Source organism: Actinoplanes sp. CA-015351, assembly GCF_050955685.1.
Taxonomy (GTDB): Bacteria; Actinomycetota; Actinomycetes; order Mycobacteriales; family Micromonosporaceae; genus Actinoplanes.
In genome coordinates, this window is sequence record NZ_CP192102.1 from 4,830,369 (window position 1) to 4,888,039 (window position 57,671).

The 57,671-nt window shown below is 69.9% G+C and carries 47 protein-coding genes (2 of these 47 cut by a window edge); 20 read left to right on the forward strand and 27 right to left on the reverse strand.

Annotated features, from left to right (window positions below; genetic code table 11):
• The 4 genes in view from ACQP2E_RS22370 to ACQP2E_RS22385 are tightly spaced (at most 50 nt apart) and all read left to right on the forward strand, a layout consistent with a single transcriptional unit that may run on beyond the window.
• A protein-coding gene (locus ACQP2E_RS22370; RefSeq protein WP_433824884.1) for a hypothetical protein crosses the window boundary here: on the forward strand, positions 1-1,052 show its 3' portion. Its footprint begins 187 nt before the window's first position; the window shows 1,052 of its 1,239 coding nt (coding positions 188-1,239); its start codon lies off the left edge, out of view; the stop codon is at positions 1,050-1,052.
• 32 nt (positions 1,053-1,084) lie between these two features.
• Positions 1,085-3,298 carry a glycoside hydrolase family 9 protein gene (locus ACQP2E_RS22375; RefSeq protein ID WP_433824885.1) on the forward strand — a complete coding sequence of 738 codons (2,214 nt, stop codon included), beginning with the start codon at positions 1,085-1,087 and terminating at the stop codon, positions 3,296-3,298.
• A gap of 33 nt (positions 3,299-3,331) precedes the next feature.
• Entirely contained in the window at positions 3,332-4,594 is a 1,263-nt protein-coding gene (locus tag ACQP2E_RS22380; RefSeq protein WP_433824886.1) for a cytochrome P450, read from the forward strand.
• A 50-nt stretch (positions 4,595-4,644) separates the two neighbouring features.
• On the forward strand, positions 4,645-7,878 hold the full coding sequence (locus ACQP2E_RS22385; RefSeq protein WP_433824887.1) for an NACHT domain-containing protein: 3,234 nt from the start codon (positions 4,645-4,647) through the stop codon (positions 7,876-7,878).
• Between the two features lie 3 nt (positions 7,879-7,881).
• On the opposite strand, the gene ACQP2E_RS22390 is transcribed toward ACQP2E_RS22385, so the two are convergent.
• Positions 7,882-8,232, reverse strand: a complete 351-nt coding sequence (locus ACQP2E_RS22390) for an STAS domain-containing protein (RefSeq protein ID WP_433824888.1) — start codon at positions 8,230-8,232, stop codon at positions 7,882-7,884.
• Between the two features lie 257 nt (positions 8,233-8,489).
• Between ACQP2E_RS22390 and ACQP2E_RS22395 the strand changes: the two genes are divergently transcribed.
• Both ACQP2E_RS22395 and ACQP2E_RS22400 read left to right on the forward strand, forming a co-directional pair.
• Positions 8,490-9,941 carry an amino acid permease gene (locus ACQP2E_RS22395; RefSeq protein ID WP_433824889.1) on the forward strand — a complete coding sequence of 484 codons (1,452 nt, stop codon included), beginning with the start codon at positions 8,490-8,492 and terminating at the stop codon, positions 9,939-9,941.
• Positions 9,938-10,801 carry a universal stress protein gene (locus ACQP2E_RS22400; RefSeq protein ID WP_433824890.1) on the forward strand — a complete coding sequence of 288 codons (864 nt, stop codon included), beginning with the start codon at positions 9,938-9,940 and terminating at the stop codon, positions 10,799-10,801. Before ACQP2E_RS22395 ends, ACQP2E_RS22400 begins: the two co-directional genes overlap by 4 nt.
• Here the strand turns inward: ACQP2E_RS22400 and ACQP2E_RS22405 are convergent.
• From ACQP2E_RS22405 to ACQP2E_RS22415, 3 genes are all read right to left on the reverse strand, one after another.
• Positions 10,798-11,775: a serine/threonine-protein kinase gene (locus tag ACQP2E_RS22405; RefSeq protein WP_433824891.1), complete on the reverse strand. Its 978-nt coding sequence runs from the start codon at positions 11,773-11,775 to the stop codon at positions 10,798-10,800. The two genes, ACQP2E_RS22400 and ACQP2E_RS22405, sit on opposite strands and share 4 nt — an antisense overlap.
• Before the next feature lie 344 nt (positions 11,776-12,119).
• Positions 12,120-13,031 carry a hypothetical protein gene (locus tag ACQP2E_RS22410; RefSeq protein WP_433824892.1) on the reverse strand — a complete coding sequence of 304 codons (912 nt, stop codon included), beginning with the start codon at positions 13,029-13,031 and terminating at the stop codon, positions 12,120-12,122.
• Between the two features lie 67 nt (positions 13,032-13,098).
• The gene (locus ACQP2E_RS22415; RefSeq protein WP_433824893.1) at positions 13,099-14,034 is read right to left on the reverse strand and encodes a sulfotransferase family protein; all 936 of its coding nucleotides are present in this window, start codon (positions 14,032-14,034) and stop codon (positions 13,099-13,101) included.
• 419 nt (positions 14,035-14,453) lie between these two features.
• On the opposite strand from ACQP2E_RS22415, the gene ACQP2E_RS22420 reads away from it, so the two are divergent.
• Positions 14,454-15,116 (forward strand): hypothetical protein, encoded by a 663-nt coding sequence (locus ACQP2E_RS22420; protein WP_433824894.1) that lies wholly within the window; start codon positions 14,454-14,456, stop codon positions 15,114-15,116.
• Here ACQP2E_RS22420 and ACQP2E_RS22425 read toward each other — a convergent pair.
• Positions 15,100-16,209: a ScyD/ScyE family protein gene (locus ACQP2E_RS22425; RefSeq protein ID WP_433824895.1), complete on the reverse strand. Its 1,110-nt coding sequence runs from the start codon at positions 16,207-16,209 to the stop codon at positions 15,100-15,102. The genes ACQP2E_RS22420 and ACQP2E_RS22425 overlap by 17 nt on opposite strands.
• A gap of 133 nt (positions 16,210-16,342) precedes the next feature.
• Between ACQP2E_RS22425 and ACQP2E_RS22430 the strand changes: the two genes are divergently transcribed.
• The 5 genes from ACQP2E_RS22430 to ACQP2E_RS22450 all read left to right on the forward strand — a co-directional run bounded on the left by ACQP2E_RS22430 (position 16,343) and on the right by ACQP2E_RS22450 (position 26,066).
• Complete coding sequence (locus ACQP2E_RS22430) at positions 16,343-17,002, forward strand: nucleoside/nucleotide kinase family protein (RefSeq protein ID WP_433824896.1); 660 nt, start codon at positions 16,343-16,345, stop codon at positions 17,000-17,002.
• A 25-nt stretch (positions 17,003-17,027) separates the two neighbouring features.
• Complete coding sequence (locus ACQP2E_RS22435; protein WP_433824897.1) at positions 17,028-18,230, forward strand: metallophosphoesterase; 1,203 nt, start codon at positions 17,028-17,030, stop codon at positions 18,228-18,230.
• Positions 18,231-19,361: 1,131 nt separating this feature from the next.
• On the forward strand, positions 19,362-20,606 hold the full coding sequence (locus ACQP2E_RS22440) for an IS256 family transposase (protein ID WP_433824898.1): 1,245 nt from the start codon (positions 19,362-19,364) through the stop codon (positions 20,604-20,606).
• A 579-nt stretch (positions 20,607-21,185) separates the two neighbouring features.
• The gene (locus tag ACQP2E_RS22445) at positions 21,186-22,481 is read left to right on the forward strand and encodes a styrene monooxygenase/indole monooxygenase family protein (RefSeq protein ID WP_433824899.1); all 1,296 of its coding nucleotides are present in this window, start codon (positions 21,186-21,188) and stop codon (positions 22,479-22,481) included.
• Positions 22,482-22,586: 105 nt separating this feature from the next.
• Complete coding sequence (locus ACQP2E_RS22450; protein WP_433824900.1) at positions 22,587-26,066, forward strand: ATP-binding cassette domain-containing protein; 3,480 nt, start codon at positions 22,587-22,589, stop codon at positions 26,064-26,066.
• Between the two features lie 177 nt (positions 26,067-26,243).
• Here ACQP2E_RS22450 and ACQP2E_RS22455 read toward each other — a convergent pair whose 3' ends face one another.
• Positions 26,244-27,107, reverse strand: a complete 864-nt coding sequence (locus ACQP2E_RS22455; protein ID WP_433824901.1) for a S1C family serine protease — start codon at positions 27,105-27,107, stop codon at positions 26,244-26,246.
• Between the two features lie 190 nt (positions 27,108-27,297).
• Here ACQP2E_RS22455 and ACQP2E_RS22460 point away from each other — a divergent pair, with 190 nt between their 5' ends.
• From ACQP2E_RS22460 to ACQP2E_RS22480, 5 genes are all read left to right on the forward strand, one after another.
• Positions 27,298-27,471, forward strand: coding sequence for a hypothetical protein (locus tag ACQP2E_RS22460; RefSeq protein ID WP_433824902.1), 174 nt, complete (start codon positions 27,298-27,300; stop codon positions 27,469-27,471).
• A gap of 20 nt (positions 27,472-27,491) precedes the next feature.
• Positions 27,492-27,944, forward strand: coding sequence for a DUF732 domain-containing protein (locus ACQP2E_RS22465; RefSeq protein WP_433824903.1), 453 nt, complete (start codon positions 27,492-27,494; stop codon positions 27,942-27,944).
• A 278-nt stretch (positions 27,945-28,222) separates the two neighbouring features.
• The gene (locus ACQP2E_RS22470; RefSeq protein ID WP_433824904.1) at positions 28,223-28,504 is read left to right on the forward strand and encodes a peptidoglycan-binding protein; all 282 of its coding nucleotides are present in this window, start codon (positions 28,223-28,225) and stop codon (positions 28,502-28,504) included.
• A 47-nt stretch (positions 28,505-28,551) separates the two neighbouring features.
• Positions 28,552-29,391, forward strand: a complete 840-nt coding sequence (locus tag ACQP2E_RS22475; protein WP_433824905.1) for a TIGR03089 family protein — start codon at positions 28,552-28,554, stop codon at positions 29,389-29,391.
• A 43-nt stretch (positions 29,392-29,434) separates the two neighbouring features.
• Entirely contained in the window at positions 29,435-30,043 is a 609-nt protein-coding gene (locus ACQP2E_RS22480) for a class I SAM-dependent methyltransferase (RefSeq protein WP_433824906.1), read from the forward strand.
• Positions 30,044-30,582: 539 nt separating this feature from the next.
• Here ACQP2E_RS22480 and paaE read toward each other — a convergent pair.
• From paaE to paaN, 6 genes are all read right to left on the reverse strand, one after another.
• The gene (paaE, locus tag ACQP2E_RS22485; RefSeq protein ID WP_433824907.1) at positions 30,583-31,665 is read right to left on the reverse strand and encodes a 1,2-phenylacetyl-CoA epoxidase subunit PaaE; all 1,083 of its coding nucleotides are present in this window, start codon (positions 31,663-31,665) and stop codon (positions 30,583-30,585) included.
• 1 nt (position 31,666) lies between these two features.
• Positions 31,667-32,107 (reverse strand): 1,2-phenylacetyl-CoA epoxidase subunit PaaD, encoded by a 441-nt coding sequence (gene paaD, locus ACQP2E_RS22490; protein ID WP_433834008.1) that lies wholly within the window; start codon positions 32,105-32,107, stop codon positions 31,667-31,669.
• 86 nt (positions 32,108-32,193) lie between these two features.
• The gene (gene paaC / locus ACQP2E_RS22495; RefSeq protein ID WP_433824908.1) at positions 32,194-33,114 is read right to left on the reverse strand and encodes a 1,2-phenylacetyl-CoA epoxidase subunit PaaC; all 921 of its coding nucleotides are present in this window, start codon (positions 33,112-33,114) and stop codon (positions 32,194-32,196) included.
• 11 nt (positions 33,115-33,125) lie between these two features.
• Entirely contained in the window at positions 33,126-33,413 is a 288-nt protein-coding gene (gene paaB, locus ACQP2E_RS22500; protein ID WP_433824909.1) for a 1,2-phenylacetyl-CoA epoxidase subunit PaaB, read from the reverse strand.
• Positions 33,410-34,336 (reverse strand): 1,2-phenylacetyl-CoA epoxidase subunit PaaA, encoded by a 927-nt coding sequence (gene paaA / locus ACQP2E_RS22505; protein ID WP_433824910.1) that lies wholly within the window; start codon positions 34,334-34,336, stop codon positions 33,410-33,412. The genes paaB and paaA overlap by 4 nt, the downstream gene beginning before the upstream one ends.
• Complete coding sequence (gene paaN / locus ACQP2E_RS22510) at positions 34,333-36,000, reverse strand: phenylacetic acid degradation protein PaaN (RefSeq protein WP_433824911.1); 1,668 nt, start codon at positions 35,998-36,000, stop codon at positions 34,333-34,335. Before paaN ends, paaA begins: the two co-directional genes overlap by 4 nt.
• Positions 36,001-36,081: 81 nt before the next feature.
• On the opposite strand from paaN, the gene ACQP2E_RS22515 reads away from it, so the two are divergent.
• Positions 36,082-36,669, forward strand: coding sequence for a TetR/AcrR family transcriptional regulator (locus tag ACQP2E_RS22515; protein ID WP_433824912.1), 588 nt, complete (start codon positions 36,082-36,084; stop codon positions 36,667-36,669).
• A 130-nt stretch (positions 36,670-36,799) separates the two neighbouring features.
• On the forward strand, positions 36,800-38,743 hold the full coding sequence (locus ACQP2E_RS22520; RefSeq protein WP_433824913.1) for a LysM peptidoglycan-binding domain-containing protein: 1,944 nt from the start codon (positions 36,800-36,802) through the stop codon (positions 38,741-38,743).
• Between the two features lie 49 nt (positions 38,744-38,792).
• On the opposite strand, the gene ACQP2E_RS22525 is transcribed toward ACQP2E_RS22520, so the two are convergent.
• The 6 genes from ACQP2E_RS22525 to ACQP2E_RS22550 form a co-directional block, all read right to left on the reverse strand.
• Complete coding sequence (locus tag ACQP2E_RS22525) at positions 38,793-39,752, reverse strand: substrate-binding domain-containing protein (RefSeq protein ID WP_433824914.1); 960 nt, start codon at positions 39,750-39,752, stop codon at positions 38,793-38,795.
• 11 nt (positions 39,753-39,763) lie between these two features.
• Complete coding sequence (gene iolD, locus ACQP2E_RS22530; RefSeq protein WP_433824915.1) at positions 39,764-41,662, reverse strand: 3D-(3,5/4)-trihydroxycyclohexane-1,2-dione acylhydrolase (decyclizing); 1,899 nt, start codon at positions 41,660-41,662, stop codon at positions 39,764-39,766.
• Positions 41,659-42,549, reverse strand: coding sequence for a 5-deoxy-glucuronate isomerase (gene iolB, locus ACQP2E_RS22535; RefSeq protein ID WP_433824916.1), 891 nt, complete (start codon positions 42,547-42,549; stop codon positions 41,659-41,661). Before iolB ends, iolD begins: the two co-directional genes overlap by 4 nt.
• A gap of 170 nt (positions 42,550-42,719) precedes the next feature.
• Positions 42,720-43,334: a GNAT family N-acetyltransferase gene (locus ACQP2E_RS22540; RefSeq protein WP_433824917.1), complete on the reverse strand. Its 615-nt coding sequence runs from the start codon at positions 43,332-43,334 to the stop codon at positions 42,720-42,722.
• The gene (locus ACQP2E_RS22545) at positions 43,331-44,836 is read right to left on the reverse strand and encodes an APC family permease (RefSeq protein WP_433824918.1); all 1,506 of its coding nucleotides are present in this window, start codon (positions 44,834-44,836) and stop codon (positions 43,331-43,333) included. The genes ACQP2E_RS22540 and ACQP2E_RS22545 overlap by 4 nt, the downstream gene beginning before the upstream one ends.
• A gap of 44 nt (positions 44,837-44,880) precedes the next feature.
• A complete protein-coding gene (locus ACQP2E_RS22550; protein WP_111653941.1) occupies positions 44,881-45,531 on the reverse strand; it encodes a GOLPH3/VPS74 family protein in 651 nt (216 codons plus the stop codon).
• Positions 45,532-45,962: 431 nt separating this feature from the next.
• Here ACQP2E_RS22550 and ACQP2E_RS22555 point away from each other — a divergent pair, with 431 nt between their 5' ends.
• Positions 45,963-46,724, forward strand: a complete 762-nt coding sequence (locus ACQP2E_RS22555; protein ID WP_433834010.1) for a dioxygenase family protein — start codon at positions 45,963-45,965, stop codon at positions 46,722-46,724.
• Positions 46,725-47,325: 601 nt separating this feature from the next.
• Here the strand turns inward: ACQP2E_RS22555 and ACQP2E_RS22560 are convergent.
• From ACQP2E_RS22560 to ACQP2E_RS22600, 9 genes are all read right to left on the reverse strand, one after another.
• Positions 47,326-48,330, reverse strand: coding sequence for a TerC family protein (locus tag ACQP2E_RS22560; protein WP_433824919.1), 1,005 nt, complete (start codon positions 48,328-48,330; stop codon positions 47,326-47,328).
• A gap of 213 nt (positions 48,331-48,543) precedes the next feature.
• A complete protein-coding gene (locus tag ACQP2E_RS22565; RefSeq protein ID WP_433824920.1) occupies positions 48,544-48,777 on the reverse strand; it encodes a hypothetical protein in 234 nt (77 codons plus the stop codon).
• Positions 48,778-48,946: 169 nt separating this feature from the next.
• Positions 48,947-51,610 (reverse strand): AAA family ATPase, encoded by a 2,664-nt coding sequence (locus ACQP2E_RS22570; RefSeq protein WP_433824921.1) that lies wholly within the window; start codon positions 51,608-51,610, stop codon positions 48,947-48,949.
• Positions 51,611-51,648: 38 nt separating this feature from the next.
• The gene (locus tag ACQP2E_RS22575) at positions 51,649-52,206 is read right to left on the reverse strand and encodes a hypothetical protein (RefSeq protein ID WP_433834012.1); all 558 of its coding nucleotides are present in this window, start codon (positions 52,204-52,206) and stop codon (positions 51,649-51,651) included.
• Between the two features lie 20 nt (positions 52,207-52,226).
• Positions 52,227-53,429: an ABC transporter permease gene (locus ACQP2E_RS22580; protein WP_433824922.1), complete on the reverse strand. Its 1,203-nt coding sequence runs from the start codon at positions 53,427-53,429 to the stop codon at positions 52,227-52,229.
• On the reverse strand, positions 53,426-54,202 hold the full coding sequence (locus tag ACQP2E_RS22585) for an ABC transporter ATP-binding protein (RefSeq protein ID WP_433824923.1): 777 nt from the start codon (positions 54,200-54,202) through the stop codon (positions 53,426-53,428). The genes ACQP2E_RS22580 and ACQP2E_RS22585 overlap by 4 nt, the downstream gene beginning before the upstream one ends.
• Positions 54,199-55,398 (reverse strand): efflux RND transporter periplasmic adaptor subunit, encoded by a 1,200-nt coding sequence (locus tag ACQP2E_RS22590; protein WP_433824924.1) that lies wholly within the window; start codon positions 55,396-55,398, stop codon positions 54,199-54,201. Before ACQP2E_RS22590 ends, ACQP2E_RS22585 begins: the two co-directional genes overlap by 4 nt.
• A 104-nt stretch (positions 55,399-55,502) precedes the next feature.
• A complete protein-coding gene (locus tag ACQP2E_RS22595) occupies positions 55,503-56,882 on the reverse strand; it encodes a sensor histidine kinase (protein ID WP_433824925.1) in 1,380 nt (459 codons plus the stop codon).
• A gap of 89 nt (positions 56,883-56,971) precedes the next feature.
• Positions 56,972-57,671, reverse strand: partial view of a response regulator transcription factor gene (locus tag ACQP2E_RS22600; protein WP_433824926.1) — the 3' portion only. The gene runs 50 nt beyond the window's last position; only the last 700 of its 750 coding nucleotides appear in the window; its start codon lies beyond the right edge, outside the window; its stop codon occupies positions 56,972-56,974.

Genomic DNA, 57,671 nt, shown 5'->3' on the forward strand with positions numbered 1-57,671 from the left:
TGATCGACAGGCTCGCGTACTGGTATTACCACCCCCGCGAGTGGCTCAAGAAGATCGCTCTGATGGACGGCGTGTACCTGCTGAACAGCCCGTTCACGTTTCAGTCGATGGAGAAGCACGCGGCGTACTGCGCGATGATGCGGCTCGGCCTGAAGATCCCGGAGACGGTTCTCGTCCCGTTCAAGAACCCGCTGGAGAACTCGCGCTGGGCGTACACGGCGGCGCGGTACAACACGTCGTTCGACCTGGAGGCGACGGCGGCGGCGATCGGGTACCCGCTGTGGATGAAACCGTACGACGGCGGCGCCTGGGTCGGTGTTTCGAAGATCCGTAACGCCGACGAGCTGCATGCCGCGTACGACGCCTCGGGTGAGCGCCTGATGCATCTGCAGGCGTCCGTCGAGGGGTACGACGTCTTCGCCCGGAGCCTGAGCATCGGCCCGGAGACGATGGTGATGAAGTTCCGCCCGGACGAGCCGATGCACGCCCGGTACGAGGTGGATCACAACTTCCTGTCGGCGCCGGCCGGCGACGAGGTGGTGACCATCTCCCGGCTGGTCAACGCGTTCTTCCGCTGGGAGTTCAACAGCTGCGAGTCGCTGGTGCGCGGCGACGAGGTGCACCCGATCGATTACGCGAACGCCTGCCCGGACGTCTCGCTGACCTCGCTGCACTACTACTTCCCGTGGGCGATGACCGCGCTGCTGCGCTGGACCGTGTTCTGCGTGGTCACCGGCCGCAAACCTCGCCTCGACACGGACATGTCGAGCTACTTCACGATCGCCGACGACACCTCCCTGTCGTACGCGGAGAAACTCGCCGGGTATCGCACGCTCGCCGACGACTACTTCGAGGTCGACAGGTACCGGGAGTTCTGCGACAAGCACCTGAGCAACGTCGACGAGATCGTGTACGACTGGGTGACGTCGGACGAGTTCCGGTCGCTGCTGCGCGAGACGGTCCGCGCGACGTACCCGGTGCACGAGCACGAGAAGTTCCTCGCCCACTTCGGCGGCCTGATCGACGCGTGGATCCGGGACCAGGAGCGTTGACGCGGTAACAACCGCGTAATAAACATAGGTCCATGTCTCGATGGGAGCGCTCCCGCATCATCGGCCTCACGGCCGCCCTACTGACAGTCGGCATGGCAGCACCGGCCCAGGCCGACGAGGTCGAACAGGTCGTCAACGGCGGATTCGACGGCGCCGCGGACCCGTTCTGGTCCTCGGCCGGTTCACCGATCACCCTCACCGGCGGCGTGGCCTGCATCGACGTGCCCGGCGGCACCACCAACCGCTGGGATGTGACGATCGGCCAGAACGACATCGACCTGGTCGCCGGCGAGAATTACCGGTTCGCCTTCGACGCCTCCGGCGACCCTGCCGGGCACGTGGCCCGGGCCATCACCGGTCTCGCCGTCGCGCCGTACGACACCTATTTCGAACAGTCGCCCCTGCTGGGCAGCGACCTGACCCACTACGAGTACACGTTCACCGCGAGCACCTCCACCGCACAGGGGCAGGTCGCCTTCCAGGTCGGGGGCAGCCCGGACCCGTGGCGTTTCTGCGTGGACAACGTCAGCCTCGTCGGCGGCGTCCCGCCCGAGGTCTATCAGCCTGATACCGGCCCCAGGGTCCGTGTCAACCAGGTCGCGTACCTGAAAAACGGCCCGAAGAACGCCACCGTGGTCACCGATGCCACCACCTCTCTGCCGTGGGAACTGCGTGACGCCACCGGCAAGGTTCTGAAGAAGGGGAGGACGACGCCGTTCGGCCTCGACCAAAGTTCCGGCCAGAACGTCCACACCATCGACTTCAGTAGCTACCGCCGCGAAATCCGCGGTCTTACGCTCACTGCCGACGGTGAGACCTCGCGGCCCTTCGACATCGGGACGGATGCCTATGAGCAGCTGAGAACAGATGCGCTCAAGCTCTACTACACCCAGCGCAGCGGCATCGAGATCCGCGACGACCTGCGTCCCGGCTACGCCCGCCCAGCCGGCCACGTCGACGTCGCGCCCAACCAGGGCGACGGCGCCGTGCCCTGCCAGCCCGGCGTCTGCGACTACGCCCTGGACGTGCGCGGTGGCTGGTACGACGCCGGCGACCACGGCAAATACGTGGTCAACGGTGGCATCTCGGTCTGGGGCCTGCTCAGTGAGTACGAGCATCTGCGCGGCTCCCGCACGGTCGGCCTCACCATCCCGGAGAGCGGCAACCGGGTGCCGGACATCCTCGACGAGGCCCGCTGGGAGCTGGAGTTCCTGCTGAGCATGCAGGTTCCGGCCGGTGAGGCGTACGCAGGAATGGTCCATCACAAGATCCACGACGCTGCCTGGACCGGTCTTCCGCTGCTGCCGCACCTGGATCCGCAGCCGCGGGAGCTGCACCCGGTCTCCACCGCCGCGACGCTGAACGTCGCCGCGACAGCGGCGCAGGCGGCGCGTCTCTACAAGCCGTTCGACGCGGCCTTCGCGAAACGCGCGCTCACCGCCGCGCGCACCGCTTATGCGGCCGCCACGGCCAACCCCCGTTTGTACGCACCGGAGAGCGATGGAGTCGGAGGAGGCGCCTACAACGACGCGAAGGTCGGCGACGAGTTCTACTGGGCGGCCGCCGAGCTGTACCTGACCACCGGGGAGAAGAAGTACCGCGACGACGTCCTCGCCGCACCGGAGCACACGGCCGACGTGTTCGGACCGGTCGCCCTGGACTGGGCCGCCACCGCCGCGGCCGCCCGCATCGACCTGGCGCTCGTGCCGAACAGGCTGCCCGGTCTCGCCGCCGTAAAGGCGTCGGTGGCGCGCGGCGCCGACAAGTACCTCGCGGTGCAGCGCGACCACGGGTACGGCGTCGCCTACGCCCCGGCGAACAACGTCTGGGACTGGGGTTCGAGCAGCGTCATCGCGAACAACCTGGTGGTGATCGCCGCCGCCGAGAAGCTGACCGGAAAGGATCGCTACCGCGACGGTGTGCTGATCGGGATGGACTACCTGTTCGGCCGCAACGCGCTGAACATCTCCTACGTGACCGGGTACGGCGAGGTCAGCTCGCAGAACCAGCACAGCCGCTGGTACGCCGCACAGCTCGACCCGTCGCTGCCGCACCCGCCGGCCGGAACCCTGGCCGGCGGCCCCAACTCGTCGATCCAGGACCCGGTCGCGCAGGCCAAGCTGGCCGGCTGCGTCGGGCAGTTCTGCTACATCGACGACATCGGTTCCTGGGCCACCAACGAACTCACGATCAACTGGAACGCGGCACTGTCCTGGCTCAGCGCTTACGTAGCCGAGACCGGCTGACGCGTTTTAGGCTGCCCTGCAGGGGGTGGCGTCATGCAGGCACTTCGATTCGCCGCGGCGTTGTACCGGCAACGGTTCGACATCGTGTACCACGGTTACGTGCGGCGGGACCCGATGTCCCGGCTGCACCTCAAGCCGGGACGTGACAACCCGTACGCGATCTACGACACCGTCCGGGCGGGTGGGGACCTCGTTCCCACCCGCCTCGGTAACTACGTGACGGCCTCGTACCCGATCTGCTCCTCGATCCTGCGGGACCGTCGTTTCGGCGTGCGCTCATCGGAGATCAACGGTCCGGGAGCGCCGGGCGACTCGCTCGACATGTCGTTCCTCGACCGCAACCCGCCCGACCACACCCGGCTGCGCCGCGTCGCCCAGCCCGCGTTCAGCCCGCGCCAGATCGGCGGTTATCGCGGCCTGATCGAACGCTCGGTCGACGAACTGCTCGACCGGGCCCTGGCGAAAGGCACCTTCGACCTGGTGCCGGCGTTCGCCGCGCCACTGCCGATCGCGGTCATCACCGATCTGCTCGGCATCCCGGAGGCCGACGCCGACCGGTTCGCCAAGCACGGCGCCACCATCGGCGGCGCCATCGACGGCATCCGCGGCCTGCGCCACGCCGCCGAGCTCAAGGCCGCCAGCGACGCCCTCGACACGGTGCTCACCGACCTGATCACGCTGCGCCGCCAGGCACCGGCCGACGACGCCGTCTCGCACATCCTCGCGGCCGAGGGTGATCAGATTCAGTCGTCGGAGATCCTGCCGATGTGCCGGCTGCTGCTCGTCGCCGGCTTCGAGACCACCGTCAACCTGATCGGCAACGCCGTCAACGCCCTGCTCGACCACCCGGCTCAGTGGGCCGACCTCTGCGCCGACCCGGCCGGTCTCGCCGAGAAAGCCGTCGAGGAGACGCTGCGCTGGGACCCGCCGGTGCAGCGAACCGCCCGGTGCGCCCTCGAGGACATCGAGGTCGGCGGCCGCGTGGTCGAACGCGACCAGTTCGTGATCACCCTGATCGGCGCCGCGAACCGCGACCCGTCGATCTTCTCCCGGGCCGGCACATTCGACATCCACCGCGCCCCGGAGGCCGACCACCTGGCCTTCTCCGGCGGCATCCACTACTGCGTGGGCGCTCCCCTGGCCCGCCTGGAGGCGGTCATCGCCCTCCAGCGCCTCGCCGAGCGCATGCCGGACCTGCGCCGGGCCGGCACCGTCCGCCGCCGCAACGCCACCCTGATCCGAGGCCCCATCGAGTTCCCGGTCCGCGCCGACCGGCGGGTCCTCGCCACTCACTGACAGCAATCAGACAGTCCGCGACCGTACCCGGAGACATAGGATCGCGCGCTATGCGGCGCGAACCCAGCCTGACTTTTGCAGGCGCCCTGGAAATCCTGGGCGCCCAGGACCCGTCGAAATACTCCCGCCTGAGCAAAGTTCTCGGCGGCGTCATCCTGGTCTCGGGCGTTGCGACCGCGGTCGCGACGCTGGGCCCGGCCGCCGCGCCGCTGGCCGCTGTCGCTCCGATCTGGGGCTGGGTCGACCAGAAGAACGAAGCGATGGGCCTGCTCCGTGACCTGCACAGCGCGTTCCGGCGCGGGCTCGGCAAGGCGCCGACACGCAAGCGGCGCGAGCTGGTCGCGGCCGCGCACACCAGCATCGTGGTCTCCTCGTTCTTCGAAGCGCTCCGCGAGACCGTCGGTGAGCGGATCTACGCCGCCCTGGAAATCACCCAGCAGGAACAGGCCGCCGTCGCCCTCGGCCCGCACACCGGGCTGCTGCGGGCGCTCTACGAGGCCGAGGTACCCGCACCCAGTGCCTCACAGGGCTTCGTGGAGACCGAACGCCAGGTCGGCGACTGGTACACCGCGCTGGCGGAACGGACCGAACAATTCCTCCACGGCCTCGCCGGGTGGCATCGCGGCCCGCTGGACGAGTCCCTCGGCATCCTCGCCGCCGAGAAGTACCGGGAGAGGTACGTCGACCTGGCCGCCGCCGTGCCGGAGTTCCGCATCTGGGCATCGCTCGACGAACACGCCGCCACCCGGTACGCGATCTCCGCGCTGGCCCACGAGCTCAGCAGGCAACGCGACGACCTGGCACGTGTGGGATTGCTGCTCGCTCTGACCGCGGGCACCCCGAATCAGCAGTCCGAACCGCAGGCCGTGGTTGCCAGGGCGAACCGCGCGCTGCTCGACCAGCAGATCATCAGCCCCGCGGAGGCGAAACACCTCGGACCCGTCGTGCTGCCCACGGTGGGCACCGCGTTCATCGCACCGTCCTACCGGGTCACCGAGACGAGCCCGCAGACCCGGGTGACCGACGAGTCGTGGTGGAGCCAGCTCCCCCGCCGCGAGGACCTGGACATCTGGCTGGCGTCCTACGCCCTGTCCCCGCAGGCGACCCGGCTGCCGCTGCTTCTGCTCGGTCACCCCGGCGCCGGCAAGTCGATGCTGATGCGCGTCCTTGCCGCTCGGCTGCCCGCCACCGATTACACGGTCGCCCTCGTGCCACTGCGGGCGGTGAGCGCCAACGCCACCGTTGTCGATCAGATCCAGCAGGCCCTCGACCGGTCCACGAACAAGCGGGTCTCCTGGGCGGATCTGGCTGATCGCAGCGTGGAAACGGTTCGGGTGATCGTGCTGGACGGCCTCGACGAACTGCTCCAGGCCTCACAACACGACCGCAGCGGCTTCCTGCAGGAGGTCATGGAGTTCCAGCGGGTCGAGGCCGAACAGGATCGCCCGGCCATCGTGATCGTCACCTCCCGTACCGTGGTCGCCGACCGCGTCGACATCCCGCTCGGCGCCGTCGTGCTCAAGCTGGACGATTTCGACGCCGGCCAGATCACACGCTGGCTGCAGGCCTGGAACGAGAGCAACGCGGTTCCGATCGCCGCGGGAACGATGCGCGGGCTCGCTCCCCAGGTCGCGCTTGATCAGCAGGAACTGGCCTGCCAGCCGCTGTTGCTCCTGATCCTGGCGCTGTACTCGGCTGACCCGGACGCCGAGCCGCTCAGTGAAGGCCTGTCCCGGACCGCGCTGTACCGCGACATCATCACCTCGTTCGGCCGGCGCGAGGTGCTCAAGAGCGGTCCGCTCCCGGACGAACGGATGCGGGATGCGGTGACGGCACAGACCAAACGGCTGTGCGTCGCGGCACTGGCCATGTTCAACCGCGGCCGGCAGACGACCACCGAGGCCGAGCTGACCGCCGACCTCGTCGCCCTGCACGGTGAGGGCTCGCTGGAGAGCGAGGATCCGGGTCAGCGGCTGCTCGGTGAGTTCTTCTTCGTGCACACCGCCGAGGCAACAGTGCTCGGTTCGGAGAGCGGAGCGAGGCGGCGCAAGGAGCGGCGGGCGTACGAGTTTCTGCACGCGACCTTCGGCGAATACCTGGTGGCCTATCAAATCCTCGATGAATTACGCGACATCGCGGACACCGCGTACTCCGGGCGGCGGATGCGCGACCCGGAAGACGCTCAGCTGTCCGCCATTCTGTCGCATCAGCCCTTGGCCGCACGGGGATCGGTGCTCACCTTCTTCCTGGACCTGTTCGTCGAGCTGGCCCAGCCCGAACGTGACGGCATCGTCCGCGTGCTCGAATTTCTCGCTCGGTCCTACCGGACGCGGGTCGCTCCGGAGACGTTCGGAACCTACCGGCCGACGGCTCCGGACACGGTCCGCCGGCTCGCGTGTTACTCGGCCAATCTGGTCATTCTGCGCGTTCTCGTGGCGCGCTCGGTGGTGCCCCTGAACGAGATCACCACCAGCGTCGCCGAGTGGGACTCCACCGTCGGTCTGTGGAAGGCCGGGCTCAGCACGGATGGCTGGCACGCCATGCTGAGCTGGCTGGACCGCAGCGGTGACAGTCTGCGGGCCTCGGAGGGCGACACCGCCGTGTCGCCTGTGACAGCCGACTACCACCACGCCGGTCTGCTGAACGACATCGCCACCCAGGCGAGGCTGAGGTGGGGACTCGTCTTCAACGACGGCCAAGCCCTGGACGACGGCAACGATCCCTCCTTGGCGGTGCTGGCTGCCATGTGTGGATACACGGTCGGGCGTTCCAGCATGAATCCGAGCACCGGAGTTCCGCCCGGCACCGATTCATCGATGACGAAACTCATCGCCAGCGTCGCCGAGCGGATGCTCCTGGGATGGCAGGCGGACGCCGTCTATGTGACGCGCTGTCTGCGCCTGGTACAGGAATTCGGCCGGCTCGAGGAGTTCGACCCCACCGTGCTCCTGGTGAACATATGCCGGCATCCGCAGATCCTCGTGGACATGCCCGAGCTGGGGAATCCTCAGCTGTATAGGGAGGCGAAGTTCGCGCCCCTCCTCCTCCGATGCCTGGCGCCGGAAAATACCGATGATGGTCTCCCGGTCTGGCAGAGCCTGGCGAAGGAATTGAGATTCATGCATCGGCAAGAAGCCATCCTCGTCAGCGCGCTCCCGGACGAGGCGGTGGAGCTGATCAGAAGTGTCATCTTCTCGATGCGGGAGGATAGCGTCCCCGGAAGCTACCGTGTTCACAATCTGCGCGACGGTTCCGAGCGGCTCTGGGACGGAGCGCTCCGATAACCGTCACATCCGGTAGGAGCGGGTGTTGGGTGGGCCTGCGGGGAGGCCGAACAGGTCGCACAGGCCGGTGACCCGCAGCTGGCGGTGGACGAACTCGCTCGGGTTGCGCAGCCGCACCCGCCCGCCGATGTCCAGCGCCGCGTGATGGGCTGTCACCAGCGCGCCCATCCCCATCGAGTCCATGAACGTCACGAACGTCAGGTCGACCACGAGCACCCTCGGCCGGTCGGTCTGCAGGACGAACATCAGTTCGGCCCGGACCGTGTCGGCAGTGGCCACCTCCAGGCTTCCCCGGACCTCGACGACGATCGCGCCGTCGGCCTGCCGCCGTGTGGTCATCACGGCCTCGCCCATCACGCCCTCCGAGCCGGGCGATGTGCCCGTTCGCCTCACGGTACCGCCCGGGATGGGCCCCACGCAGGCTGCCGCGCGGTCAGGCGATCACGGCGCACAAGGCGTACGCCGGGCTCGAAATCGACCCACGAAGCGTGCCGCGCGGCAACTCGGGTGACCGTTTTCGGCGCATCGCGCCGATCATCTTGCGACATCCGCGCCTCGAAGGACACGGTGGCAGGCACGGCGGTGGCATCGCCGCCACGGGAGGAGGCCTGATGAAGCCGGGGATCTTCGCGGTCCGCGACGTGAGTTCGCTGATCACCGACACGACGGGGGAAGGCCAGCTCAAGCGGGCGGTCGGCGCCACCCAGCTGACAGCGATGGGTGTCGGCGCGATCATCGGGACCGGGATCTTCGTGGTGATCGGCAAGGGCGCCGCGCTGGCCGGGCCGGCGGTGATCCTCTCGTTCGTGCTGGCGGCGGTGGCCTGTGCGTTCTCGGCGCTCTCCTATGCCGAGCTGGCGTCGACGATCCCGGTCTCGGGCAGTGCGTACACCTACGCCTACGCGACGCTCGGTGAGCTGGTCGCCTGGATCATCGGCTGGGACCTGATCCTGGAGTACGGCGTCTCGGTGGCCGCGATCGCGGTGGGCTGGGGCGGCAACCTGAACGCGTTCCTGGACTCGGCGTTCGGGGTGGCGCTGCCGGATGCCATCGCGAAGTCGCCCGAGGACGGTGGCGTCTTCAACCTGCCAGCCGTGTTCATCGTTCTGGCGATCACGTTGCTGCTGGTCCGGGGCGTGAGCGAGAGCGCACGCGTCAACCTGATCATGGTGGGGATCAAGCTCGCCGTGCTGGTGTTCTTCATCGTGGTGGCGTTCGCGAACTTCAGCACCCGCAACTTCCACCCGTTCGCCCCGGAGGGTGTCGACGGGGTGACCGCGGCCGCGGCGATCATCTTCTTCGCCTACATCGGCTTCGACGCGGTCTCCACCGGCAGCGAGGAGGCTCGCAATCCGGCCAAGGACCTGCCGCTCGCCATCCTCGGCTCGCTGATCATCTGCACGTTCTTCTACGTGCTCACGGTGGCCGGCGCGCTCGGCATCGCCACGCCGGAGCAGATGGCCGAGAGCGACGCGCCGCTCGCGGCCGCCCTCGACGAGGGCGCCGGGATGAGCTGGGCCGCCGCGATCCTGGCGCTCGGCGCGGTCGTCGCGATCACCAGCGTCGTCCTGGTGATCTTCTACGGCCAGACCCGGATCTTCTTCGCGATGTGCCGCGACGGCCTGCTGCCACGCCGGCTCGCCAAGGTCAACACCCGATTCGGTACGCCCGCACGCCTCACCATCGGCCTGGGCGTGCTGATCGCGATCCTGGCCGCCCTGGTGCCGCTCGGGACCATCGTGGAACTCGTCAACATCGGTACGCTGTTCGCGTTCGTGCTGGTCAACATCGGTGTGATCGTGTTGCGGCGTACCCGGCCGGACATGCCCCGGCCGTACCGGGTGCCGTGGTCGCCGCTGCTGCCGATCATCGGGATCCTGTTCGCCGTGTACCTGATGACCGACCTGCCGCTCGACACCTGGATCCGGTTCGTCGCCTGGCTCGCGGCCGGCATGCTCATCTACGCCTTCTACGGATACCGCCACTCCCGCCTGCGCCAGTCCGCCACCGCATCGGCCGACCCGCCGCAGCGCCCGGAGACGCGCGGTGAGGAACAGCTGTGACCGGCCCGGTGATCACCGGAGTGGACGGCGGCAGCTGTGCCACCGACGCGCTCACGCTCGGTCACTGGGCAGCCGGGCTCCTCGAAGCGCCGCTGGTGGTCGCGGTCGTACATCCGGCACCGGCAGCGATCGGCTCGGGCCGGGTGGACGCCGAGTGGGTCGCGGACCGGCGGGCCGCCGCCGACCGGGTCCTGGACGGCGCCCGTGCCACGCTGGGTGATCCGCCCGGAGTGGAGTACCAGGTGCTGGCGTCCAGTTCGGCCGCGCACGGGCTGCACGACCTGGCCGAACTCCGGCAGGCGTCGCTGCTCGTGGTGGGTTCCGGCGCGGCCGCTCCGGCGTCCCGGTTGTTCCCGGGCAGCACCGCGGAACGCCTGCTGGCCGGCAGCGTCTGCCCGGTGGCGGTGGCGCCCTCCGGGATGACCACGCCGCCGGGCACGCATGGCCGGATCGGCGTCGCCTACGTGGACACCCCGGACGGGCGGGCAGCTCTGAAGTCGGCCGCCCGGCTGGCCCGGCGTACCGGGCAGACGCTGCGGCTGGTCACCGTGGTGGCCCGCGGTGACGCCGCGCTGCCGTTCCTGCTGGGCTCGGACGCCGAGCGGGCGTTCCTGGACACCGCGCGGGAGACGTACGAGGAGGCGCTGCGCAAAGCGGCACAGGCCGTCCCGGATGTCACCGTGGAGTGGGAGGTCCGGTCCGGCGACGTGGTGGAGACACTGGCCGAGCTGACCGATGTGGATGTGCTGTTCTGCGGGTCGCGCGGTTACGGACCGGCCCGGCGGGTGCTGCTCGGCGGGGTGTCGGCGCGGTTGCTGCGCCGGGCCCGGCGGCCGCTGGTGGTGGTGCCGCGCGCCTAGTCCTTGCGGTGCCGGCCGACGCCGTCTGCCCGGATGACGCCCTCGACGCCGCCCCCCGCGGGAGTGGTCGCCTCCGCGGCTGCGCGCTCGTCCCATGCCGACACCGCCGGCGGATATTCCGGCTCGAAGCCCACGTCAGCGATCGGCACGTACACCCGCGCGTCCACCGCCTCGGCCAGCAGCAACGCGGCGACCAGCGCCGGTGGCCGCTCCACGGGCTCCCGGGACAGGCAGCGCGAGACGAGATCGAGCACCTCGGGCGGCAGCCCCTCGATGTGCGGCAGCGGAACCGGGTCCTCGAACCGCTGCGCCATCACCATCTCGGTGTGCGAGCGCGCGCTCCACGGCAGCCGCCCGGCCAGGCAGTGGTAGAGCAGCGTGCCGAGGGCGAACATGTCGGCCGCCGGGGTCGCCGGCAGGCCGTCGAAGCGTTCCGGCGCGATGTAGGCGGGCGTACCCATGACCGGCCCTTCCGGGTCCGGGTCGGGTGAGCCGACCGCCGCGGCGATACCGAAGTCGAGCACCTTCGCACCGGCCGGCGTCAGCATGATGTTCGCGGGTTTGATGTCGCGGTGCACCACCTGCTGGGCGTGCGCGGCGGCGAGGGCCGCGGCCACCTCGGCGCAGATGCGGACGCTGATCTGCCAGTCCAGCCGGCCCTCGGCGAGGTGCGCGCTGAGCGTCTGCCCGTCGACGAGTTCCATCACGATGTAGGGGACGTCCCGGTCCGGCGCCGGTGAGGTGCCGAAATCGTGCACCGCGGCGACGTTGGGGTGTGCGAGCCGCGCCGCCGAACGGGCCTCGGTGCGGACCAGGTCGACCCCGCCCTGACCGAGAGTGCCCTCCACCGCCGGCGCCATGATCTTGACAGCGACCGGCCGGTCGAGCACCCGGTCGTGACCGCGCCAGACCTCCGACATACCGCCGAGCCCGATGCGATTAACGAGCTGATACCGCCCGCCCAGCGTGCGCATCGTGCCTCCTCAGACCACCGCCGGGAACCCCAACCCGGCTGGCCCGGAAATACCCCGCCGGTCAGTGCACAAACGCCGCCGCGAGGCAGCACACACCCGATCGTGTCCGGAATCGGAAATAGCGGAGCCGCACCTTGTGGGTGCGGCTCCGCCATTGGACAGTGCGGCCGTTTTCCGGTGCACCTGACGCCGGGCGCAACGTTAGGCCACGTCGATCATCACCGCCAACCCGGACCCCACCCTGAGTGATTGGCATCTCAGCATGTGGCCTGGCTTCCAGCTCACCGCGTTTCGGGTTACAACCTTTGCTTACTCTGCGCGACTATCCACAGCCAAAATCAAGATCACACCACTTCGGTACGCAGATCGTGCGCGCCGTCCTCACGGGTCGCCTCGTAATAGATCCGGTGCTGCCCGTCAGGAAGTTCGGCGAGACTCAGGTACCGCAGGCCGAACGGCTCGTGCGGGCTGCCGATCGGCTCCCGGTCCTCGGCGACGAGCGGGCCGAACGTGCCGTCCGGCAGCCGGGAGCCGCGCGCCACCCCGGTGCGCTCCTCCCAGTTCTCCCCGGCCGTTGCCCGTCCGTCGTACGAAGCGGTGATCGTGTCGCCGGAGACCAGAACCGAGGTGATCCGCACGCCCCGCGCGTCCCACTGTCCGGGGCGGGCCGCCAGGGCGGTGCGCTGCCAGGTCCAGTGCACACCGTCCGGGCTGGTCGCGTACTCGGTGGTCATCCGGTCGGCGTCGTCCCAGGACTCCAGCGGGTGCACCGACGCCCACAGGTGCCAGCCCTGCTCGTCGTGGTGCAGCACCGGGTCCTTCACCGCGTGGTCCTCGTCGCCGGCGAGCACGGTGCGCGGCGTCGCGGCGGCGAGCCCCTCCGGGGTGTCGGCTTCGAGCAGGTCGACCCGCCAGTGCTTGGTTCCCGGCGTGGCGGCGCTGACGTAGAGGCGCCAGCGGCCCTCGGGCGTACGCACGAGGGCCGGGCGTTCGAGGGACTCGGCGCCGAATCCGTCCTTGGCGATCTCGGCGACCACCGTGAAGTCAAGGCCGTCGGCCGAGCGGGCCACGACGTTGGCGATGCCCCGGCCGGCGCCGATCGGCAGCCGCAGGCGGTAGGCGAGGTAGACGAAGCCGTCCGCCACCACCGTGCTGGGTGCGCCCGACCAGGCGCCGGGTTCGGTGCCCGGGGGCTCCACCACCACGGTGGAGTCTTCCCAGCGCGGCAGTGGCAGGGCCGTGATTCCGATGGTCAAGGCGGCTCTCCTGGGGTTGCGGCGACGGAACCCGTCAAGTTTGCATCATCTATAGAATTGGTGGGCTTTACCGGGCCTTGGCGTGTCGGTCCAGGCTGAGCCAGTCGTCGTACCGCTCCCCGGTGACCTCCTGGAGCAGGGCGATGTCCTCGGTGAAGTACGGCAGCAACGCGGCCCGCTCCTCCGGTGTGGTCACCGGGCGGTTCCCCCGCTTGCGGTGCAGCAGGGTGAGCAGCGGCCCGCGCGCCGCCAGGCGCAGCGGCACCGGGAAATGATGCCCGAAGGTGCCGCCTGCGCGCAGCAGGCCACGCAGCGCCTGGTTCACCGCGTTGTCCTCGACGAAGTGCCGGTTCACGTTCTCTTTCGGAATCGCGGTGAGCACGCCGGTCCGCACACCGAGGAACGAGCACACCCGGTCGAGGGTCCGCGCCGGGTCGTCCTTGAGATCGCGGTACCGCAGCAGCAGCACCTGCTCACGAGGGACGTGCTGGTAGAGGTGCTGGAGCTGCTCGCCGTAGAGGCCCAGCCCGATGTAGTGCCAGAAGTCCGCCCAGTGCGCGGCCTTGCGCTCCTGTTCGGCGTGGCAGGCCTCCAGGAAATCGGCCTTCTCCTCCAGCCCGGCGACCCACAGGTGGGTCCAGTTGGAGTGCGCGCGGTCCACCGGGTCACGCAACAGGATGATCAGTTTGGCGTCCGGGGTCAGCTTCGCGATCCGCTCGTGCGCCTTCAGGTCGTACAGATAGAAGGGTGTCGCCTCGCCCAGCAGCGCGCCGTCCGGCGCCGGGTCGAACAACGCCTCGTACTCGTCCTGACGCCAGATGTGCTCCTGGTACGTCTGGACGTCGCCGGGCCCGCCGATCGTGGGCGGCGGGCCGTCGGAGAGGAAGAACTTCGGCTCCTTCACCGACGGCAGGAACAGCTCAGGATGACCCACCAGCGCGGCATGCAAAGCCGTGGTGCCGGCTTTGGGCACACCGGCGATCAGGAAATCGGGCAGTGACATCTGGGCCCCCTCGGGGTGCGACGGCTCTCTCTCGAAAGTGAGAGTTAGCCTACAGATTCACTAGGAATTCGCAGCCCCGGGGCCGATGTGGCAGACGTCTCATCGCAGCAACCGGCGCCACCAGCGATCAGCACGGCGGAACCGCGGGCACCGCCCCGGTTCGCACAGCGCGCACTCGGTGCCGGCGCGGTGATGCTCATGCGCCCGATGCGGATGCCCGCAAACACAGTCGCTCATCCGGCGAGTGTCCCACACCCCTGGCCTTATTCCATTACACCGAGTAATCTTCGCCTTTCTCCGGCACGCTCAGCAGCGGATACTCGGTCACAGGTAGATGACACAGAGTAATGTGTGAACTTTTGTTCGCCCGCTGACGTATCGGAGAACGACAGGGAAGCTCTACCCCGGGAGCGCGCACCATGTTCCGGTTAATCCAGCTGCACACCGACGACGGTGTGCCCCGCATCGGCGTCGACCCAGACGGATACGTCAGCGCCCGCGCCGCCCTTGCCCACTACCGCACCGTCCCGGCGACCTACTTCGCCGTCGGGCGGTTCGACCACGAGGGCACCCTCACCGAGGTGATCCTCGACCCGATCTGCGGTCTCGACGGCGCCTGCCAGCGGCCGGCGTCGGTGGTTCACGCGAAGACCTTCGAACGGCTCTGCGAGAGCTGCTCCTCCGGCCTCGACGTGCTCACCGTTCCGCAGCTGGCCCGCCGGCTCGGCATCGCCTGCCGGCTCGCGCCGTCGGTGGCCCGTTTCCGGCAGTCCTCGATCGGCGGCCTCCGGGCGCCCTCCGGCAACCGGATCGCCCGCGAGTTCGCCGACCACGTGCACGACGTGGCCTGGCGGATGCAGCTCTGCTCCGAGCTGGTGGAGAGCCGGACCGCGCTGAACGGCCTGCTCATCGGCGCCGGCGCGCTCACCCACCGGCAGGTGCTCGATCTGTTCCCGGCTCTCTGCGCCCTCGGCGACGAGCTGCCGGCACAGGTCCGCTCGGATCTGTGCCGGGCCACAGCTCGCCCGCTCTCCCCGGCCGGGGTGGCCGGCCTGCGCCTGGGACTCAGCTTCTCAGGCTGACCCTCACCACCGAACCCGTACCCTGACAGACACTGCAGTTCGTGACGTACGCGTACTTGCCGCGGATCGCCACACCACCGGGCGCGGTCAGCCCGGCCGACGCCACCACGGCGTGCCTGCCCTTGCGGTCCACCCGGATCAGAGCGCCGGTGCGGTCACCGGAGAGCAGTCCCTTGTGGGCGATCTCCAGCGCGTACAGCCGGCCGCCGGGCGCCCAGGCCAGGTCGATGATGTTCGTGAACCCGGACGCGAAGACCCGGGGCGCCTGCCCCGGCACGACCCGCCAGATCCGCGCCTGACCGGCCGGGAACGGGAACCCGGTCAGCTCGCTGACGTAGTACGCGCCGTCCGGGCCACGGGTCACCGCGGTCGGCACCGCCTCCATGTCGATCGTGGTGCCGTCCGGCGCCTTCGCCGGGCGCCGCGGGAACGTCGCGACCGTGGTGATCCGGCCACGCCGGCCGACCTGGACCAGCGAGTTGCCGCCGGCGTCCACGACGAGCTGGCCGCGTTCGGTGGCGAGCAGGCCGTTCGGGTTGGTGTCCGGCGGGCTCACCCCGTCCGGGTTGGCGCTCTTCTCGTACCCGCCGATGTCGGCCAGCACGGACGGTGAGCGGCCGGCCCGGTACAGCTTCGCCATGCCGGCGAGCTGCGGCACCTGCGTACGCAGGTCCGGGCTGCCGCCGAGACCGAGCGTGTAGTACAGCCGGCCGTCCTCGCCGATCGCCACGTCCGACGGCCCGGTCGCCTCGGTGCCCTCCGGCGACGCGAGCGACGGGAGGCCGGACACAACCCGCCACTGCCGGCCCTGCGCGACGACGGTGATCGCCCCGGACCTGCCGAAGCAGACCTGACCGCCCTCCGGCCCGGCCTGGCACGGCCCCGCGCCACCCCGGCCGGACTCGGCGACGTAGAGCTCGCCGTGCGTACCGAAGGTGATGCCTCGTGGGTTGTCCAGGCCGGAGGCGATCGTCCGGAAGCCTGTCGCGGCCGCAGCCGGTGCGGCTGGGACCGGTGCGGCTGGGACCGGCGCGGCTGGGACCAGGAGCGCGGCTGCCCCCACGACGGCCGCGACAACACCCTTGGTGATCATCTGACTCCCCCATGTGTTCGGATACCTTCGCCAGATTCCGCCGGGTGTCCAGACCGGCACATCGCCCGAACGGTCCGGCGGCCTCCTGAGTCCTCGATCCGACCCCGATAGGAGTACCGGTACGGTCACCCGCATGACGTGCACGTTCGCGGATCTCGTCACGCGCGCTTCCGCTCTTGCGAACGGCGGCCGACGCGCGGTTCTCGGTATCACCGGGCCGCCCGGCGCCGGCAAGACCACGCTCGCCTCGCACCTGGTCGCGGCCCTGGCCGCGGGCAACGGCCCGGGCTGGGTGGCGCACGTGCCGATGGACGGCTTCCACCTCGCCGACGTCGAACTCGACCGCCTCGGCCTGCGCGATCGCAAGGGCGCCCCGGACACGTTCGACGCCTATGGGTACGCCGCGTTGCTGCGCCGGCTCGTCGAGGACCAGGACCCGATGATCTACGCGCCGGGCTTCGAACGGATTCTCGAGCAGCCCGTCGCCGGAGCGATCCCCGTCCCCCGGGCCGCCCGCCTCATCGTCACCGAGGGCAACTACCTGCTGATCGACGACGAACGCTGGCGGCCGGTGCGCTCGCTGCTCACCGAGGTCTGGTACGCCGGCCTGGACCCGGCCGAACGGCTACGCCGCCTGATCGAGCGGCACGTCCGGTTCGGCAAGACGCCTGACGACGCGGTGGCCTGGGCGACCGGCACCGACGAACGCAACGCCGAACTGATCGCCGCCACCCGCTCGCGCGCCGATCTGCTTGTCGAACCTGAGCTGCTTCACAGCTTGCGACCAGCCTGAACGGGTTTTGTCGGACCTGCGTGGCATGCTTGCGCTCATGTCGGTGGGTTCCGTGGGTGAGGCTGTCGGGAGCGAGCCGAAACGTCGCTCGCCACGACGCGCGATGTTCGGTTTCGTGGTGCTGGCGGTCGTGGCGCTGCTCTTCGGCGTGCCGCTGGTGACGCTGGTGTGGTCCGGCAACGACTGGCCTCCCGGGGTGCAGGTCGCCGGCACCGCGCTCGTCGTCCTGACCGCGCTCGGCTTCCCGGTGCTGATGTTCCGCGGCCACGGCGGTCACAGCGACACCGCCTCCCGCATCGCCGACACCCTGCTCGGCGTGGTCTGGGTGCTCTTCACCTGGTCGGTGATCGGCCAGGCCTTCGGCCTCGCCCTGCGCCTCGCCGGCGTCGACGATCCGGTGCGCTCCCGGGTGGTCACCGCGGTGGTCCTTCTGATCGCCGCGGTCCTGCTCCTCTGGGGGTACGCGGAAGCGATGCGCGTCTCCCGGGTGCGCCGCGTCGACGTCACGATCCCCCGCCTCGGCCCCGGCCTGGACGGCTTGCGCGTCGTCCTGATCACCGACACGCACTACGGCCCGATCGACCGCACCCGCTGGTCCCAGGGCGTCACCAAGGTGATCAACTCGCTGGACGCGGACATCGTGGCGCACACCGGCGACATCGCCGACGGCGAGGTCCAGCAGCGCCTCTCGATGGCCGCCCCGCTCGCCGACGTGCAGGCGACGTTCGCCCGGGTCTACGTCACCGGCAACCACGAGTACTTCAGCGGCGCCCTCGGCTGGGTCGAGCACATGACGTCGCTGGGCTGGGACGCCCTGCACAACCGCCACCTCGTGGTGACCCGGGGCGGCGACTCCCTGATCGTCGCCGGCGTCGACGACCGCACCGCCGCCGGCTCCGGCCTGCCCGGCCACCACACCGACCACGAGGCCGCCCTGGCCGGCGCCGACCCGTCGCAGCCGATCCTGCTCCTGGCCCACCAGCCCCACCAGATCACCGGCGCGGTCTCCCACGGCGTCGACCTCCAGCTCTCCGGCCACACCCACGGCGGCCAGATGTGGCCCTTCCACTACCTGGTCCGCCTCGACCAGCCGGTCCTGCAGGGCCTGTCCCGCCACTCCGAGCGGACCCAGCTCTACACGAGCCGGGGCACCGGCTTCTGGGGGCCGCCGTTCCGCATCTTCGCCCCCAGCGAAATCACCCTCCTGACCCTCCACACCCCCAAGTAATCCCCCACCGCCGCTCTTAGCCGCCGCCGCTCATAGCCCCCGCCGCTCATAGCCCGTGCCGCTCATAGCCCCCGCCGCTCTTAGCCCTCGCCGCTCTTAGCCCCCGCCGGCCTTAGCCCCCGCCGGCCTTAGCCGCCTCGGCCTTAGCCGCCTCGGCCTTAGCCGCCTCGGCCTTAGCCGCCTCGGCCTTAACCACTCCCGGCCTTAGCCGCCCTCGGCCCTCGGCCACTCCCGGCCTTAGCCCGCCGCCACACGCACCCGTCCGCGCCACCACGCACAGCCGCCACCCAGAGGCCCCCGAGCAAACCCCCCCCCAGGTCGCCGGGCGGCAGGCGGCGGGCGGCAGGCGGGCGGGCGGCGGGCGGCGGGCGGCGGGCGGCGGGCGGCGGGCGGCGGGCGGCGGGCGGCGGGCGGCTGAGCCTTGCCCGCCCGCGGCGCCCATGTCCATTCGACCACCGGCGCCGTCCCGTGAGACCGGGCAACGCCCTTCGCCATCCGCGGCACTCAACAGGGCGTTGGGACCACTCGCGCCGGTCCCGTCCCCGCCACTGCGACGCCGCTCGCACCATAGTTGAATGCCGAGGCCCGCGCGCCGCCCTCCCGCCGGTGCCGCACCTCGCGACCTCGACAACTTCGGGCCGCCACATGGGCGAGGTTCCCCAAGATCGCCCGGCGGGGTGCCGGGCCGGGCAGAGCCGGGCAACGCCAGGCCGAGCCGAGCCGAGCCGAGCCGGGCCGAGCCGGGCCGAGCCGAGCGGGCGACGCCGGGCATAGCGGGGTAGGGCCGGCGGGCCGAGTGGCGGCTCCGGCGGGGCCTCATTGCCCGATGCCTCCGAAGCAGCGATGGAACCCGGCCGGACGGGACCGCGCCGGCGCTTGCACATGTCATGAGTTGCCGCCGCCGCAGTGACCGGCTCTTGCTGTTGCCAGTCGCCCCGGCCTCGACATGGGCGCACTCAAGAACCAGTAACGGTGACAAAGCCGCACGGAGCGCATGTGTGTGCCCCTGTCTCGGCCCTGGCGCGGGGTCACGTCCACCGAAGTGGTGTACGACCTGGACTTTCCGGGACGTAAGAGGCGGCCATCGCAGATCCTTCGGATTGCTTGAAGATCACGAAGGAGAGACCTGCGATGGCCGCAACAGAGAGTTTGAACGTCGCTGAGCTGCTGGGCCAGCATCTGGAATCGGCGAGCCCTGATGTACTGCGGGCGATGGTGAAAACTTTCGCGGACGCGTTGATGTCTGCTGAGGCCGACGCCCTGTGCGGGGCCGGCTACGGCGAACGCAGCGACGAGCGCACCAACTCGCGTAACGGATACCGCCAGCGGGAGTGGGACACCCGGGCCGGCACGGTCGAGCTGGCGATCCCGAAACTGCGCACGGGTTCATACTTTCCGGACTGGCTGCTCGAACACCGGCGCCGGGCTGAACAGGCCCTGGTCAGTGTGGTCGCGACGTCGTATCTGCTTGGCGTGTCGACACGGCGGGTGGAGAAACTTGTCGAGCAGCTCGGCGTCAAGTCTCTGTCGAAGTCGCAGGTCTCGGAGATGGCCCGCCACCTCGATGTCCAGGTCGAGGCGTTCCGTAACCGGCCTCTGGACGCCGGCCCGTACACGTTTGTGTGGGTCGATGCCCTGGTCATCAAGGTGCGGGAGAACGGCCGGACGGTGAACGTGCACGCCCTGGTCGCGGTCGGTGTCAACGGTGACGGCGGCCGTGAGGTACTGGGTCTCGACGTCACGTCCGACGAGGACGGTGCCGGCTGGCTGGCGTTCCTGCGCTCGTTGACCGCCCGTGGGCTGTCCGGGGTCCGTCTGGTCGTCTCCGACGCTCACCGTGGTCTGGTCAACGCGATCGGCGCCGCGCTGCCGGGGGCGCAGTGGCAGCGCTGCCGCACCCACTACCTGCGTAATTTGCTCGCGAAGGTCCCGAAGAGCGCACAACCGTGGGTCGCGACGCTGGTCCGTACAATTTTCGACCAGCCCGACGCCGACGCTGTCCGGGCGCAGTTCGAGCGGGTTCTCGACACGATCGCCGCGAAGTTCCCCGACGCGGCCGAGCACCTCGACGACGCCCGCGGTGACCTGCTCGCCTTCACCGGGTTCCCGCGGGAGCTGTGGCGTCAGATCTGGTCGAACAACCCGCAAGAACGCTTGAACAAGGAGATCCGGCGCCGCACCGACGTTGTCGGGATCTTCCCGAACCGGGCCGCGATCATCCGCCTCGTCGGCGCGGTCCTGGCCGAGCAAACCGACGAATGGGTCGAAGGACGCCGCTACATGGGCCTTGATGTTCTCCGTAAAGCACGCCTGACCAGCATCGATACCGAGCAACACGACACCGAAATCGTCGAAACCACCGCGATCGCCGCATAAGATCAACACACACGGATCAGCGCTGGCCGCCTCTTACACCACGCCAGCGGACGTGACCCTGGCGCGGATGAAGTCGCACGAAGTGGTTGCGTGCGACTTCATCCGCGCGGACGTCTCGCTGCGTGCGACCTCGTCGATGCAAAGTGTCGCTGCGTGCGACCTCGTCCACGTACCTGTCCGTCGCGTGTACCTATTGAGGCTTCGCAGACGGGGTTCGAATCATCGTCGCTCGCTGATGTCCACGCCGCCGATTACGTGTGCGTTCGCCGCCGCTTGGGGGCGGTGAACGCACACTGAACGTTTATGCGTGCGTTCACCGCCTCCGCCGCAACGCCAGCCAGCCAGCCAGCCAGCCAGCATGCCGCGTTCTCGCGGGCGCTGCGGGGTCTTGAGACCTTCTGCGCAGCCCTCTGTTGGAAATCGCTCACCATCGGGCGGGATTCGGGCTGCTCAGCCAACCCTCCGTTCACCATCCACAACAGACAGTGATCCTACTGATAGTCATTTTCGGACTTCACTGTGTACGGTGCTTGCGGGGGCGTGGATCACTGACGGACCTCAGACACGGGGAGACACAGCTTGCGCAACATCCTGATAGTCGGCGCCGGCCAGGCCGGGCTTCAACTGGCACTGAGCCTCAAGGCCGAGGGTCACCAGGTCACTCTCATGTCGGCGCGTACGCCCGCCGAGATCCGGGACGGCGGACCCACCTCGACCCAGGCCATGTTCGATCCGGCCCTGGAGCTGGAGCGTGCCTACGGCCTGAACCACTGGGACCAGGCCGCACCACCGATCCACGGCCTGCACGTGATGCTGGCCGCCCCGCCGGGGAACCTGGCACTGCAGTTCACCGCACCGCTGGACCGGCCGGCCTACTCCACCGACCAGCGGATCAAGTTCGCCCAGTGGCTGACCGAGGCCGAGCAGGCCGGCGTCGAGGTCGTCTACCAGCCGGTGAGCCTCAGCTACCTGGAAGCCCTGACGCCACGGTACGACCTGACGATCGTCGCGGCCGGCCGTGGTGACCTCGTCGCGGCGTTCGACCGTGATCCGGAACGGTCACCGTACGCAGAGCCGCAGCGTGCCCTGGCTGTCGCGTACGTGCACGGGCTGGCGCCGGATCCGGCCTGGCCGGAGCCGCACGTGGAGTTTCACGCGATCCCGGGTCTCGGCGAGCTGTTCGTGATCCCGTCGCTGACGAAGAGCGGCCCGTGCGACATCCTGTTCTGGGAGGCCATCCCGGGCGGCCCGCTCGACGTCTTCGAGGGACAACCGGCCGAAAGCCCGCAGCCGACTGAAAACCCGCGGCCGACTGAAAACCCGCGGCCGACTGAAAACCCGCGGCCGGCCGAGGACCACCTGGAGATCATGCTCGGCCTGATCAAGGAGAACCTGCCCTGGTTCGCCGAGCGCTGCGGCGACGTCACGCTCACCGACGAGCAGGCGACGATCACGGGGCGGCTCACCCCGGCCGTCCGCAAGCCGGTGGCGCACCTGCCCGGCGGCGGGATCGCGCTCGGTATCGGCGACATCGTGATCTCCAACGACCCGATCACCGGGCAGGGCGCGAACACCGCGGCGAAGGCGGCCGCCCACTACCTCCAGGCGATCCTGGCCAACGGCGACAAGCCGTTCGACGAGGAGTGGATGACGGCGACCTTCGAGTCGTTCTGGGCGGCGCACGGCCAGGCCGTGACGCTGTGGACCAACGGGATGCTGCAGCCGCTGCCGCCGCACGCCCAGCAGATCCTCGGCGCCGCGAGCGCCAGCCAGACGGTGGCCCGGCGATTCGCACATGGCTTCGAGGACCCGAACGACCTGCTCACCTGGTTCGCCGACCCGCAGGCTGCGGAGACGTACCTGGGAAGCGTCTGATAAACGGCCGGGAGGCGGATTTGCCGGGAATAAACCGGTTGAGCCGTCTCCCGGCCTCCGCGCAGGATGGGGTCACCGCTTCCCCCGACTGCCCGAGGACTATCTATGCGTCTGCTCCGCGACCTGTGGGCCACAAGCCGAAGTCGCACCGCGCTCGTCGCGTTCCTGATCGTCCTAGGCGCGGCAGGCGGGGCGATAGCGCTCGCCTTAGCCGGCCCGGTGCTCGTGGACCGTTCCTGGAGCCTTTTCACGGTTCTGGTGATCGCCCTCGTCGCCGGGGTGCTCAGCGATGTCTTCGTCGGCCTGGTGGTGGCCCGATTGACCGCCGACTGGGCGGCCCGCGTCCGTCGCGGCCTCAACCGGGTCGCGTTCGGCCAGGATCTGCCCACCCTGGAGAACACGCCGGTCGGTGAGCTGCTCGACCGCATCGACTCCGACGTCTATCAGGTCAGCTCCGAGCTGCGCGGCAGTGGCGTACGGCTCGCGCAGTCCCTCGCGGTGGCCTTCCTCTCGATCGTCACGACGTTCTTCGTCTGGTGGCCCGCCGCGATCGCCATGATCGTGGTGTCGATCCTCCTCTTCGTCGTCATGAACAAACCGGTCCAGCGCATCTCCCCGCTCCGCATCGCCGAGGAGGAGGCCTGGTCCGACCTGGCGTCGGTGATCGAGGAAGCGGTTCACGGGCAGGATGACGTGCGAACCAGTCTCGCCGCGCCCTACGTGATGCGGCTCTATGCCCAGCGATCGGCCGAGGTGCTGCGCCGTGGCCGCCGGGTCTGGCGTTCCTCCTCCCGGATCACGATGGGCGCCGGTGCGATCACGCGTACCCTGATCGCGGTTTTGGTTGTCGCCGGGGCCTGGGCGCTGATGGCGGGACAGATCGACGCGGCGCGACTCACCGGGGTCTGGCTCCTGGCGCTCGGATTCGGCGGCACGCTCGAGCATGTGACCCGCATGGTCCCCGAGTTGCAGAACGCACTCGGCGCCTGGAGCCGCGTGCAACTGCTCGGCCAGGTCAAGCAGGAGCCGACCGAGGGCGTCGACCCGATCGACGGCGACCTCGAGGTCCACGGCCTCACCTTTCGTTACCACCCCGACCGCCCGCCGGTCCTGACCAACATCAACATCAAATTCAAGAGAGGCCATTCGTACGCGTTGATCGGCCGGACCGGCTCCGGCAAGTCCACCCTCGCGAAGCTGCTCACCAGAGCCGTCGATGTGCCGCGTGGCACGGTGTTCCTCGGCGGCGTCGACGTGAACGACATCGGGGTGGAAGGCCTGCGCCGCTGGACCGCGATCGTGCCGCAGCGCACCGAGATCCTGGCCGGCACGCTCGCCGAGAACATCGCGCTGTTCGACCCGGAGCTTCTGGGCAAGGCGAAGAACGCGATCGACGAACTGGGCCTGACCAGCTGGGTGGCAGGGCTGCCGGACGGCATCGGCACCCGGCTCGGAGAGAGCGGTTACAAGCTCTCCGCCGGGCAGGAACAGCTGGTGGCGTTCGCCCGGATCCTGGTCCGCGACCCGCACGTGGTGATCCTCGACGAGGCCACCGCCCGGATGGACCCGGTCACCGAGGCGTGGGTGCAACGCGCCACCGACCGGCTGCTGCAGGGCCGGATCGGCGTGATCGTGGCACACCGGCTCTCCAGCGTGCAGCGCTGCGACGAGGTGGTCGTGCTCGCCGACGGCGAAGTTCTGGAACAGGGTCCGCTGAGCGAGTCACGGCGATTCGCCGAGCTGATGGCGAGCAGCAACCTGGTGGTGGCAGCCCCGGCGCCGGTCGGCGGCGGCCTGCTGACCGAGAACGAGGAACACGACTGGGACACCGCCGCGCGGGAGGAACTCGGCAAGGACTCCCTCGCCGGGCCGCTGCCCAGCGTCGAACCCCCGCCGCTGCCCGAGCCGCCGCGCGCCCGCACCATGCGGGAGATCGTCCGCCTCGCGTCCAACGACAAGCGATACGGTCTCGGCGCGGTCGGCCTGTTCGTGTTCCTGGTGCTGTTCGGGCTGGACGGCGCGATCCTGCCGCTGCTCTGGGCCGACGTGGTCGACGGGCAGGGCAACCCGTTGTACCCGGCGATCGGCATCGCGGCCGCGCTGCTCGCGCTGATCCCGACGCTGTACTTCACCGGCGCCTGGTTCCCGGAGTGGTGGGTCCGGCAGATGCTGCGGATCAGCCTGCGGCTCATGCGGGGCCAGGTCGGTCCGCGCCGGGTCAGCAAGTACACCCCGGCCGAGGTGGTCGCACAGGGCGGTGACACCGAGCGGGTCGTGATGCTCGCCGACAACCTGATCGACAACGGCGTCGCGGTGATCACCGTGGTGGCGATGACGCTGACCTCGCAGTCAGCGGTGCCGGCCGGCCTGTTCGTCGGCACGATGGTGCTGTCCGGCCTGGCCGCGACGTTGTTCGGGCCCCGGCTGGAGCAGGCGGCCCGGCGTACCGTGGCGGCCCGCGCGGCGTTCGCCACGTCGCTGGTGTCGTCGCTGTCGGCGGCCCGCACGGTGAAACTCGCCGGCGCGACCGAACCGGTCCTGGCGCACCTCGCGGATCTCGACGGGACCCGCAGCGAGCTGCAACGACGGGAGATCGCGATCCAGGTCTGGGCGCGCTCGACCCCGTCGGTCGCGAGCGGGCTGCTGCCCATCGCGGCGTGGTACCTGTACCTGAACGGCCAGCTCAGCCCGGCAGCCACACTGATCGCGGTGGCGACCCTCGGGTCGGCGCGGTGGTTCGCGTGGACGATCGCGTCGCTGGTCTCGCACTTCCCGTCGGCGAAGGTGTGGACCCGTCGCACCGTCGAGATGGCCGGTGTCTCCGAGTACTCCTCGTCGGTGCCGGGAGTGGACATCTCCGCCGGGACGGCGCCCGCGCCGCCTTCGGCGCCCCGAAACCCGCTGCGGTCACTGCACCTGCATCAGTTCAGCGCGGTGCACGAAAACGGCGCCCTCGGGGTACGCGACATCGAACTCACCGTCGAACGTGGAGAACTCGTCCTCGTGGTGGGCCCGGTCGGCTCCGGCAAGTCATCGCTGCTGCGAGCACTCGCCGGCATCGTGCATCACACCGGCGACCTGCGGTGGAACGGAGAACCGGTCCGCGAACCGGAGATGTTCCTGCGGCCCAACCAGGTGGGTTACGTCGCCCAGCTGCCCCGGGTGCTCTCCGGGACGGTGGCCGACAACATCCAGCTCGGCCACGAGGTGGACGCGGCCGACGCGGTGTCGGTCGCCCAGCTGGAACACGACCTGAGCGCAGCCGGCGGCGGCCTGCACCTGCTCATCGGGCACAAGGGCACCCGGCTCTCCGGAGGCCAGCTGCAACGGCTGGCCCTGGCCCGGGCGCTCGCACCCCGCACCGAACTGCTGATCGCCGACGACGTCTCGTCCGCCCTGGACGTGACGACGGAGCTGGAGCTGTGGCGGGCGCTGCGGTCGCACGGCGTGACCGTCGTGGGCTCGACCTCGAAACGGGCGGCGCTGGCACAGGCCGACCGGGTGGTCGTGCTGATCGGCGGCCAGGCCGAGGCACAGGGAACGTGGCAGGAGCTGGAGCCGCGGTGGGGCCATTTGGCCGGTTAGCGGATCCCGCGGCGTTGTGGCGAAGCCGCGGGCCGGCATGGTCGCGGGGTCGCGCTGGTCGCGGGGTCGCGCTGGTCGCGGCGTCGCGCTGGTCGCGGGGTCGCGCTGGTCGCGGGGTCGCGCTGGTCGCGGGGTCGCGCTGGTCGCGGGGTCGCGCTGGTCGCGGGTCTGTGGCGGTCAGCGGACCTGGGCTTTGAGCTGGGTGACGACGGTGGTGACGGTGTCGGCCGGGATGGCGAAGCCCAGGCCGACGCTGCCGGTGCTGTCGCCCGAGGTGGCGATCGCGACGTTGATGCCGACCACCCGGCCGGACGTGTCGACCAGGGCGCCGCCCGAGTTGCCCTGGTTGATCGCGGCGTCGGTCTGGAGCAGGCCGGTCAGTTTCTCCTCCCCGGTGTCCAGGCTGCGGTCAAGCGCCGACACGATGCCCGACGTGACGGTGCCTTCCAGGCCGAGGGGCGCCCCGAAGGCCAGGACGGTGTCACCGACCGCGACCGTGTCGTCGGTGGCGAACGTGACCGGCGTCAGCCCGGACAACCCGGTCGCCTGCACGAGCGCGAGGTCGTGAGTGGCGTCGGCCGCGACCACCTGGGCCGGCACGGTCTGCCCGGTGGAGAGCCGCACGCTGACGGTGCCGTCCGACTCGATCACGTGATTGTTCGTGAGGATCAGGCCGTCGGCGCTGAGCACCACCCCGGAACCGAGCGACGACGACTGGTTGCTGTCGACGAGGACCGTGACGACACTCGGCTGCACCTGCGCCACGATCGGGGCGAGGTCGGTGCCCTCGGTGATCGTCGCGACGTCCCCGGCCACTGCGACCGACGTGCTGCTGTTGAGGTGCTCCTCCATGAAGTACGCCCCCGCGCTGCCGCCACCGGCGACCAGGACGAGAACCGCGGCGCCACCGGCGACCCGCTTCTTCCACCGCGGGTCCCGCGGCGGCTTGATCATCATCGGCGGGATGTGGGTCGGCGGCGGGGTCACCAGGAAGGCGGGCTGCTCGTCGATGGCGGCGGGGCGCGTCAGCAGATCGGTCATGGGAAAGACGATGCGCCGCCACGTTGGGGTCTGGCGATGAGCGCTCTGTGACTTCGCTGTGTGCGCCGCGTCGCCCTTCCGGGTGTTTTCCACCGTCAGCGGTAGCCCTTCCGGGTGGCTCGTGCCACCCGACCGGCCAGTCCCGGCGCGCCGCCGCGAACGCACGCCACGGACCTCTAAGGTCTGCCGCGTGTCCCCCACGAACACCACGCGAACGGTAGTCGAACGCCGCCCCTTCGGCCCCACGATCACCGAGCCCGCAGCGGCCCTGCGTACAGCACTCCCCCAGCTGACTCCCCGGTTCTCCACAGCCCGCGCCTCGGATGCCTCCGATCCCCTCGTCTCCGGTTCGGAGGAGCAGTGAAGCGCGCCTGCCTGCTCCTCGTGACTGCCGCTCTGCCGGTCCTGGCCGGATGCGGGACTGCTCCGGGCGTACCCGAATGGAAGAACGCAGCGCCGCAGGCCGCGCCGCCCAGCCCGGCCACGACGTCGGTCGCGCCTTCTGAGGCGCCGTCCGATGTGCCATCTCCGCTTCCTTCCTATTCCGTTTCCGTCGCTGCCACCGTCTCGGTCTCGCCCACGCCGCCGCGCGTCGCGACCTGGCCGTCACCCACGCCGTCCGCCGGTTTCGTCGCCGCGGTGCAGGGGCGGCTGCCCGAGGTCGCGCTCGACCGGCGACCGGAAGAGATCACCGAGCTGGGCGATCAGGCCTGCCAGGGACTCGCCGCCGGCAAGCGGCGGCCCACCGTTGCGGAGAACCTCCTGGGGTACGGCTTGAGCGGTGCCGACGCTCGGGTGCTGGTGTCGCTGGCCAGCTCTCATCTCTGCCGAGCGTAATTTCGGGGCCGCCCGGCGTCATCGGACCACGGTCCTATTTCGGCCTTGCCGTCATCAGCCCAGGGTCTGTCGTCCCTGGGTCTCGGCACGGGGCTGACTTCGGCTGCTTTCACGGGGCTGACTTCGGTTGCTTTCACGGGGCTGACTTCGGTTGCCTTTGGGGTCGGCCGAAAGTGGCAGAGGCCCACAGGAATCGGAGACTTCCGTCAGATGTCCCTGACAGCCGTTACCGCGACGCTGGATACATCAGCGCGAACGGCTCGAATGGGGAGGCAACGATGTCCGCACGAGGAATGCTCAGTGTGGTCGGCACCGCCGTCGGCGGCCTGATCGGCTGGAACGACAGCACCCCGTCCGCCGACCCCGCCACCCTGCGCGCGCTCTTCGCCGACATGGGCGTCATGATCGGACCGGACGAGGCACAGCTGACCGAGGCGGTGCGCTACTTCCAGAGCCGGGCCGGCCTGGACGCGGACGGTGAAGCCGGCCCGGAAACGGTTCACCTGCTGGTCCGCTATGCCGCCGGGGCCAGGGAGACACACCTGTTCCAGGCAGCCTGACGGGCGATTCCGGCGGGCCGTGTTCCGCCGATAGGCTCGTCAGGACGATGACGAACGAACTGGTCACCTATTACGACGACGCGACCGGCGAACGCTTCGGGCTCACCGCCCCGGAGCTCGGCACCTGGGTCGCCGCCACCGCTGACCTGCTGATCAACGAGTGTGGGTTGCGTCGCGGCAGCCGGGCCGGGGTGCTGCTGCCGCCGCACTGGCAGACCGCCGCGGTGCTGCTGGGAGCGTGGGCGGCCGGGATCGAGGTGTCGTTCCGCGGGTGGGCGACGGCAGGTCTCTCCGGGTTTCCCGCTGAGGCCGGGCGTGCTACCGAAGCCGGGAGTGCTACCGATGCCGGGAGTGCTTCCAATGCCGGGAGTGCTCTCGACGTGACGTTCGTGGAACGGCGGCGTGTCGGCAGCTGGCTCGACGAGGTGCCGGCAGCGCCGCATCAGTTCGTGCTGGATCTCGCGCCCGCCGGTGCGGCGCGCGGCAGGTTGTCGCCCGAGGGCCACCGCGATCTGCCTGAGGGGTATCGCGATCTGCAGGCTGAGGGGTATCGCGATCTGCCGCCTGAGGGGTATCGGGATTTTGTGGCTGCCGCCCGGGCGCACCTCGGCGCGCCGCCGCCGGTTGTCGGCGGTGTGACTGATGAGGTGGCGACGGTCGACGGGACGACGTTCGGCGAGTACGGTGCGGTCGCCGCCGAGGTCGCCCGCTCGCGCGGCATCACCGCCGGCGATCGGGTGCTGATCGAGACCTCCTCGGTCGAGGAACCCCTCATCTGGCTGATGGCGCCCCTGACCGCAGGGGCATCGATCGTCCTCTGCGCGAACCTCGACCGGTCCCGACTCGACCAGCGCGTCCACGCCGAACGCGTCACGCGTGTCCCCTGAACGGCTGTTCCACAGTAGATCGACTTCCCGTACCGTCCGGCGCATGGAGGTTTTCGATCAACTTGCCGAGAAGTACCAGGGCGAGCACAGCCACAACCCGTTCCAGGCCGCACTGACCGAACGCCTCAGCGGCCTGCTCCCGGCCGGCGCCTCGGTGCTCGACCTGGGCTGCGGCACTGGCGTACCCACCGCGAAAACCCTGACTGAATCAGATCACCGGGTGGTCGGTGTCGACATCTCCGAGACAATGCTGCGGTACGCCCGTGAGCAGGTCCCCGCCGCCGAGTTCGTCCACGCGAACTTCGCCGAGCTGCCCGCGGATTTCGGCACCTTCGACGCGGTGACCGCGTTCTTCTCCCTGCTGATGCTGAGCAAGGCCCAGATCGAGTCCACCCTGGAGAAGGTGCCAGGCTGGCTGACGCCGGGCGGCTACCTGGGCATCGGCATGGTCAACTTCGACGCCGACAGTATTCCGACGGAGTTCCTGGGCGTCCCGGTGACCGTTTCCGGCTATCTGCAGGCCGATCTGGCGGCCCTGCTGGAGCGTAAGGGCTTCACGGTGGTCAGCATCGAGACCGTCGCGTTCACCCCGCCGGGCGGCCCCGTCGAGAGCCAGATCTACGCCCTGGCAAAGGCAGTTGACCGTCATTAGAGTCGTCCAGCGGTGATGAACGCTCACATAATCGGTGTGTGTGCTCGCGTCCCGGCTATGGCGTGGATGAAGACGCACCGAGCGGTAAGGTGCGGCCCCGTTCACGCTGTCGAGCCGGGATTTCGCAGTACCCCGGCGCTCTTACCCGCTGGCCTGGGCCGATCAGCGCCCACGAACAGCTCGCGCTAAGGGCGTTGGCGCGCAAAAACGGCTCGCGCAGGGGCGGTGGGCGCGCACAAACGGCTCGCGCAGGTGCGGTGGGCGTCAACACCTCCGCCGCCCGAGGTACCACACCGACGGGAGCCGAACGGTCGTCATGGAGCCGGCTTCAGACGTTGCCGGACACCCCCTGTCACGAACGGTGAGGACCAGCAGGGAGCACGGCGAATCTTGGAGATCTGTTGGCGCCCGGACCCACTGCCCTAACCACAACAGGTCTCCACACATCCGACCCGAACGGATGCTCACCCCGTCTGCGGGCCAGGCAAGCAAGCCAGGCAAGCGAGCCAGGCAAGCGAGCAGACCGGGACGGGCGGGTTTCATTGGTCGAAGTCGATCACCACTTTCGGGGAGACGGCTTGTGCCTGGCAGGTGAGGACGAAGCCCGCTCCCACCTCGGCGGCGTCGAGGGCGAAGTTGCGGCGCATCGTCACTTCGCCGTCGACCACGCGGGCCCGGCAGGTGCCGCACACCCCGCCCTTGCAGGCGAACGGCATGTCCGGGCGGGAACGCTGCAACCCGTCGAGCAGCGCGACGCCGTTATCGACGCCGAGCGTGGTGGACCGCCCGTCCAGCACGACAGTGACCTCACAACTCGAAGATCCCGGACCGCCGCGAGATCCCGAAGAGCCCGGAACCCGCTCGTCGCGCACCGGCTCCGGAGGTGCCTCGTCGACCCAGAACAGCTCGCGGTGGATGCGGGCCGGCTCCACCCCGGACTCCCCCAGCGTCTCGGTCGCGGCGGTCACCATCCCGTACGGGCCGCACAGCCACCAGTGGTCCACCGCCGGCACGTCGACCAGCAGCGGCAGCATCGCCCGCAATCGGCCCGCATCGAGGCGGCCGCTGAAGAGCTCGACCTCCCGCATCTCCCGGGAGAGCACGTGCACGATCTGCAGACGATCCGGATAGGCGTCCTTCAGGTCAGCCAGTTCCTCGGCGAACATGACCGTGTCTGATCGCCGGTTGCCGTAGAGCAGGACCACCTCGGCGCCAGGTTCGCGTAGCAGGGAGGCGGCGATCGACAGCACCGGTGTGATGCCCGAACCCGCGGCGATCAGCACGTGCCGCCCGCCCGCGGCGAGGTCCGGCGTGAAGCTGCCCGCCGGTGGCGCCACCTCGACCAGGTCGCCGGGTCGCAGGTCCCGGACGATCCACTGCGAGATCAGCCCACCGGGCACCTCCCGGACCCCGATCCGGGGTGCGGCACCGGCCGGAGCACAGATCGAGTACGTCCGCCGTTCGTCGTCGCCACCACTGCGCCGCACGGTCAGCGACTGCCCGGGCCGGAAGTCGAAGAGGCCCGCGATATCGTCGGGAACCGCGAACGTCACCGCGACCGCGTCGGCGCAGAGCCGGTCGACCGCCCTGACCCGCAGCGCGTGAAACTCCGTTCCTCGCACGTCAGATCTCCTTCATGTGCTCGAACGGCTCCCGGCACACGGGGCATCGCCGCAGCTCACGGCACGCGGTCGCGCCGAACGGGGTGACCACCTCGGTCTCCGTGCTGCCGCACCGGGGGCAGCCGACCGCCACCGGCCGGGCGACCAGGGCGAGCGGAACCGGCCCGGCGGCACGGCGCGGTGCCGGACCCGGTGGGGCGATGCCCGCTTCCGCGAGCTTGCGGCGACCGGATTCGCTGATCCAGTCGGTGGTCCAGGCAGGGGCGAGGACGGTACGCACATCCACCCGCCCGAAACCCGCCCGCCGCAGTGACGCCCGGATGTCGTCGCGGATGCTCTCCATCGCCGGACAGCCCGAGTAGGTCGGCGTCACGGTGACCACCACCGTGTCCCCGTCCTGCCGGACCTCGCGCACGACCCCGAGTTCGGTGAGCGTGACCATCGGCAGCTCCGGATCGACGACCGACCCGACAACCCGGGCCGCAGCACCCGCCCGAGCCTGCGCCCCGGCAACCCGGGCCACCGCGCTCACCACACACCACCGGGCAGAGCACGAGCGACACTCTGCATCTCCCGCAAAATCTCGTCGAGCGCGGCCCCGTGCACACCATCGCGCCCGGCGCACGCCACCGAACCAGCCGCGGCATCAAGAGCCGAATCAAGAGGGACAGGAAGAGCGGGATCAAGAGTGGCTGCCTCCAGCACCTGGGCCATGACCCCGTCGAACTCGGCACGCAGCGACACCGGGTCGACGGCGACACCCGCGTCGGCCAGACGAGCCTCCACCGGATGCGTCGCGAAGAGTTCCCCGGTCAGCGGCAGCAGCTCCGCCATCGCCGACGCCATCCGCGCATGGGACAGCGCCGTCCCGTCGCCGAGGCGAACCACCCATTGGGCGGCGTAGTCGCGGTGGTAGGTCAGCTCCTTCACCCCCTTCGCGGCGATCGCGGCCAGCATCGGGTCATGGGAGGAGGACAGGCGGTCGAACGCCGCCAGCCGCCACGTGACCATCACCAGCAGCCGGCCCACCAGACAGGCGAAGTCGGCGTCCGGCCGCTCGGCCAGGCACACGTTGCGGAACTCAGCGGCATCCCGGCCGAACGCCAGAGCGTCTTCGGAAAGCAAAGAACCCGAAAGCAAAGGACCCGACGCCGTCCCGGCCCGGCTCAGCAGCAACCGGGCCTGCCCGAGCAGGTCGAGGGCGATGTTCGCGATGGCCAGCTCGTCCTCCAGCTCCGGCGCCCGGGTCACCCACTCCTGCAACCGGTGCGACAGGATCAGCGCGTCGTCGCCGAGCATCAGGCAGTACAGCGAGAGGTCAGCACCGTCGACATCCGCCGGCACGGCGGACGGCACCGCGGCGAGCGGGTCGGAGAACCCGGTGCCGTACGCCCACCGGGCATCGTCGTCGTGATCGGTCAGCGCCGAGTACGCGTCGTCAAAGGCCATCGCAACCCACCTCAGATGTGCGGCACTGTCGAAGGGATCGTGTAGTGCGTCGGGTGCCGGTACACCTTGTCGGCGCTCGGCTCGAAGAACGACGGCTTCTCCCCCGGGTCGGACGCCGCGACCTGGTCGGAGCGGACCACCCAGATGCTGACCCCTTCGTTGCGCCGGGTGTAGAGATCACGCGCGTGGTGCAGCGCCATCTCGTGGTCGGCGGCCCGCAGCGAGCCCACGTGCACGTGGTTGAGCCCGCGCTTGGCGCGTACGAAAACCTCGAAGAGCGGCCACTCGTGCCGGGTCATCGAGCCACCTCCAGGTTTTTCGCCGCGTGCGCGGCGGCCGCCTCACGCACCCAGGCGCCGTCGGTGTCGGCCTGACGCCGGCGGGCGATCCGCTGCTCGTTCATCGCTCCGCCGCCGGAGATCACCCGCCGCAGCTCGTCCCAGTCCGGCCGGCCGAAGTCGTAGTGCTCGCGGGACGCGTTCCACCGCAGCTCCGGGTCGGGCAGCGTGACACCGAGCCCGGCCGCCTGCGGGACACTCATGTCGACGAAGCGCTGGCGCAGCTCGTCGTTGGTGTGCCGCTTGATCTTCCAGGCCATCGACTGGGCGGTGTTCGGTGAGTCGGCGTCCGGCGGGCCGAACATCATCAGCGACGGCCACCACCAGCGGTCCACCGCGTCCTGCACCATCTCGCGCTGCGCGGCGGTGCCGCTCATCATGGTCAGCAGCAGTTCGTAGCCCTGGCGCTGGTGGAACGACTCCTCCTTGCAGATCCGGATCATCGCCCGTGCGTAGGGCCCGTAGGAGCTGCGGCAGAGCGGCACCTGGTTGCAGATGGCGGCGCCGTCGACGAGCCACCCGATCACGCCGACGTCGGCGAACGACAGCGTCGGATAGTTGAAGATCGACGAGTATTTCTGCCTGCCCTCGATGAGCCGCTGGGTCAGGTCGCCCCGGTCGGCGCCGAGGGTCTCGGCCGCCGAGTACAGATAGAGACCGTGGCCGGCCTCGTCCTGCACCTTGGCGAGCAGAATCGCCTTGCGGCGCAGCGTCGGCGCCCGAGTGATCCACTCGCCTTCCGGCTGCATGCCGATGATCTCGGAGTGGGCGTGCTGGGCGATCTGCCGGATCATCGTGGCGCGATAGCGCTCCGGCATCTCGTCGGCCGGCTCGATTCGCTGGTCACGGGCGATGGCCTGGTCGAAAGAATCAAAATCGGTCATGAGTGCCGCCGCGACTGGAGGGTGAAGAACCGCCCGGCCACGAACCAGTCGTCGGTCAGCGCCGCCGTCGCCGCCGGGTTGGCGCCGGTGCCGTGCAGGTCGCTGAACGCGGCCGTCTGGTTCACGAACACCCCGCCGGTCAGGTTTTCCGAGAGGTGCACGCCGGCGTCCAGCGCCGCCTCCCGCGCATCCGCGATCACTGAATGCGACGTCGAGTGCACCAGCGCGGACAGCGCGCCGTGCGCTCGGACCGTCTCGGTGAAGATCCGCAGGCTGTCCGCGGTCGACTCCGTGGTGATCAGGAACGAGACCGGCCCGAACCACTCCCGGGTGTAGACCTTTTCGTCGGCGACGTCGACAGCGGCCACCACCGGCGTCCGGATGAGTGCGGTCGCGAATGCAGGGTCAGCGACGACAGCCGACGGATGGATCACGCCCGGCAGGCCAGAAGCTTCGGTGACCCGGGACAGCACCCCGTCGTTGACGATCGCCCCGAGCGTCCCGGCCGCACGTGCGGGGTCGCCGAGCAGCTCGTCCAGCGCGGCGGCCAGGTCGGCGCCGAACTCGGCGGCACTGCGACGGCCGGCATCGGTGTCGATCCCGTCGCGGGACACCAGGATGTTCTGCGGCGTCGTACACATCTGGCCGCTGTAGAGCGAGAGCGAGAAAGCGAGGTTGCGCAGCAGGCCGCGGTAGTCGGCGGTGGAGTCGACGATCACCGTGTTGAGGCCGGCCTTCTCGGTGTAGACGACGGCCTGGCGCGCGTTCGCCTCCAGCCAGTCGCCGAACTCGCTGGAGCCGGTGAAGTCGACGATCCGCACGTCGGGATGGGTGGCCAGGGTCGCCGCGATGCCGTCGCCGGGCTCCTCGGCGGCGAGGGTGACCACGTCGGGGTTCAGCCCGGCCTCGGCCAGGACCTCCCGGCAGATCCGCACGGTGATGGCGAGCGGCAGGACCGCGCCGGGATGCGGTTTCACGATCACCGGGTTGCCGGTGACCAGGCTGGCGAAGAGGCCGGGGTAGCTGTTCCAGGTGGGGAACGTGGTGCAGCCGATCACGACCGACACGCCACGGCCGACGACCGTCGCGGTCTTCTCCAGCGTGAGGGGATCGCCACCACGCTGCGGTTTGGCCCAGGACGAGCGGGCCGGGAGGCGGGTGGTGGCGGCCAGGGCGTAAGCCACCGCCTCGAGACCCCGGTCCTGCGCGTGCGCGCCGCCGGCCTGGAACGCCATGACGAACGCCTGGCCGGTGGTGTGCTGCACGGCGTGGGCCATCTCGAAGGAGGCGGCGTTGATCCGGCGCAGGATCTCGGCGGCCACACCGGCCCGGCCCTCGGGCCCGGCGGCACGCCAGCCGGGAGCTGCGGCGCGGGCGGCGGCGATCAGTGCGAGCGGATCGGCGCGCGGGTAGCTGACGGCCAGCTCCAGGCCGTAGGGCGAGCGCTCGGTCGAGACGGTGCCGGTGGCGCCCGGAACGTCGATCGGGAACGGCTTGCCGAGCAGCGCGGTGAACGCGCGCTCACCGGCCGGGGCGGCCTCCTCGCCGTAGACCGACTTGCTGGGCGACTCGGGGAAGGCCGACCAGTAGTCCCGCGCGACGGTCGCCTCGACAGCGCGCGCCAGAAGATCGCGATGGGTCTCGTAGAGCTCAGCAGGATTCACACCTCCTATTTACCGTCCACCCGGTCGGTAAATCAAGGGGAGAAACAAATCCGGCATCCGAAGCGGGTAAGTTGACTGACCATGACCCCGCGACGCCGCGGACGCCCCGGCCACGACCAGGACGCCGTTCTCGCCGCCGCGGTGCGTCTCTTCAACACCCATGGGTACGACGCCACCAGCATGTTCGACGTGGCCGAGTCACTGAACATCACCAAGTCGGCCCTGTACCACCACGTCAGCAGCAAGGAACAGCTGCTCACGATGGCCGTCGACCGCGCGCTGGACGGCCTCTTCGAAGCCGCCGCGAAAAGCGCGGGGACGACACCGGCAGCACGGCTCGAGGAACTCATCCACAGCAGCGTCCTCGTCCTCGCCGAACGCCTGGAATTCGTCACCCTGCTTCTCCGGGTGCACGGCAACACCGAGGCGGAGCAACACGCGCTCACCCGCCGCCGGGAATTCGACAGCATCGTCACCGATCTGGTCGAGCAGGCTCAGGCCGAGGGCGGCATCCGCACCGACGTCGACCCGGCGACCGCGGCCCGGCTCCTGTTCGGCATGGTCAACTCATTGATCGAGTGGTACCGCCCGGACCGCGGCGATCCCGCCGCCATCGCGGAGACGATCACGACCCTCGCCTTCGACGGACTGAGAAAAAGCGCTAACTAGACGCTCGAACGGCTGAATCAACGCCATCTGCCAACACAACCACTCCTATGTGTCATCCACACGTCTCTCTGAGTGCTGGAACCTTCCTAATGTGGCCCGGGTAGAACAGGCCGACGTGAAGGGACCCACCATGGCGCGTCTATCGCACGGAAAACCTCTGACCGAGAAGGACCTCACCGCCGCCCGCGACGAGTTCGCCGCCTTCAGCGCCGAGTCGTCAACAACCTTCGCCCTCACCGGCACCCCGCCGCCAGGCCCGTTCGACCTGCTCTTCCCCGACCTGCAGGACGACCCGGAGAACCTCGTCGAGGAGACCCCGCAGACCCCCGGCCGGCTCAGTGAGCTCGGCACCGCGATGGCCGACCCGGACGTCCGGGGCGAGGACAGCCCGATCCCCGCCGTCTACACCTACTTCGGACAGTTCGTCGACCACGACATCACCCTGGAGATCCAGGAGCCCGGCTCGGGCACCATGGACCAGCTGCTCGACACGGCGATGAAGCCGCTGCCGCTGCACGAGGTCCGCAAGGCGCTGCGCAACCGGCGTACCGCCACGCTCGATCTGGACAGCGTGTACGACCCGGCGGCGCCGCGCGAGCCGGACGGCAAGCGGATGCTGGTCGGCAAGGTCTCCAAGACCCCGAGCCCCAACGAGCCGTTCAAGCGCCCGGACGGCAAGGACGACTTCAACGACCTGCCCCGGCTGCCGCGCAACGACACGTTCGAGCTGGACCGCGCGGCCCGGATCGGTGACCCGCGCAACGACGAGAACACCATCATCTCGCAGCTGCACACCGCGTTCCTGCGAGCGCACAACGCGCTGGTCAAGCAGGGTCTGTCGTTCGAGATCGCGCAGCGCACGCTGCGCCAGCACTACCAGCACGTGGTGATCGAGGACTTCCTGCACCGGGTCTGCGACAAGGCCATCGTCGACGACGTCGTGAAGAACGGCAACCGCTGGTACGACCCGTGGGGCGCGAGCTTCTTCATGCCCCTGGAGTTCTCGGTGGCGGCGTACCGGTTCGGCCACTCGATGGTCCGGGCCGGCTACAACTTCAACACCAACTTCAACTTCGCCGATCGCCGGCCGGCCACCCTGGAGCTGCTGTTCACGTTCAGCGCGCTCAGCGGCCAGCTCGGCGACTTCGACACGCTCCCGGAAAACTGGATCATCGAGTGGGAGAACATCGTCGGCGACGCCGGGCAGAAGACCCGGAAGATCGACACCACCCTGGCCAAGGTCGGTGACCTCGGCCTGTTCAACCTGCAGACCGTCGACGGCGAACGGGAGAAGCCCGACCTCGCCGCCCGGCTCGCGGTGCGTAACCTGCTCCGCGGTTACCGGCTGCGCCTGCCCACCGGTCAGGCGGTCGCCACGCTGCTCGGCTTCACTCCGCTGACCGCGGACCAGCTGCTCGCGGCGACCGGCGACGTGAACGGCGACCAGGCCGAGGCGCTCAGGAAGGGCAGCCTCACCACCCGGACCCCGCTCTGGTACTACATCCTCGCCGAGGCCGCGCACGAGCATCAGGGAGAGCGGCTCGGCAAGGTCGGCAGCACCATCGTGGCCGAGGTCCTGGTCGGACTGGTCCGGCGCAGCGAGGACTCCATCCTGAAGATCCCGGGCTGGCGGCCCACCCTGCCGTCGGCCAAGGCCGGCACGTTCGAGCTGGCCGACATCCTGCGGCTGGCGGGTGTGCTGGGTGGTGGTGGCCCGGCCCAGCCGCCGGCGCCGAGCACCTACACGGTCAAGGACGGCGACACACTCACCGGGATCGCCCGCAGCCAGCTGGGCGACGAGAAGCGGTGGCCGCAGATCTTCGTGCTGAACCGTAAGGACATCCGCGACCCGAACCGCATTCTCCCCGGTCAGGTTTTCCTGCTGCCGCCCCGGGAGCCGGTCGGACCGATTCCGAAGCTGTACACGGTGAAGAAGGGCGACACGCTCTTCGACATCGCCAGGGCCCAGCTCGGCGACGGCAACCGCTGGCCGGAGATCTTCCGGCTGAACCGCGACATCATCGACAACCCGGATCGGATCATTCCCGGTCAGGTCCTGGTGATCCCGGGCTGACAACGACAACCGGGGGCGTTCTCAAGAAAAGAACGCCCCCGGCACAGGCTCACCGCGTGTTCTTCTCGGTGAACGGCAGGATCGTGTCGATGTTCGCCGCGTCCACGAAGGACGGCCCGGTCAGCACCGGCCCGCCACCACCCAGGTCGTTGCCGTTCTTCAGGTACAGGTAGAGCGACGTGACCGCCATGTACCCCTGCGCGTACGGCTGCTGGTCGACGGCGAACACGATCTTGCCGTCCTTCACGGCCTGCGCCGTCTCCTTGTTGAGGTCGAAGGTGACCAGCTTGGCGGAGCTGGCCGCCTGCGTCGTGGCCTGGATCGCGTCGAGGGCGACCGGCGCGCCCAGCGTCACGATGTAGTCGATGGACTTGTCCTGCGCCAGCTTCGCCTGCAGCGCCGTCGTGACGGCGGCGTCGTCGGCGCCGTTGACCTGGAGGTTCTCGGTCCCGGCCACCTTGCTCCGCACCCCGGCGCAGCGGGCTTCGAGCGACACCGAGCCCTGCTGGTGGATCACGCAGATCGGGTGTTTCGCGCCGGCCGTGGCGAGCCGTTCGCCGATGCTCTCGCCGGCCAGCGTCTCGTCGGAGCCGAAGTACATCAGCGCGCCGAGCGACTTGTACTGGTCGATGCCGGCGTTCAGCCCGACCACCGGGATGCCGGCGCCGGTCGCGGCCTTCACCGAACCGGCGAGGGCGTCCGGGGTGACCAGGGTGGTGGCGATCCCCTGCACCTTGGAGTCGACCGCCTGCTGGATCAGCGTGGCCTGCTTGCCCGCGTCCGGATCGTTGGAGTACTTCAGGTCGACGCCGGTGTCGGTGGCGGCCTGCTCGGCGCCGGCCCGCACCTTGTCCCAGAACGTGTCGCCGGGGGTCTCGTGGGTGACGAACGCGATCGTGTAACCGGAGCTCTGCTTGGGGGCGTTGCCGGACTCCTCCCGCCCGCCCGAGCTGCAACCGGCCACCAGCAGCACCGCGGCGAACGCCACGACGATTATCCGACTTCTCATGAAAAATCCTTTCAGGAACGGTCTCCGGGACGCAGGTGGTGCCGCTGCCGCTTCTTCTCCTCCAGATATCCGGCGTGCGCGTGCCGGGTGCTGTGCAGGGTGGCGATCTCCGCGACCGGCACGTCCCACCAGGCCTCCGAGGACGGTCCGCCGGCGAGCGGGTCGGTCTCGATGTGCACCACCGTCAGGCGTTCCGACTCGCGCGCCTGCTTCAGTCCCTCGGCCAGGTCGGTAGCGGTCCGGCAGCGGATCACCGCGGCGCCCAGGCTCTCCGCGTTGGCGGCCAGGTCGACCGGCAGCCGCGCGCCGTCGTAATCGCCGGTCGCGGCGGTCTTGTACCGGTAGGCGGTGCCGAACCGCTGCGAGCCGATCGACTGGGAGAGGGCGCCGATCGACGCGAACCCGTGGTTCTGCACCAGCACCACGATCAGCTTCACGCCTTCGGCTATCGCGGTGACCAGTTCCTGCGCCATCATCAGGTAGGAGCCGTCGCCGACCAGCGCGTACACCTCGCGGCCCGGGTCGGCCATCTTGATGCCGAGCGCCCCGGCGATCTCGAATCCCATGCAGGAGTACCCGTACTCGACGTGGTACTGCTTCGGATCCCGCACGCGCCACAGCCGCTGCAGGTCACCGGGCATGCTGCCGGCCGCCTGCACCACGACGTCGCGCGCTCCGCACGCTTCGTTCACCACCCCGATCACCTCGGCCTGGGTGGGCAGCTCACCCTTCTTCCCCGGGTACGCCATATCGCCCCGGTACGCCTTTTCGACAGCCCCTTGCCACGCCGCCACATCGTCCCGGAAGTCCCCGGTGAACCGCCGCCCGTGCAGGGCCGGGCGCAACGCGGTGAGCCCGGCCCGCGCGTCGCCGACCAGCGGCAGCGCGGAGAGTTTGCCCGCGTCGAAGCCGGCCACGTTGAGGTTCACGAACCGCACCGCCGGGTGCTGGAAGACGCTGCGGGACGCCGTGGTGAAGTCGCTGTACCGGGTGCCGATGCCGAGCACCACGTCGGCGTGCCCGGCCAGCCGGTTCGCTACCGGGTTGCCGGTCGCGCCCACCCCGCCGACCGCGTTCGGATGATCCCAGGCGAGCGCGCCCTTGCCGGCCTGGGTGTCGGCGACCGGGATCCCGGTCTCCCGGGCGAACCGGTCCAGCACGGCCGACGCCTCGGAGTAGATCACCCCGCCGCCCGCGACGATCAGCGGCCGGGCGGCGCCCCGGATCGCGGCGGCGGCCCGCTCGACGGCAAGGGGGTCCGGCGCCGGGCGGGTCACGTGCCACACCCGCTTCGCGAACAGCTCGTCCGGGAAGTCGTACGCCTCGGCCTGGACGTCCTGGGGCAGGCAGAGGGTGACCGCGCCGGTCTCGGCCGGGTCGGTCAGCACCCGCATCGCGCCGAGCAGCGCGGACGGCAGCTGCTCGGGCCGCCAGACCCGGTCGAAGAACTTCGACAGTGGACGGAAGGCGTCGTTCACCGAGACGTCGCCGGCGCGCGGATCCTCCAGCTCCTGCAGCACCGGCGTGGCGGCCCGGGTGGCGAAGACGTCCGAGGGCAGCAGCAGTACCGGCAGCCGGTTGACCGTGGCGAGGGCCGCGCCGGTGAGCATGTTCGTGGAGCCGGGCCCGATCGAGGTGGTGCAGGCCATCGTGGAGAGGCGATTCCTCATCCGGGCGTACCCGGCGGCGGTGTGCACCATCGCCTGCTCGTTGCGAGCCAGGACGTACGGCATCTCCGGCTGGTTGTCCCGCTGGGCCTGCAACAAGGCCTGCCCGATGCCGGCCACGTTGCCGTGCCCGAAGATGCCGAGGAACCCGGCGATCGCGCGCTGCTCGGCGCCGTCGCGTTCGGTCCACTGCGCGGCCAGGAACTTCACGACCGCCTGCGCGACGGTGAGCCGGTGCTTCACGCTCGCCTCCGTTCCCTGACCGAGGTGAGCGGCAACCGGGGGTCGATCTCCTGGCCGGCCCAGCGGCCGCGCACCCAGCCGTGCGCCGGGTCGTCGCGGACCTCCCAGCGGCGCTCGCCGGGACCGGCCATCACGTTCAGGTAGTACAGGTCGTACCCGGGCACCGCCATCGACGGTCCGTGCCAGCCGTACGGGACGAGGACCACGTCGCCGGTGCGGACCTCGGCGCAGACGTCGATCGGCCGGTCGCCGTCGCCGTACACGCGCTGGAAGCCGTTGCCCGGCCCGCCGCCCGGGCTGGTCGTCACCTCGAAGTAGTAGATCTCCTCGAGACAGGACTCGTCCGGGCCCTCCTCGTCGTGCTTGTGCGGCGGGTACGACGACCAGTTCCCGCCCGGGGTCAGCACCTCGCACGCGATCAGGCGGTCGGTCTCGAAGGCCTCGGGCGTACAGAAGTTGTTGACCTGCCGGCTGGCCTGGCCGGCACCGCGCAGCTCGACCGGGACGTCCTCGGCCGGGCCGTACCGGAACGGCAGCTTGCGGCCGGCCCGGGCGGCGGGCAGTGCGAACCGGCCGCCGTTCGGCGCGCGCAGGGTGACCGCGGAGTCCCGGGGCAGGTAGGCGAAGTCGGTCACCCGGGAGAAGACGCTGCGGCGCCCGGTGAGCGTGAGCCGTTCGTCATCGCAGGCCACGTCGCAGCCACCGGCGAGCGGCAGGACCAGCATCTCGTCGTTCCCGGTCATGAACCGGACCCGCCCGCCGACCGGCAGCGCCACCACGCGCAGTCCGCTGTAGTGCCAGCCGGCGTTCTCCGGGCTGACCATCACGTCGTACGGCCGCTCGGCGGAGCTGCCGCGCCGGACGAGTGGGTTGACGCCTGCGGGCATGCGTGGTCCTTCCGGCCGGCCATGGGCGTGTTCACCCAGCGGTACCCGGTCGGCCACGCTGGGTTGGACCTGGTTTCGATGTAATTACGGGACGCTCTCCGCGTCAATACCCAAAAAGCCGGGGTACGGGCTGTTCGCCCGTACCCCGGCTGATTGCCGGGCTTCTCCGATCAGGACGCGGCGCGCCACATCCGGTAGAACGCGGTGCCGTCCGGCAGGTAGATCTCGCACGGATCCATCGGCTGGTAACCGTGGCGGCGGTACAGGCGCACGTTGTTCTGGTTCGTCGCTTCCAGGTACGCGGCCGTGCCGTTCGCATCGAGCTCGTCGTGCACGTGCTTCATCATCGTGCTGCCGAGGCTCTTGCCCTGCTCCGACGGGCGGACCCCGAGGAAGGCCAGGTGCCAGTGCGGCTCGTGCGGGTGGTTCTTGTCGAAGAGCTCACCCAGGGCGCCGAAACGCTCGAAGTGGTCGCCGGCGATCGCCTCGAGACGCTCCATGTAGGCCTCGGCCTCGGGCAGGTCGGTCACCCGGTCGAACCACACGGCGGCTGCCGCGTACCCGCCGTCCGGGTGATCGATGACCTCGATCCGGCCCTGCTTGAAGGCGGTCTCCGACTCCAGGCTGAAGAAGCCGGCCATCACCGTCTCGCGCTCGGCCGGCACCGGGACGAGGTAGTGGTTCGCGGCCAGGTCGTCGAAGGCGTTGGAGATGAACGCGCCGACGGCCTCGATCTCGTCCGCACGGATCGAGCGGATCACCGGCTCGTTCACGGGGGCGCTCATCGGGACTCCGTCTCGTTGAGCGCCGCGGCGAAACCACCGGTGGTGGTGGCGCTGCGCGAGCCGAGACCGATGCCGGCGTAGATCTGCGGGCGGGCCGAGCGCAGGTAGAGCGCCCAGAGGATGCCGCCGGCCAGCAGGACCGCGAACGAGAGCGGCACCACGATGGCCGGGGTGCTGCCCGGCTCGACACCGAGCAGCCCGGCGATGTTGTCGATCGCCAGGTAGGACATCACCAGCAGCGCGACCGAGCTGATCAGCGGAGCGACGACCCGGTGCAGGACGTCCTCGCCCTCCGGCTTGCGGGCGAAGTACCCGATGACCGCGAACGAGGTGATCGTGACGAGCAGCAGGACGCCCAGGCCGCCACCGGTGCCGCCCCAGAAGAAGAGCTGGACCAGCGGGTCCCAGCCGAAGACCGCGTACGCGACGATCACGAGGAGGCCGACCGCCGACTGGGCGAGCGAGCCGTTCTTCGGCGCGCCGGTGCCGGGCACGGTACGGCCGAACGCGCGGGGCAGCACGCCCTCCCGGCCGAGCGAGAACATGTACCGGGCGATGATGTTGTGGAACGAGATCATCGCGGCGATCAGCGAGGTCAGGAACAGGATGTGCCCGAGGTGCAGGGCGGCGCTGCCGAGCGGCACGGCGGCCAGGTTGAAGAAGAGCTCGGGGCCTTCGGCGCCGGCCCGCTCGACCACGTTGTCACCGGCCGCGGAGATCATCGCCCAGGAGGCGAACGCGTAGATGACGGCGATCATCGCGACCGCGATGTAGGTGGCGCGCGGAACCGTGCGGCGCGGATCGCGGGACTCCTCGCTGAAGACCACCGACTGCTCGAAGCCGACGAAGCCGGTGACCGCCATGACCAGCAGCGCGCCGGAGCCGGCGCCGACCAGGGTGCCCGGGTCGAGCGCAGCGGTCGACGGCTCGAAGCCGTCGGTGAAGATCTCGGCGACCGCGAAGACCAGGGTCAGCGCGATCTCGGCGACCAGCAGGGTGGCCAGGACCTTGCCGTTGACGGCGACGTCACGGACACCGAGGACCGCGACGAGCGCCCAGGCGATCAGTGCGATGCCCCACCACGGGGCGTCCACGCCGAACCAGTCGAGGAACAGCGGCTGCGCGATGGCGCCGAAACCACCGTAGGACGCGACCTGGAACATGTTGTACGACAGCAGCGCGACCCAGGACGCCCCGACGCCGACCGGCCGGCCGAGGCCCTGGGCGACGTACGCGTAGAACGCGCCGGCGTTGGCGATGTGCCGGGCCATGGCGACGTAGCCGACCGAGAAGAGCGCGAGCACCAGGGCGACCGCGAGGAACGCGATGGCGATGCCGGTCAGCCCGGTCACCGCGATACCGGTCGGGACGACGCCCGCGACCACGGTCAGCGGCGCGGCCGCCGACATCATGAAGAAGACGATCGCGGCGACGCCGAGCCGGTCGCGGGCCAGGGCGTCGGAGAGCTGACTTCCAGGGGGTTTGGTTGCGGTCGAGGACACGCTGACTCCAGGATTTTTCTGTGTGGGGGTGGGTGTGAGGCGGGTCAGGCGCGCCGGGCCATGACAGCGTCACCGACGGCCGCCTCGGCCTGGGCGACGAGCTGCTGCAACATGGCCGGGAAGAGCCGGCGGAACTGTTCGAACAGCCCGGCCCGGTCGCGGGCGTTGAGGGTGGCGAGCACGTGCTGGTCCAGGCCGGTGGCGAGGATCAGCCCGGCCAGGAGCAGGTCGGCCACGTCGAGGGGCTCGTCGCGGGAGACCTTGGTACGGATGCGGGTGGCCGGCCAGCCGGCGGTCATCGAGTCGGCGGGGACGAAGGAGACCTTGGTACTGAGCAGGCCGCGCTTCTCCACCCGCTTGATCAGACCGGGCCGGGCGAGACGGCGCTCGACCAGGTCGGTGGCGATGCCGGTGGAGAGGTACGACAGCCAGTTGCGTACGCCGTGCTGCCCTGCTTCCCGGCGTAGCTGCTCCAGCACGGCGGTCGTCGCGGCGTCGCCGGTCGGCCGTTCGTCGATGACCACGAGTTCGGTCTCGACCAGGTCGACGCGCCGCCACAACATCAACTCGCCGAGCAGAGCCGCGCCGAGACCGAGGCCGAGGGTGGCCGGTGACAGCAGGGATTTGCCCCGAATCGTGTCGTGGGCAGTGAGATACAGGTCATCCGCGGGCGGAAGCTGCGGCGGGGACGCCACTGCTTGGTCTCCTCTCGACGCCTTGGGAAATGCCCGCGTTGTTCACCTTGAGTAATGTGGTGACGAATCACGAAGCAATTACTGTTCGCTCCCCCCGGCGCGACGGGACGTAGCCTGCCAGCTCCCGCGTCCAGGCGCAACGTCCAGATGAGACAAATGTCGGCTCCATAGTGGGCGTTGTTGATCACAGTCTTGGACTGGGAATTTGAGCGTCGATCAATAAACGAAGAAGCGTTGTTCGACCTCGTCAATATTTAATGTCATCAACTTATTACCAAGATCGTCTTGGGTACGCCCCAGGTTCGGCGCAGCGTGATCATGATCCTGGGGAAACTACGCAGAGTAACTACTCTCGGGGATAGTTGACTGGTCAAGCAACGCGGGCTACGGTGGTGGAGAATGGTTGAAGCTTCAAGGAGGCCACCGTGCGGATGCCCGCGCTTTTCCTCAGTCACGGCGCCCCACCGCTGGTTGACGACCCGACCTGGGTCGCCCAGTTGCAGGAGCTGGCCACCGGGCTCCCCCGCCCCACCGCGATCCTGATGGCGTCGGCGCACTGGGAGTCGGCGCCGCTGATGCTCGGCGCCACCACCACGGTGCCGCTCGTCCACGACTTCGGCGGATTCGCGCAGAAGTACTACCAGGTGACGTACCCGGCGCCCGGCGCGCCGGAGCTGGCCGACCGGGTGGCCGCGCTGATGCCGGACTCACAGACCGTCGCGCGCACCGGCCGGGGCCTGGACCACGGCGCCTACGTGCCGCTCACCGTGATGTACCCGGACGCCGACATCCCGGTGCTGCAGATGTCACTGCCCACTCTGGAACCCGACGCGCTGCTCGGCCTGGGCGCCCGGCTCGCGCCGCTGCGCGACGAGGGCGTGCTGATCGTCGGCTCCGGGTTCACCACGCACGGACTGCCGTTCCTGCGTGACTGGCGGCCGGAGGCGAACGCGCCGGGCTGGTCCCGCGAGTTCGACGCGTGGGCCGCCGAGACCCTGGCGCGCGGCGCGGTCGACGAGCTGGCCGAGTTCCGGACCCTGGCCCCCGGGATGCCGTACGCCCACCCGACGATCGAGCACTTCGCGCCGATGTTCCTGACCCTGGGCGCCTCGGGCGACCCGGAGGCGGCGCCGGAGCAGCCGGTCGACGGCTTCTGGATGGGCCTGTCGAAGCGCTCGTTCCAGACAGCCTGAGCCCCGGCGCACACCCGCCCGGCCGACGCACACCCGCCCGGCCGGCGCACATCCGCCCGGCCGGCGCACATCCGCGCGGCCGGCGCACACGCGCCCGGCCGCCGCTCGGACAGATCGGTGGCCTGCGCGGGCTCGCCGCCCCCGCGATCTTGGGGAACTCCACCAACACGGGGCGGCGCAAGTCCACAAGATCGAGGACTCCTGGTCGATCTTGTGGAACTGCGCGGGTTCGCCGCCCCCGCGATCTTGGGGAACTCCACCAACACGGGGCGGCGCAAGTCCACAAGATCGAGGACTCCTGGTCGATCTTGTGGAACTGCGCGGGAGCGGTGCCGGGTAAGTCGACAAGATCGGCAGCCAGGGTCACGGCGGGAGACGGCGCGCGGGACGGCGGGAGACGGCGCGCGGGGACGGCGCGGGACGGCGGAGGACGACAGGGCACGGCGGAGGACGGTGGGGGTCGTCGGCGGTGAGTGGGCACCGGTAGCGAAAGTGGCGCAACGGCCGTGACCCGGCAATGGGGTCGCCGGGGGTGTCACGGGCTTCCTGCGAAACGCGTACCGAAGAAAAACGGCCCGGCGGAGGACCGCCGGGCCGTGAGTCATTTCTCCGAGTGTTGTTTGTCGGGGTTGGCGCGGAGGCTGCCGGGGTGGGCTTTCAGGGAGGGGTCCTTGCTCGATTTCATCAGGCTGAGCACCGTGGTGATCACCAGGATGCCGAGGATGACGGCGAGCGAGACCGGCGTGCTGACCTCAGGGACGCTGTCGCTGATGTCCTTGTGTGCCCAGTGCAGCACCAGCTTGATGCCGATGAATGCCAGGATGATCGACAGGCCGGTGGACAGGTAGACCAGGCGGTCGAGCAGGCCCTTGACCAGGAAGAACAGGGCTCGCAGGCCGAGCAGGGCGAAGGCGTTGGCGACGAAGACGATGTACGCCTCCTCGGTCACGCCGAAGACGGCCGGGATCGAGTCGAGGGCGAACAGCAGGTCGGTGCCGCCGATCGCGAGCAGGACCAGGAACAACGGCGTGACCATGCGCTTGCCGTCGATCTTGGTGATCATCTTGCCCTCGATGTAGTCCTCCGTCACGGGCAGGAAGCGGCGACCGGCTTTGACCAGCGCGTTGTCGTCGACGCTCGGATCCTCGTCGCGGTGCCGGAAGAGCTGGACCGCGGTGTAGAGCAGGATCAGGCCGAAGATCAGGAACATGAACGAGAACGCGCTGAGCAGCGCGGCGCCGACCGCGATGAAGATGACCCGCAGGATCAGCGCGATGATGATGCCGAACGTCAGCACTTCCTGCTGGTATCGCTCGGGCACCGCGAACGTGCTCATGATGATGACGAAGACGAAGAGGTTGTCGACCGACAGGCTCTTCTCGACGATGTATCCGGCGAAGTACTCGGTGCCGAAATCCCATCCGGCGATGCTTCCGAAAACGACACCGAACGCGATCGCGACGGCGATATAGAAGACGGACCAGGCGGCGGCTTCACGAAAGCCGACAACGTGTGGACGAAGCACCCCGAGAGTCAAATCGAGGGCGAGCAGGGCGACGATGACACCGATGGTGACGGTCCACCCGAGCGCGGAGACCTCAAGCATGCTTCACAGAATCCCTGAAGATTCTGCAAGCTCGCTGAAAAACCGATGGGGAAGCTTGATCTCGGCACGACAGAAACGGAAAAGAGAACCGCCCCTGGCGCACTTCGCTCGCCAGGGGCGGTTCCGGGTCAGCGTGCGCGATCCGGGGACGGTCCGGACAGCGCATGCGGTAACCCTCCGGGCCGGCCCTCGGCGGCCCGTGGACAGTGTGGATCAGTTCTGGTGTGTTCCGACACCCACCTGGTAGCGCCGTTCGGCGTCCTGCTGGTTCAGAATCGCGTGGATCTCGCGGGTCTCGTCGGCGCTGTGCCGGCTCAGGATCATGTCCAGCTCGCTGCGCTCGGCGGCGGTGCGGAACGCGGCCAGCTCGTCGCTCAGCTGGCGGTGGGCGCGGCGCTCGGCACGGTTGTCGGCGATGGTCTTACGGGCGTTACGAAGAAATCGCATGTCGAACTCCTCGACGGATAGTGACGGAGAAAGCCTCGTCGCTTCCGGGTACAACAATCCCTCGGCTGCGCTTCATCCCCAAATCCACCAGGTAAAACTCCCGCGACGAAAGTGACGGCGACCACGGATTTCCGGTAACCCAGGTCACTGTGCGTCGCGAAGCTGCTGGTCAGCTGAGCCCGGTGATCTCGGACACCGCGAGGCGGGAGAGAAGCTGGGTACGGGAGCGCACCCCGAGCTTGCGATAGACCCGGGTAAGTGTCGCCTCGACGGTCTTGACGCTGAGGTACAGCCGGGAGGCGATCTCCCGGTTGCTGGCGCCGTCCCGGACCATCGCGGCGATCCGCAGCTCGGTCGAGGTGAGACCCTGGTCCGGTGTCTCGGTGCGGATCAGCGCCCGTTCGGTCTCCTCCGCCCACGGCCGGGCGTCGGCGGCCATGAACAGCGCGAGGGCGGCACCGATCGCCACCCGGGCGGCCGCGTACCGCCGGCGGCGGCGTTCCGCGCCACCGGCCACCAGCAGGGCGTGCGCCTGCTCGACGGGTTGCCGCAACTGTTCGAAGAGGTGGGCCGCCGCGGTGGAGAGCTGCACCGCGTCGTCGGCGCGGCCCGACTCGGACTGCACTATCGCGGCGGCCCGGTCCAGGTATCCGGCGAGGGCCGGGACCGCGCCGAGCCCATTCGCCACCGTCCGGGCCCGGGCCAGCGTCGACGCCGCCTCAGCGTGCTCGCCGAGCGCTGCCAGGCCGGCCGCGAGATCCGCGTGCCAGCGCACGATCATCGGGTCGGCGCTGCCCGATTCGGCCTCGGAGTCACGCAGCCGGCGCAGGGTGGCGACACCGGCCCGGGTGTCGCCGGCGCGCAGCTCGGCCTGCCCCAGGGCGTGCAGGCAACGCCGCAGGTAGAGGCCGTCGCTCTCCTGCTCGGACGCGCGGATGCCCCGCCGGGCGAACCCGGCCGCGGCGGCCAGGCTGCCGCCGGCCAGCTCGGCGACGGCGGCGGTGTACCAGGTGGGGCCGGGGCTCAGTCCGGCGTCCTGTGCGGCACGGGCGGCGCGGTGGGCGTACCGCAGTGCTTCCTGGCAGCGCCCGGCCCGGGTGGCGACCTCGGAGAGGCTGCGCAGGACTTCGACCCGGGCCTCGCCGATCCGGTCGTGCTCGGCGACGGCGAGCAGGGTCAGCAGGTCGGCGCGGGCCTCGTCGAGCCGGTCGTCGAAGAGGGCGAACCGCGCGGCGGTGTACTGCGGGCCGTAATGCAGCCAGTCCGGCGCCGGCGCGGCCGGCAGCGCGAGGGCCCGGTCCAGGCTGTCCCGCCAGCCGGGTTCGCCGCGGGTCCGCAGGATCTGGGCGAGCGCGCTGAGCGCCATCGCCTCGGTGGTCGGGTCGGCCGCCTGCCGGGCCGCCTGCTCGGCTTCCCGGGCGTGCGCGGCGGCTCGGTCGGCGTCGCCCATCAGGAACGCCTGCCAGGTGAGCCGCAACCGCACCGGGGCGAGCAGCGCGGGATCGTCGCCGGCTTCGGCGAGGGCCGCGGCGAGGGTCTCGGCCATCCCGGCCAGGTCCTGTCCGGCCAGGTCGATCAGGACGAGCCGGGCGCGTACCCGGTGCGCGGGTGGCGCGGTCCGCGCGGACAGGACCGCGTCAGCGGCCTTGCGGGCGAGCGCCGGGGATCCTCCGGTGATCGCCGTGCGGGCCGCGGTGACCAGCCAGTTCAGCCGGTCGGCGGCGAGTCCGTGCGGGCAGCGGTCGGCGGCCAGGACGTACAGCTCGGCGGCGGTGCGGTCGGCGCCGCGCTGCGCGCACCGCCGGGCCGCGTCGGCGAGAGCGCCGGCCACCGCGGCGTCCGGCCGGTTGGTACGCAGGGCGCGGTGCCGTAACGCGTCGATCGGATCGGTCGCCGCGACGGCGAGGGCGGTGTGCACCGCGAACCGCTCGGCGGCCGGGGTCTCGTCGGCCAGCACCTGCCCGAGCAGTGGCGGCGTGAACCGGAGCCTGCTGTCGATGATCCCGGCGGCCGCGGCGGCGCGCAGCTCGCGTTCGGCGTCGTCCCGGCCGGCCCGCAGCAGCAGCAGCGACGGGGTGGGTGTGGTGGCGAGGGCGGCGACCAGGAGGGTTTCCCGCACCTCGGCGGGCAGTTCGCGCAGGCGCTCGGCGGCCCAGTCCCGGGCGTCCTGGCCTTTGCTCAGGGCGAGCGCGACGTAGGGGTTTCCGGCGCTGGCCTGGTGCAGCCGGCTCGCGGCGCGGCAGGGCAGGCCGTGAGCCTCCAGCATGGCGGCGAGGTCGTCGGGTTCCAAAGGTGGGACAGTGAGCTCTACGGCCGGGGCAGGGCAGAGTCGCATCGCTTTTACCGTTTTTGTCGCAATTAATGCTCGTATTCGAGGCCCTGGTCGCCGCCTCATCGCAAACGCGATCAGCTCCGCCGACTGCGGGTCCAGCCACTGCGCGTCGTCGATCACGATCAGCACCGGGACGATCCGGGCGCAGTGCGCGAGCAGCTCCGGCAGGACCAGCCGCCGCGCCAGAGCCGGTCCGCCGGTGCGCGGCGGCCGGCCCTGGCGGAGCGCGGCGAGCCAGTGTCTCGGCGCCGGGGCCAGGGCCGCCACCGCGCCCGCCGGGACCTGGCGTACGAGATCGGCGGCGCCGGCGTACGCGAGACCGCGCTCGCCGCGGGCCGGGCGCAGCCGGAGCACCAGATCGCCCCGCGCCGCGGCCTGGGCGGCGACGGTGTCGAGCAGAACGCTGCGGCCGATGCCGGGCGGCCCGTGCAGGGCCACCCCGCCTCCGCCGCTCAGCCGGGCGTCGATCGCGGTGAGCAGCGCATCCCGCCCGTACAGCATGGGCTCACCCTAGGGATGACTTAGGTTGCCATCAATGGCTACTTCTTGGTGACACTTGTCGCAGTTACCGATCCGTCCTCGGCGGTCGCGCCCTCGACGGTGACCGAGTCGCCGGCCTTCACGTCGCTGAGCTTGCCCTTCTTGGCGGTTGCGACGGTGGTGTCGTCGCCGGTCTTGACCGTGACGGTGCTGCCGTCCTCGGTCTCGATGTAGATCGTCGAGCCGTTGACGAGCTTGACCTTGCCGGTGGTGCCGGCCGCTGCAGCCGTGGCAGTTTGTCCCGCTTGTCCTGCTTGACCAAAACCTCCGCCGGGAGCGCCGCTTGCCGACAATCCACCCGGGAAGCCACCGGTGCGGCCGCCCGTCCCGCCGCCGGGGAATCCGCTCGCGGCCGCCGACGTGGTGCCCCACTGCTGCTGCGCCTGCACGCCGCCGAGGAAACCGCCCATCAGCAGCGCCGCGACGCCCAGCCCGATCGTGCCCTTGTTCCACCACCGCTTCGGCGCGACGGCGGCCAGCTCCTTGGAGAGATCGTCGTGATCGTCCGGCTCCTCCAGGGAGGGCAGCGCCGGGATAACGGCGGTCTCGTCGTTCATCCGGTTCACAGCTTCGATCCTCACTCGTAGCGCAGCGCGTCGATGGGACGCAGCCGGGCGGCGCGGGCGGCGGGCAGGCCGCCGAAGAACAGTCCGATCGCGACCGAGACGCCGAAGGCGAGCGCGATGGAGCTGGGCACGATCACCGGCTTGACGCCGACGATCTCGAAATGGCTGCCGATCAGCGCGGTGACCACCCCGAGGCCACCGCCGAGCACACTCAACAACATCGCCTCGATGAGGAACTGGTTGAGGATCACCCGGCGGGGTGCGCCGAGCGCCTTGCGGATGCCGATCTCCCGGGTCCGCTCGGTGACCGTCACCAGCATGATGTTGGTGATGCCGATGCCGCCGACCAGCAGCGAGATCGCGGCGACCGCGCCGAGCAGCGTGGTGAACGTGTCGGCGGTCTCGGTCTGCGTCTCCAGCAGCGACGAGGCGTTCTGGATCCGGTACGGAGTGCTGGACGAGCTGTCGGAGACGTCCAGCTTCTGGTCCAGGATCGTGGACACCTGGTCCTGCGCGGCGTCCACCTTGTCCGGGTCGGACGCCTCGACGATGATCGAGGTGAGCGCGCCGTACCCGGTGAGCACCTGCTGCACCGCGGTGAGCGGGGCGACAGCGGTGTCGTTGGCGTCGTTGAAGCCGGTCGAGCTCTTCTCGTCCAGCACGCCGACGATGGTGAAGAGCGCGCCCCCGACGGTGACCTGCTTGTCGATCGGGTCGACGCCGGGGAACAGCTCCTCGGCGACGGTCTGTCCGAGCACCACGACCCGCCGGCCCTGGTCGACGTCGTCCTCGGTGAACATGGCGCCGGTGCCGACCGGGGTGCTGGAGGCGGCGAACCAGCTCGGTGTGGTGCCGACGAACGTCGCCACCGAGTGGTCGGTTCCCTCGTACGTCATGGTCGCCGACGACGAGCTGACCACCGGCGACACCGATTTCACGTCCGGCGCCAGCTCCGGGTCGACGAGCGCGTCGGACATGTCCTTGGTCAGTGAGGTGCTGCTGGAGCCGCCCCGGCCGGTGCTCATCACCGTGATGGTGTTGGTGCCCAGCGCCTCGATCCGGTCACTGATCGCCTTGGCCGAGCCGTTGCCGACCGCGACCAGCAGGATCACCGCCGCCACCCCGATCAGGATGCCGAGCATGGTCAGCGCGGATCGCAGTTTGTTGGCCGAGAGCCCGCGCAGCGAGAACCGGATGACTTCGAAGATGCTCATGCGTAGTGCCGCCCGGATTGAACGGTGGCGCGGCCGTGCACCGCGTTGTGGGCGGCGGCGGCGCCGACCGGCGGCAGGTGGATCGGCGACTGCCGCACGTCGGAGACGATCGAGCCGTCGACCAGGCGGATCAGCCGCTTGGCCCGGGCGCCGACCTCGTCCTCGTGCGTGATGATCACGATGGTCCGGCCGGCCGCGCTGAGGTCGTCGAAGACCTTCAGCACGTCGTCGGTGGACTTGCTGTCCAGGTTTCCGGTCGGCTCGTCGGCGAGCAGCAGCGCCGGCTCGGTCACCAGGGCGCGGGCCACCGCCACACGCTGCTGCTGACCGCCGGAGAGCTGGTTCGGCTCGTGACCGGCCCGCTCGCCCAGCCCGACGATGTCCAGGGCTGCCATGGCGCGCCTGCGGCGCTCCTTCGGCTTCACCCCGGCGTACGCGAGAGGCAGCTCGACGTTCGCCACCGCACTGGTACGCGGAATCAGGTTGAACGCCTGGAAGATGAATCCGATGAGCCGGTTCCGGGCCAGGGCCAGCTGAGCGTCGGAGAGCCGGCTGACGTCCACCCCGTCCAGCTTGTACGTTCCCGAGCTGGGGATGTCCAGCGCGCCGAGGATGTTCATCAGGGTCGACTTGCCGGACCCGGAGGAACCCATGATCGCCACGTAGTCGCCGCGGTGGACGGTCATCGACGCGCCGCGCAGCGCGTGCACGGTGGCCTCGCCCTGACCGTAGATCTTCTTGAGGTCGCGGACCTCGAGGACCGGCTTGGTCATCGTCCGCCACCCTGCATGCCGCCGCCGGCCGGAGCGCCGCCGCCACCGAAGCCGGTGCCGCCACCGCCGAAGCCGGCGCCGCCCATCATGCCGGTCTGGCCGGAGGTGGTGCTGGACGACGTCGTCTTCACCACGACCTGCTCCCCGGCGGTCAGGCCGGAGGTGATCTCGGTGGCCGAGTCGCCCTCCAGGCCGATCTCCACCGAGCGGGTCTCCTGGACGCTGTTCGCGACCACGGTGACGGTGTGCCGGTTGCCGACCGTGGTGAGCGCGGCCGGGTTGACGTAGACCGCGTTCTCCTTCGATCCGGTGGTGACCGAGACCGAGACGGTCTGTCCGACCTTCGCGCCGGTCGGGACCTTGTCCAGGGTCAGCGTGACACCGTAGGTGACGACGCTGTTCGAGGTGGTCGCGGAGGGGTCGATCGCGGTGACCTTGGCGCTCTGCTCGACGCCGCTGAGCGCGTTCCAGGTGACCGTGGCGGCCTGCTTCTCCTTGAGGCTCGTCGCGTCGGCCTCGGCGAAGGCGGCGGAGACCTGCATCTTGGTCAGGTCGGCGATCTCGACGAACCCGGAGCTGGAGCTGGAGCTCGACGAGGAGGTGGATGACGCGCCACCGCTGGCGGAGCCACCGGAGGACGACGACGAGGACCCGCCGGAGGAGCTTCCCAGCGTCCCGCTCACCGCGGTGACCGTGCCGGCCATCGGCGCCGTCAGCACGGTCCCGTCGACGCCGGCCTCGGCCTCGTCGACGGCCAGCTCGGCCGAGTCGACCTGGTTCTCCGCGTCGGAGGTGTCCGACCCGGCGTCCTCGGCGCGAGCGAGGGCGTCCTGAGCCGCGTCCAGGTCGGCCTCGGCCGCGTCCAGGGTGCGCTGCGCGGCGGCCGGGTCGACCTTCGCGAGGACCTGCCCCTTCTTGACCTTGTCACCGACCTTCACGCTGATCGAGGTGACCGTGCCACTGGTCTCGAAGCTGGCGCTGGCGGTGCTGGCGCTCTCCAGGGTGCCGTCCGCCGTCGCGGTCTTGGTGACCGTTCCCTGCTGAACGGAGACCGTCCGCTCGGAGGCCACGGCGGCCGTCCCGGAGTCGGAGTCGGAGAATGTCTCGTACACCGTGAATGCTCCGGCGACGAGCGCGACGCCGATCACGGCGTTGACCACCATGGACGGGTGGCGGCTCAATCCACGAATTTTCATCGGTTGCCCGCCGCGGGGAGATTCAGACGTACCTTCATGGCTGCACACTTTCGAGGTTTGGGCTAGGAGGAGCTTCGGCGGAACCTGGGAGATAGCTCGGAACCTCACAGGGAGTCACTGACAGCGGGCAGCACGACCCGGAAACAGGCTCCGCCGCCGGGCCTGTCCACCAGTTCCACCCATCCGCCGTGGCTGTGCACGATCGCCGCGACGATGGCCAGGCCGAGTCCGGATCCACCGCCCTTGGTGCGGGAACGGCTGGAGTCGGCCCGGTAGAGCCGCTCGAAGACACGATGCGAGTGCTCGGCCGGCACACCGGGCCCGTCGTCACTCACTTCGAGGAACGCCACCGGCACGTCGTCACCGATGGTGACCGGGCCGGAACGCACGGCTTTCTCCTGCGGCGTGAACCCATAACCCACGCGTACGGTCACTGTCGTGCCTGCCGGGGTGTGGTTCAGCGCGTTCGCCACCAGGTTCGCGGCGACCTGACGCAGGCCGTGGTCGTCGCCGAGCACGGTGGCCGGCTCGAACTCGTCGGCGAACCGGATGATCCGCCCGGGCGCCCGGGCGTGCCCGTCCCGGATGCTGTCCGCGGCGATCTCCAGCAGGTCGACGCGGCGGATCTCCAGGGTGCGCTGGCGGTCGAGGCGGGCCAGCATCAGCAGGTCCTCGACGAGGACACCCATCCGGCCGGCCTCGCCCTCGATCCGGGCCATCGTCTCGTCGAGATCTGCGGAGCTGTGCACCCCGCCCCGCCGGTACAGCTCGGCGAACCCGCGGATCGAGGTGAGCGGCGTGCGCAACTCGTGCGAGGCGTCCGCGACGAACTGCCGCAACCGCTGTTCGGACTGCGTACGCGCATCGACCTCCGCCTCGATCCGGGTGAGCATCGCGTTCAGGGCGAGGCCAAGCCGCCCCGGTTCGGTGTGCGGATCGGGGTCCGGCACCCGGCCGGAGAGGCTGCCGGCCGAGATGTCGGCGGCCACCGACTCCATCTCGGTGAGCGGCCGCAGCCCGAGCCGGACCACGAACGCGGCGCCGGCCCCGAGCAGGCTGAGCAGCAGCACCATCACGCCGGCGTCGATGAGCAGCAGCCGTTCGGTGGTCTGCTCGACCTCGACCAGCGAGGAGCCGATGACGGCGTACCCACCGGTGTCGCCGACCGCGACCGCGATCATCCGCCAGTCGGCGCCGTCAGCGGTGGAGACCGTGTAGGGGCCTGTGCCTGCCAGCTTCACGATCTGGCTGAGGGGCACCACCACCGGCCGGTCACCCGCCGTCGACGAGCTCCGGGCCGGGTCGAGGGTTCCGTCCGTACGGTAGAAGTAGGTGACCTGGTCAGCACCCACCCGGAAGCGGCCGGCCCGCGGCGCGAAGCCTTGCTGCCATGGCGATATTTCCGACATCGGGCGAGAAATCCCGCTGAGCTGTTCGTCGATCCGATCCAGCAGATAACTGCGGATCAGCAACAGACCGGCCACGTTAGCCACGATCAGGGCAACCCCGGATAGCGCGGCGACAACCAGGACAAGCCGCGAGCGCAGCGTCCAATGGCGCCAGCGCCAGTGCCTCACTCCTCCCCGCCGCGCGGCAACCTGAGCGCGTAACCCACCCCGCGGACCGTGTGGATCAGCGGCGGATCGGTTCGGTCGATCTTGCGGCGAAGGTAGTAGACGTAGGACTCCACGATGCGGCCGTCGCCACCGAAGTCGTATTTCCACACCCGGTCCAGGATCTGTGCCTTGCTCACCACCCGGCCCGCGTTCGTCATCAGATAGCGAAGCAGGTTGAACTCGGTCGGGGACAGTTCGATCAGCCGGCCGGCCCGCCGCACCTCGTGGGCGTGCTCGTCCATCTCCAGGTCCGCGTACCGCAGGACCCCGGTCTCCTCCTGGGGCTCGTCCGGCTGGCTGCGCCGCAGGATCGCGCGTATCCGTAGCACGACCTCCTCGAGACTGAACGGCTTTGTCACGTAGTCGTCGGCGCCGGCCGAGAGACCGAGGATCCGGTCCTCGACCGCGTCACGGGCGGTGAGGAAGAGGACGGGGACGCGGTGCCCGGCGGCACGCAGCCGCCGGGCCACCTCGAAGCCGTCCACATCCGGGAGCATCACGTCGAGGACGATCAGGTCCGGTTCGAACTCCTGCACCGCGACCAAGGCGCCGTGGCCGGAGTCGGCGACCCGGACGTCGTAGGCGACGAGCCGGAGCGTCGCGCTGAGCAGCGCGGAGATGTTCGGCTCGTCGTCGACGACGAGGACGCGAGCGGGT

Coding starts and splice junctions, on each gene's coding strand:
- ACQP2E_RS22515 (WP_433824912.1), top strand. CDS start 36,082: ATGACCCCGCGACGCCGCGGACGCCCCGGCCACGACCAGGACGCCGTT.
- ACQP2E_RS22455 (WP_433824901.1), bottom strand. CDS start 27,107: ATGACCGATCTGCTGACGCGCCCCGCCGCCATCGACGAGCAGCCCGCC.
- ACQP2E_RS22440 (WP_433824898.1), top strand. CDS start 19,362: ATGGCCGCAACAGAGAGTTTGAACGTCGCTGAGCTGCTGGGCCAGCAT.
- ACQP2E_RS22480 (WP_433824906.1), top strand. CDS start 29,435: ATGGAGGTTTTCGATCAACTTGCCGAGAAGTACCAGGGCGAGCACAGC.
- ACQP2E_RS22590 (WP_433824924.1), bottom strand. CDS start 55,398: ATGAAAATTCGTGGATTGAGCCGCCACCCGTCCATGGTGGTCAACGCC.
- ACQP2E_RS22385 (WP_433824887.1), top strand. CDS start 4,645: ATGCGGCGCGAACCCAGCCTGACTTTTGCAGGCGCCCTGGAAATCCTG.
- ACQP2E_RS22435 (WP_433824897.1), top strand. CDS start 17,028: ATGCTTGCGCTCATGTCGGTGGGTTCCGTGGGTGAGGCTGTCGGGAGC.
- ACQP2E_RS22540 (WP_433824917.1), bottom strand. CDS start 43,334: ATGAGCGCCCCCGTGAACGAGCCGGTGATCCGCTCGATCCGTGCGGAC.
- ACQP2E_RS22565 (WP_433824920.1), bottom strand. CDS start 48,777: ATGCGATTTCTTCGTAACGCCCGTAAGACCATCGCCGACAACCGTGCC.
- ACQP2E_RS22575 (WP_433834012.1), bottom strand. CDS start 52,206: ATGAACGACGAGACCGCCGTTATCCCGGCGCTGCCCTCCCTGGAGGAG.
- ACQP2E_RS22380 (WP_433824886.1), top strand. CDS start 3,332: ATGCAGGCACTTCGATTCGCCGCGGCGTTGTACCGGCAACGGTTCGAC.
- ACQP2E_RS22560 (WP_433824919.1), bottom strand. CDS start 48,330: ATGCTTGAGGTCTCCGCGCTCGGGTGGACCGTCACCATCGGTGTCATC.
- paaA (WP_433824910.1), bottom strand. CDS start 34,336: ATGACCGATTTTGATTCTTTCGACCAGGCCATCGCCCGTGACCAGCGA.
- ACQP2E_RS22450 (WP_433824900.1), top strand. CDS start 22,587: ATGCGTCTGCTCCGCGACCTGTGGGCCACAAGCCGAAGTCGCACCGCG.
- ACQP2E_RS22580 (WP_433824922.1), bottom strand. CDS start 53,429: ATGAGCATCTTCGAAGTCATCCGGTTCTCGCTGCGCGGGCTCTCGGCC.
- ACQP2E_RS22390 (WP_433824888.1), bottom strand. CDS start 8,232: ATGGGCGAGGCCGTGATGACCACACGGCGGCAGGCCGACGGCGCGATC.
- paaC (WP_433824908.1), bottom strand. CDS start 33,114: ATGGCCTTTGACGACGCGTACTCGGCGCTGACCGATCACGACGACGAT.
- ACQP2E_RS22470 (WP_433824904.1), top strand. CDS start 28,223: ATGTCCGCACGAGGAATGCTCAGTGTGGTCGGCACCGCCGTCGGCGGC.
- ACQP2E_RS22420 (WP_433824894.1), top strand. CDS start 14,454: ATGTTCCGGTTAATCCAGCTGCACACCGACGACGGTGTGCCCCGCATC.
- ACQP2E_RS22375 (WP_433824885.1), top strand. CDS start 1,085: ATGTCTCGATGGGAGCGCTCCCGCATCATCGGCCTCACGGCCGCCCTA.
- ACQP2E_RS22555 (WP_433834010.1), top strand. CDS start 45,963: ATGCCCGCGCTTTTCCTCAGTCACGGCGCCCCACCGCTGGTTGACGAC.
- paaD (WP_433834008.1), bottom strand. CDS start 32,107: ATGGTCACGCTCACCGAACTCGGGGTCGTGCGCGAGGTCCGGCAGGAC.
- iolB (WP_433824916.1), bottom strand. CDS start 42,549: ATGCCCGCAGGCGTCAACCCACTCGTCCGGCGCGGCAGCTCCGCCGAG.
- ACQP2E_RS22430 (WP_433824896.1), top strand. CDS start 16,343: ATGACGTGCACGTTCGCGGATCTCGTCACGCGCGCTTCCGCTCTTGCG.
- ACQP2E_RS22570 (WP_433824921.1), bottom strand. CDS start 51,610: ATGCTGTACGGGCGGGATGCGCTGCTCACCGCGATCGACGCCCGGCTG.
- ACQP2E_RS22475 (WP_433824905.1), top strand. CDS start 28,552: ATGACGAACGAACTGGTCACCTATTACGACGACGCGACCGGCGAACGC.
- paaB (WP_433824909.1), bottom strand. CDS start 33,413: ATGACCCGGCACGAGTGGCCGCTCTTCGAGGTTTTCGTACGCGCCAAG.
- ACQP2E_RS22520 (WP_433824913.1), top strand. CDS start 36,800: ATGGCGCGTCTATCGCACGGAAAACCTCTGACCGAGAAGGACCTCACC.
- ACQP2E_RS22405 (WP_433824891.1), bottom strand. CDS start 11,775: ATGCGCACGCTGGGCGGGCGGTATCAGCTCGTTAATCGCATCGGGCTC.
- ACQP2E_RS22395 (WP_433824889.1), top strand. CDS start 8,490: ATGAAGCCGGGGATCTTCGCGGTCCGCGACGTGAGTTCGCTGATCACC.
- ACQP2E_RS22525 (WP_433824914.1), bottom strand. CDS start 39,752: ATGAGAAGTCGGATAATCGTCGTGGCGTTCGCCGCGGTGCTGCTGGTG.
- ACQP2E_RS22425 (WP_433824895.1), bottom strand. CDS start 16,209: ATGATCACCAAGGGTGTTGTCGCGGCCGTCGTGGGGGCAGCCGCGCTC.
- ACQP2E_RS22585 (WP_433824923.1), bottom strand. CDS start 54,202: ATGACCAAGCCGGTCCTCGAGGTCCGCGACCTCAAGAAGATCTACGGT.
- ACQP2E_RS22415 (WP_433824893.1), bottom strand. CDS start 14,034: ATGTCACTGCCCGATTTCCTGATCGCCGGTGTGCCCAAAGCCGGCACC.